This window comes from Actinoplanes cyaneus, from assembly GCF_016862095.1.
Taxonomy (GTDB): domain Bacteria; phylum Actinomycetota; class Actinomycetes; order Mycobacteriales; family Micromonosporaceae; genus Actinoplanes; species Actinoplanes cyaneus.
The window spans coordinates 56989-114025 of record NZ_BOMH01000014.1; the positions used below are offsets into that span (position 1 = coordinate 56989).

The window sequence follows — 57037 nt, forward strand, 5'->3', positions numbered from 1 at the left end:
GCGCCGGTGACCACAGCGGTTCGGCGTGCCGGCCGCCGCCCACCTCGACCACCCACTCCCAGCACAGCCGCAGCCGGTGCCCGCGCTCGGCGGTCAGCGTCACGGTCAGGACCGGAGCGCCGGCCTCGGGCAGGCTCACGGCTGGACCGGCCGGCACGACCTCCAGTTGCCGGACGAGACCGGGATAGAAGTCGGCGAAGAACCGCTCCTCCTGCCCGCCCGGAATTCGGATGCTCGGCGCGGCCAGCACCTTGCGAGCCGGCTTCGGAAGCGGACGGGCCAGCGGAGCGAGCCGCATCACCTGTCCGGACTCCCCGCCCCAGGCGACGATGCCGTGCGCCGGCTCGCCGATGAACATCGCATGCTCCACATCGACCGGCCTGCCGTCGACCTGCACCACGGCGTGCAGCGACAGGTCACCGTCGACCCGGTCCACCTGCATCGACAGCCGGGCAGGACGACGCGCCACGACAACCGGTGCGGCGTTCCTGCCGGACTGCACCAGCGGCAGACCGGACTCCTGCGCCTCGGCCAGCAGATCCCAGATCCGCCGGCTGCCGAACTCGTCGAGGAAAAGACTCGTGCCGCCGCCGGTGCCGTAGTAGGGCGCGTACGAACCGGACAGTTTGACGATCTCGTTGAGGAGCCTGCGATGGTGCTCCAGCTCCGGCGAGCGGCCCCCGGAGTAGGCGATCGAGTGCCAGTTGATGCCGGTGCGCACCCAACCCTTGCGCCCGGGCAGAACCGGCCGCATCGAGACCCGCTGCCCGGTCTTACGACTCCGCGGAAGATATCCGTTCACCAGCTCGAACTGCAGGCCCAGCCCCGGATCGGCGGGCTGCTCTATCGGCGGCGGCTCGGCCACGTCCCGCATCCACGCGGACAGCTGCGACTCCCACCGGCTGACCTTCGGCCGCCGCTGAGCCGGTGCCGCCGGCTTCTTCGCCACGGCCTCCTGCTGCGCGGCGATCAGCAATGCGACGGTATGGACGCACTCCTCATCGGCGCAGGTGCACACACCGGCCAGGGTGGGCGGCGACCCCGGAACCAGCTCACCGGTCACCACACCGCCGCTGCGGACCATGCCGACCGCTTCACCGGGCTTACCGACAGCCTGGACGACGATCTCCCCACCGGCCACCGCTGCGCGGGCTCGGAGGAGGCTGCGAACCCCGACGACGTCGCAGAGGGCCGCTTCCACCGGAGAGAGAACCAGCTTCGCCATCGTCACCTTCCGCCGACGTCAGCGGCCAACTCTAAGCGCGTGACGGTCGGCGCCGCACGTCGTGTACTCACCAAGAGGGACAGCAGCGACTCCTCTGGCGTGCGGTGACGGCCTGGCAGGAGGCTGTTCCCATCGAACGATCCGCTTTGGGCCGCGGTGTCACCGGTTCGCGTTACTGCTGATCATTACGGTCGCGGGGCCGCAGTTCGTACCGCGAGTCACCGACTGAGAGGGAGATGCCATGACCGACGTACGAGAGCAGTCCCTCGAAGAGATCGAAGGTGACGCCTGGGGCGATGCGCCGGCCGACGCCACCAAGCTCATTGCCACGGTTCATGAGCTGCGCCGCAAGCCGATCGGGTTGCTCCAGGCCGAAGATCTGCGAGTCCTGCTCGGCCAGCGAGAAGGTATTCCGGTGCTGGTGCCACGAGCGCTCGACATCCTCGAGCGCGACCCGTTGGCTGAGGGTGACTATTACCCGGGCGACTTGCTGAACGCCGTTCTGAACCGCGTCCCGGCAGATTACTGGACTACCCATCCCACGGAGTCGATTCGCCTGCGTGCCCTGGTCAACACCGTTGCGCTGGAGGAGGTCGACGATGACGAGCTACGGGCCGATATCGCCGCTTTCCGCGAAGCCGACGCCCCGCAACCGCCGACACCGTCGCCTGGTCTGCTCTGAGACTGCTCGGAGACGTACGGTCATCGGTGGGCAACAGCGGTCAGCGTCGCGCATGGGTGGTCATCGAACTCGCCGCACGGGATCGTGTTGTCCCGTGTGCGATCCGTCGGCCGGATCGCCCCGGCCACGATGCTGCTGGTCAGCAGTGGGCGTTATCGGGTGCAGGCGGTCACTGCTGGTCAGGTAGGATCGGCAATCGCGCCCTCGTAGCTCAGGGGATAGAGCGACGGTTTCCTAAACCGCAGGTCGCAGGTTCGATTCCTGCCGGGGGCACTCTATCGATCACCAGGAACGTCCGCTGACCTGCGCGGACACATGATCGTTCCTGCTTCCGGCCAGCCAGAGCGCTCGGGCTCGTGGGACGGCGAGGCGTAGCGCGGCTCTCGAAGCGTTTACGGGCTGAGACGTACCGAGCTGGTGGATCATGTCGCCATGGCAACCATCGTGGAGATCCATGTGCCGTTGACGCCGGCTGCGGACCTCGAACCGGGTGTGTACCCGTTCCCGTGGATTGAGCGGGTCGAGGACTTCCTCATTGAGATCGAGGAGGAGGGCACGGCAGAGACGTATGACGAAGGTGAGGAGTTCGGCGGCGCCTACGTCTTCTTTCTTGCCGGCGCTGACGAGGAGGCGCTGCTCAGCGTGGCATCCCGTGTGGCGACGTTCGACGGAGTTCCTACCGGTGCATTCGCCATGATCACTGACAGTCAGGCGCCCTCGATGGGGATGGGACGCCGGATCGACTTGCCGACTGCTTGATGTCGTCGAAGTCAGTGCTCACCACGTCCGTGTTCTCGGTCGTGCGAGTGGCGGGGTTGGTTGAGTTCCAGTTTCGTAGGCCGCGCGGATGAAGGACTCGATCATGCCGTACGTCGGGTGGGGGAAGTTCCGCGTGAGCGGTGTGCCGGTGTGGCGGATCGTGGCGCGGGGCGCGCGTGGGGAGACGATGTCGCGGCTGTGGCCGACGCCGGGGACCGTGTAGAAGGTGGCCGGCACCGAGGCTGCGGCCAGGGTGTCGAAGAGCATTTGGCTCTGTCGCAGCGGGACCAGTCCGTCCTCGGTGCCGTGGATGATCAGGACGGGCGGGGCGGACGGGGTCACCCGGAGCAGCGGGTTGGCTGCCGCGACGCGGTCCGGGCAGGTCAGAATCGGGCAGCCGAGCAGGGACGACTCCGGGGAGGCGACGTCGGCGTGGCATCGGGCGAGGTGGAACGCCTTGTTGAAGGAGGCGCACGCGCCGGGCAGCATGTCGGGGTCGAGCCGGAGGAAGTCGATCGGGGCGAAGAGGTCGACCACCGCGCGTACGCCGGTGCCAGTGAAGCCTGCCATCAGCGCGGTCCAGCCGCCGGACGAGTCGCCCAGCACCGCGATCCGGTCCGGGTCGAACTCGAAGCGGCCGGCGTTGGCGCGTAGCCAGCGGATCGCGGCCCGCACGTCCTGTTCCTGGGCGGGGAACTTGGCCTGCAGGCTGGAGCGGGTGGAGACGCCGGCGACGACGAAACCGTGCGTGGTGAAGTAGGGGGCGAGCGCCGGGGCGTACCCCTTGCCGTCGTCGGCCATCCAACCGCTGCCACCCATGACGATCAACAGGGGGTACGGCTTTCCGGCCGGCTGCCCCGGCAGGTAGAGGTCGAGCAGGTGACCGTGGGTTCCGGCGGGCTGTGCCGGGGCGTACGCGAGATTGCGGAGGATCCTGGGCGGGCGCGACGCCGCGGCGGTCGGCAGTCCGGCGGCGACCACCGTGGCCAGTGCCGTGACGAGGAGCGCCGTTGTCGCGAGGACACGGGAGAGGGTGCGACTCAGCAAGGGGGCCTCCGGGGGTCGCCTCGATCGTCGCCCATGGTGGCAACCCGCGGATATCCCCCGCGTGGCGCATGGCCAGGGAGGATGCGCCGTTTCCGCAACCCGATGGGTACGTCGCGGCAAGCGGGTCGGCGGATGCTGGGCTTCGACGACGACGGCCGGTGGTGATGTAACCCACTCTTCAGCTTGTTGAAGTTTCAAGAGCGGTCGGCGAATAGTGTTGGTGAAACTTCAACAACCATGGGGGCTGCGATGACGGTGACGATCGGCGAGGCGACAGCACCGGTGACGCCACCGGCGGCGACGATCCGCACCCGGGTCACGGTGCCACTGGAGTTCCCGGACGGCTACCGCACCACGGCGGAAGTGTTCACCTTCACCGGCCTCACCGACGGGCGCGAGCACCTGGCCCTCGGCCTCGGCGACTGGCAGAACGCGACGAATCCGCTGGTCCGTCCGCACAGCGAGTGCCTCACCGGCGATGTCTTCGGCAGTCAGCGCTGCGACTGCGGCCCGCAGCTGCGCGAGGCCGCCGAGCGCATCACCGAGACCGGCGGGATCCTGCTCTACCTGCGCCAGGAGGGCCGCGGCATCGGGCTTTACGCCAAGCTCGACGCGTACGCGTTGCAGGACACCGGGCTCGACACCTACGAGGCCAACCTCGCGCTCGGGCACGGCGAGGACGAGCGCGACTACACCCCGGCCGCCCAGATGCTGCACGCGTTGGATGCGGACCGGATCCGGCTGCTGAGTAATAATCCTGATAAAGCCGGGCAACTCGGTGATCTCGGTATCGAGGTGACCGAACAGATCCGGACGGGCGTTCATCTGTCCGCAGCAAACGCCCGGTACCTTGCCGCCAAGCGCGACCACACCGCGCACACCATCGACCTGACCGGTGCCGCATGACGCTCCTCACCGAGGCTGACCGCTTCTGGACGCGATCCGCCATCGACCTGTCCCGGCTCTCCCCGCCGTCGCCGACGCACTACGCCGTCGGCGCGGTGATCGTCGGCCCGTCCGGCAACCCGATGGCCACCGGCTACACGGGCGAGACCGACCCGCACTTCCACGCCGAGGAGGAGGCGCTCGCCAAGCTGGCCGGGCGCGGCTTCGACCTGGCAGGCGCGACCCTCTACACGTCGCTCGAGCCGTGCACGACCCGCAAGTCGCGCCCGGTCTCGTGCACCGAGCTGATCCTCGCCTCCGGCATCCGCCGGGTGGTGCTGGCGCTGCGCGAGCCGCTGCACTTCGCCGACTGCACGGGCGTGGAGACGCTGCTCGGGCACGGCGTCGAGGTGATCGAGATCCCCGATCTCGGCGAGGCGGTACGGGGCATCAACGCGCATGTCATGGGGATGCAGACGACATGACGCAGGAAGCCGTCGTGACCGACACCCGCTGGCTCAGCAGCCCGGAGATGGCCACCTGGATGAACCTCACCCAGCTGCTGATGCTGCTGCCCAGCGCGCTGGACCGGCAGCTGCGCGACGACGCCGGCATCCCGCACGCGTACTACCAGATTCTCGCCATGCTCAGCAACGAGCCCGGACACTCGATGCGGATGACCGATCTGGCCCGGCTGGTCGGCACCACCACCAGCCGGCTGTCGCACGCGGTCACCAGCCTGGAACAGCGCGGCTGGGTGCGGCGGAAGGCGTGCGCGTTCGACAAGCGGGGGCAGATCGCCTCGCTCACCGACGAGGGCATGGCGGTGCTGGAAGCGTCGGCGCCGGGGCACGTGGCCGAGGTGCGGCGGCTGATCTTCGATCGCCTGACGCCGGACGAGGTGGACCAGCTCCGCGAGATCACCGCGAAGATCCTGCCGGCCGCCGCGAGTTGACGATCGGCGGTGTCGGCCGTCGCGCGCTTCGAGGCGCCGGCCGGCTCCGGGGAGAAACGCTGACCGAAACGGATCCTGTACGCCATCAGAGCGTTCCGCTGGTTGGCTGTCTCGATGCACGGTTGGTTCGAGGGCGCCGCGTGGGCGGGCCGGGCGGCCCGCCCACGATTCGTTCCGGGGCTGTATCACGTTCTGACGATCGTCAGAGGTTGTCCACAGTGACGGGTTGTCCACAGGGCAGCGACGTGATCTTCAGTTTCCCGCGATACTTAGCGGCGTGGAGGTGGCCCCCCTTTTGGGTGGGTGGGTTCTGATCACGAGCCGCCTGCCAAGATCCACAGATGATGTCTTGATCCACTAGTGGTTGGTGCGAGGCCACGAGGGGCCGCCGCCCGGGCCACCCCCATTGTGGCCGCCGCTGGGGCCGCCGTTACCCGCTCCGCCGTTGGATCCGCCATGGCTCGGTCCACCGCCTGGCCCGCCGTTGCTGGGCCCGCCGTTGCTGGGCCCGCCGCTACTCGGCCGGCCAGGACCGTTGCTACCCGGCCGATCCGGTCGATCGGGACCGTTGTTGCCGGGTCGATCGGGCCGATCCGGCCCGTTGTTTCCGGGCCGGTCCGGCCGGTCCGGCCCATTGTCGCCCGGACGGCCGGGACCGCCAGGACCGCCAGGACCCGGGCGATCCGGCCTGCCAGGCCCATTCGGCCCACCGGGACCACCCGGCCCGGGATTGTTCCCGCCCGGCCCCGGCCGGTCAGGCCCCGGCCGATCCGGACGTCCCGGCCCATGCGTCCCCGGACGATCCGGCCGTCCCGCCCCCGGCCACGTCGGCCGGTTCGGCCATCCGGCCGGCCAGGTGCCCGGCCGCCACCGGTCGTCCCACCGGTCGTCCCAGTCGTTCTGCGCGACGATCAGTGCGTAGGCCCCACGGCGGGATCCCCGGCGGACCTTTTCGCAGTCGTGGGCGTCCCAGGAGCGGAACCGCTGTCCGACGAGCCCGGCCCGCTCGCAGGACCAGAAGTCGCGGTAGTAGCCGACGACCTCGTCGTCCTTCCACGGGTTCTGTTGCTGTTGCGCGGATGAGCTGCTGCTCGGGGCGGGCGCGGCCTGGGCGGGTGCGGCGGCGGCCGTGAGCCCGGCGAGCATGCCGAAGCCTGCCAGCGCCAGGAGGCGCATGGTTTTCTGCATGACAAGTCCCTTCCGTTACTGTCAAAAGCTCACTTACCATGACAGAACGGACTTAACCCACCTAGCACCTGTCCTCGTGATTTCAGGCTGCCTCGATCACCGGATCTTCGTCGTGTGCCCGCTGATCCGGCGCTGACCAGGCAAGACAGATCGCGCCTCGGTCAGAGCGACATCCCGTCGTACGGAAAAGAAGATTTGAGGCCCCGCTTGGTTTTCAGGCGGCCAGGAGCAGTTCGGACTCCTGTGGGGGCGCGGCGAGCCGCCGGGTGAGGGCCTCGCCCTCGACGTCGACGTTCGGCAGGGCGCGGTCGAGCCAGGACGGCAGCCACCACGCCGAGTGGCCGAGCAGGGACAGCACGGCCGGCACGATGGTCATCCGGACCAGGAAGGCGTCGACGGCGACGCCGAAGGCGAGGGCGAAGCCGAGCGACTTGATGATCGTGTCGTCGGCCAGGATGAAGCCGGCGAAGACGCTGATCATGATGAGGGCGGCGGCGGTGACGACCCGGGCGCCGTGCCTCATGCCGGCGATGATCGCGTCGTCCGGGGCCGCGCCGTGTACATGCTCCTCGCGGGTGCGGGTGACGAGGAAGACCTCGTAGTCCATGGCGAGTCCGAAAAGGATCCCGATCAGGAAGATCGGCATGATGCTGACCAGCGGGCCGGTCGATGCGACGCCGAACATGCCGGCCAGGTGCCCGTCCTGGAAGACCCAGGTCAGCGCGCCGAACGCGGCGGCCACGCTGAGCAGGAAGCCGACGGTCGCCTTCAGGGGCACCAGCAGGCTGCGGAAGACCAGCGTGAGCAGCACAAAGGCAAGACCCACGATGATTGCCAGGTACGGGATCAGCGCCGCACCGAGCTTGTCGGAGACGTCGATGTCGACGGCCGTCGTCCCGGTGACCTGCACGGGCAGTGGCAGAGCGCGGATCGCCGTCACGAGGTCCTTGGTCGCCTCGCTGGCCGGCGCGCTCTCCGGGATAACGGTCAGCATCGCCACGTCCCCGGCCCGGTCCACGACCGGCTCGCCGACCAGCACGACGTCGTCCAGCGCGGCGATCGCCTGCCGCACCTGATCGGAAGAGGAGCCGGCGGTGACCACGATCAGCGGGCCGTTGAAGCCCGCGCCGAAGCCGGCGGCCAGTTGGTCGTACGCCTTGCGCTGGGTGGACGTGACGGGGGCGGTGCTGTCGTCGGGCAGTGCCAGGCGCAGGTGGAGGACCGGGACGGCGGCCGCGACGATCAGGCCGAGCGCGACGATCAGCGCCGCCCAGCGGTATCGCAGCACGTTGCGCGCCCAGCGCTCGCCGAACGAGACCTTGTCCCGGCTCGGCACCTTCTTCGGCATGATCCGCCGGCCGGTGAAGCCGAGAACCGCGGGGACCAGCGTCAGCGTGATGACGACGGCGCCGGCCACGGTTCCGGCGGCGGCCAGGCCCATCGCGGTCAGGAACGGGATGCCGGTGACGCTCAGCGCGGCAAGGGCGATCACCACTGTCAGCCCGGCGAAGACCACCGCCGAGCCGGCGGTCCCGGTGGCGCGCCCGGCCGCCTCCTCGCCGTCGTGGCCTTCGGCGAGCTCGTGCCGGAAGCGCGAGACCAGGAAGAGCGCGTAGTCGATGCCGACCGCCAGGCCGAGCATGGTGGCCAGCGCGGACGTGGACGACGAGAGGTCGGCGAACCCGGTGGCGATCTGGATGCCGCCCATCCCGAGACCGACCCCGATCATGGCGGTGAGCAGCGGCAGACCGGCCGCGATCAGCGAGCCGAACGTCATGAACAGGACCAGCGCGGCGATCACGATGCCGATCGCCTCGCTGGAGTGCCCGCCCTCGGCGGAGCGGGTGGACTCGCCGGAGTACTCGACGCCCAGACCGGCGGTCTTCGCGGTGTCGCCGGCGGCGAAGAGCGCGGCCCGCCCGGTGCCGGTGACCTCGGTCGCGGCGACCGAGTAGGTGACCGTGGCGTACGCGGTCCGCCCGTCCGGCGAGATCGTCTTCGCTGCGAACGGGTCCGCCACGGCGGCCACCTGCGGCACCGTGGCCAGCGCGGCGACGGCGGCCTGGACCGCGGCCCTCTCTCGCGTGCCGGTGAGTGTCGTGCCGTCCGGCGCGGTGAAGACGACCTTGGCGGAGGCGTCGTCCGAGCCGCCGCCGAACTTCGCCGACAGCACCTCCATGGCCCGCTGTGATTCGGTTCCCGGGATGGAGAACGCGCCGGTCGTCGGCCCGGACAGGGTGGCGGCGCCCACGCCGGTGAGGGCCAGGACCACCAGCCAGACGGCCAGCGTCAGGCGCCGTCGCCGGTAGGTGAGCCGGCCGAGCCGGTACAGCAGGGTCGCCACGGATGCTCCTTGCGCGGTGAGGCGGGGTCGACTCCCGTGATCGGCCGTCTGCGGCGCGCCCTGAGAACCAGGGCAAAAGCCCTACGTTGTGTCGTGTGCGTTCCGTCGCGACGCCGACGTTTCGTTACGCGTTGTATAGACAGCCGACAGGTAACAATCCGTAGTGATCGCTCGGATGGTGAACTGTGACCCTGATCGGAGGTTGATAAGGGTGGATTAGACCCTGTCCTTTGTGGGTCACACCCCTTTCTGTTACCTGAACGAGAAGAGATTGTCACCGGGCCTACCTACGCTCCGGCGCACTCACTTCCCTAGGGGGACCTGTTTCCATGCGTCCATATCTACGCAGCGTGAGCGCCGCTGCGAGCCCTCAGGCTCTCCGGGCCTTGGGCGCGGCGGCACTCGCGACCGCGCTGGGATTGGGCTTCTCCGTGCCGGCGTTCGCGGCCGAGGCCCAGATCCCCTTCATCTCCGAGATCCACTACGACAACGCCGGCACCGACAGCGGCGAGGCGATCGAGGTCCAGGCTCCCGACGGGGTCGACCTGGCCGGCTGGAAGGTCGTCCTCTACAACGGCAATGGTGGCGCCTCCTACGGCACCATCGACCTCTCCGGGACCGGCGTCGTCAGCAAGGCCTACACCAACATCCAGAACGGCAACCCGGACGGTCTCGCCCTGGTCGGCCCGGACGGCAAGGTCGTCGAGTTCCTGAGCTACGGCGGCACCTTCCCGGCCACCAACGGTCCCGCCGCGGGGCAGACCAGTGTCGACATCGGTGTTGCCGAGTCCACCACCACGCCGGCCGGGCAGTCGCTGCAGAAGATCGACGGCAAGTGGACCGGCCCGGCCACCAGCTCGTTCGGCACTCTCAACGGCGGCGTCGTCACCGAGCCGGAGGAGCCGGGCACCGGCTGCGACACCGCGGTCACCAACACCATCGCCGAGGTGCAGGGCACCGGCGCGGTGTCCCCGCTGTCCGGCAAGAAGGTCACCGTCGAGGGCGTCGTCACCGCGGACCACCGCACCGGCGGCTTCAACGGCTTCTACATCCAGACGGCCGGCGAGAGCCACACCGCTGCCGAGGGCGTCGCGTCCGACGCGGTCTTCGTCTTCGGCGCCGCGGCCGTCCTTCCGGACGTCAAGATCGGTGACCGGGTCCGGGTGACCGGCACGGTCTCCGAGTTCAACACGCTCACCGAGATCACCCTGGGAACCAAGGCCGACACCCAGGTCTGCGCGCACGACGCGACCGTCCCGGTCGCCTCCCCGCTGGCCCTGCCGGGCAGCGACGCGCTCCGCGAGTCCGTCGAGGGCATGCTGGTCTCCCCGGCCGGCACCTACACCGTTTCCGACCCGTACTACCTGACCCAGTACGGCGAGGTCGTGCTGGCCGCCGGTGACAAGGTCGCCAAGGTTCCGACCGATGTCGCCAAGCCCGGCAGCGACGAGGCCGCGGCGGTCAAGGCGGCGAACCGGGCGGGCCGCATCCTGCTCGACGACGCCAAGACCACCACGCTCTCCTCGGCCGGCCTCGCACCGCCGTACCTGACCAAGGACCAGCCGATCCGGGCCGGCGACAAGGTCGCCTCCTTCGGCCCGCTCGTGCTCGACTACTCGTACGGTGACTGGCTGCTCGAGCCGACGACCCCGGTCAGCGGTGACACCCCGGCCGCGAACCGGACCACCTTCAGTTCGGCCAACCCGCGTACCGCCGCCCCGGCGGCCGTCGGTGGCGACATCAAGGTGGCCAGCTTCAACGTCCTGAACTACTTCGTCCACTTCGGTGGCGAGGCCCGGGGCGCCAAGGACGCGGCCGCGCTGGCCAAGCAGCAGGCGAAGATCGTCTCCGCGATCACCTCGCTGGACGCCGACGTCGTCGCGCTGATGGAGATCGAGAACTCGGTCCGCTTCGAGGCGAACGATCCGCAACTGGCACTGAAGACCCTGGTCGGCGCGCTGAACGCGAAGGACGGCGCGGGCACCTGGGACTACGTCAAGTCGCCGGCCGAGCTGCCGGCCGCGACCGCGCAGGACTTCATCACCACCGCGATCATCTTCAAGCCTGCGAAGGTCACGCCGAAGGGCGCGTCCCGCTCGCTCAGCGACGAGACCGTGTGGTCGAACGCGCGCGAGCCGATCGCGCAGACCTTCACAGCGGGCACCATCGACTTCACCGTGGTGGCCAACCACCTCAAGTCGAAGAGCGCCTCGGTCGCCCCGACCGGCGACAACGTGGACAGCGGCGACGGGCAGGGCCCGTACAACGGTGACCGCAAGCGCCAGGCCGCGTCGCTGGCCGAGTTCGTCAAGGGTGTGGAGAAGGACAGCGGCACCGACAAGGTGATCCTGCTGGGTGACTTCAACTCCTACACCCAGGAGGACCCGATGCGGGTCCTCTACGACGCCGGCTACACCGACGTGCACACCACCAAGGCGCCGGGCAAGAACTCGTACGTCTTCGGTGGCGAGTCCGGCTCGCTGGACCACGCGCTGACCACGCCGTCGCTGACCAGCCGGGTCACCGGCGTCGACATCTGGAACATCAACTCGGTCGAGTCGTACGCGTTCCAGTACGACGGCTGGGCGCCGTTCTACAACGCCGACCCGTACCGGGCCAGTGACCACGACCCGGTGGTGATCGGCCTGGACACCGGCGCGCCGAAGCCGGTGAACCTGCAGCTGCTCAACATCAACGACTTCCACGGTCGCATCGAGGCCCCGACCGCCGGCACCGGTGGCGCGGCCCAGCTCGTCGGCCTGGTCGACAAGCTGCGTGCGGAGAACCCGAACACGATCTGGACGTCGGCCGGCGACAACATCGGCGCGTCCACGTTCGTCTCCTCGATCGACGACGACAACCCGACGATCGACGCGCTGAACGCGGGTGGCCTGGCCGTCTCCGCGGTCGGCAACCACGAGTTCGACAAGGGCATCACCGACCTGACCGGGCACGTGCAGGGCCGGGCCAAGTTCCCGTTCCTGGGCGCGAACGTCTACACCGCGGACGGCAAGCGGGCCCTTCCGGCGTACGACATCGAGACCGTCGGCGGCGTCAAGGTCGGCTACGTCGGTGTCGTCACCGAGCAGACCAAGTCCCTGGTCAGCCCGGCCGGCATCGAGGGCATCGAGTTCCACGACCCGGTCGCCGAGGCCAACAAGGTCGCGGCCGAGCTGTCCGACGGTGACGCGGCCAACGGTGAGGCGGACGTTGTGGTCGTGCTCGCCCACGAGGGCGCGGCGACCGAGAACATCAACTCGGCCGAGGCCCTGCAGAACGACCCGGTCTTCGGGGCGTTCACCAAGCTCAGCGCGGACGTGGACGCGATCTTCAGCGGTCACACCCACCAGCCGTACGCGTTCGAGATCGCGATTCCCGGCACCGACAAGAAGCGCCCGGTCATCCAGGCGGAGGACTACGGCGTCAAGCTGGGCCGCGCGAACCTCACCTACGACCCGGCGACCAAGACCGTGACCAGCTCGACCGCCGAGCTGATCGATGTCAAGGGCTACCCGGAGAACGCGGCCGTCGCGACGATCGTCGCCAACGCCAAGACCAACTCCGCGGAGCTGGGCAAGCGCGAACTGGGCAAGATCACCGTCGACATCAAGCGGGCCTACTCGGCGACGAACGCCGAGGACCGTGGCGCCGAGTCGGTGATGGGCAACTTCATCGCCGACGTGCAGCTCGACCAGACGAAGGACGCCGGCCGTGGTGGCGCGCAGATCGCCTTCATGAACCCGGGCGGCCTGCGCAACGACCTGCTCAAGGGCGACGACGGGGTGATCACGTACTCCGAGGCGTACGCGGTCCAGCCGTTCTCGAACGACATGGTCACCAAGACCCTGTCCGGCGCCGAGATCAAGCAGGCGCTCGAGGAGCAGTGGCAGCCGGCCACCGCGTCCCGCCCGATCCTGCACCTGGGCGTGTCGAAGGGCCTGACCTACGAGTACGACCCGGCCGCGGCGCGTGGCTCGCACATCATCGCGTCGACCCTGAAGCTGAACGGGGTCACGCTCGACCCGGCCGGCTCCTACCGGGTGTCGATGAACTCGTTCCTCGCCTCGGGCGGCGACAACTTCGCCTCCCTCGGCCTGCACAACGAGACCAAGACCACCACCGGTGACAACGACCTCACCATGCTGGTCAACTACTTCGCCAAGTACACGCCGATCACCGCGGACACCACGTTCCGCAGCAAGGTGTACGTGCCGGCCCCGTCCGACACCACCGCGCCGTCCGGGTCGTACTCGGTGAACGCGAGCAGCGTCTGGACCGGTCAGACGGTCACGCTGACCCAGAAGAGCCTCTCCGACGACGTCAGCGGCGCCGCGGACATCGCGCAGGTGGTCAACTGGGGCGACGGCAGCGTGGAGACGCTGGCGGCGGGCGCGACGACGGCGACCCACAAGTACACGAAGGCCGGCACGTTCCCGGTCAGCGTGACGGTCACCGACAAGGCCGGCAACGCGGCTCCGGCGATCACCGCCGGCACCGTGACCGCCGCCGTGCAGTCCGGCCGGTACAGCCTGGACCGTGGTTCGATCTACGCCACCCAGGCGGTCACGCTGCGGGTCAGCGGCGTGAACGGCACCTCGGTGAAGATCGCGTGGGGCGACGGTTACCTCACCACCGCCTCGGTGAACACGCCGGTGGCGCACACCTACAAGAAGGCCGGAACGTTCTCGGTCAAGGTCACCCCGGTGAACGGCCTCGGCGCCGGCACCACGGTGACCGCCGGCACGGTCAAGGTCGTCAAGGACGTCTGGGCGCCCAAGGTCACCCTGAAGGTGCCGGGCAACCCCAACCGGGCGTCCTCGTGGGCGAAGGTCACCGGCTCGGTCAGCGACACCGGGCTCGGCGTCCGCTCGGTCCGGGTCAAGCTGACCGAGCAGCGCGGCAGCCACTGGTACTACTACAGCCACGGCAAGTGGATCAAGGCGTCCTCGCGGACGTCGGCACTGGCCAAGGCCGAAGCGGTGAACGCGTTGTTCAGCGGGAGCACGTGGAGCGTCCGGGCCACCGGCGTCAAGACGGGCATCCTGCGGATCACTTACTGGGGCGTGGACAAGGCCGGTAACACCTCGGCCGCCAAGGTCTACTTCCGGACGATCACGCGGTAACACCACCTGAGCCGGGAGGCCCTCGTCGCGATTGCGCGGCGGGGGCCTTTCCGCTGTTCCGGGCGTTTCACGGCCGTACCGCAACCGGCTCTTGACCTGGGGTGAACGCTGCTCGGCAGTGCTCGAGGAAAGCGGCGAGCGCCGGGCTGGTCCGCTCCTGCCAGACCAGCGCCAGCAGGGCCGGAATCGTGATCCCGTCGATCGGGACGGCGACCAGATCGGGATGCGCCGCCGCCATCGACGCGCTCAGCACGGCGACGCCCAGACCGCGTCGTGCCAGGCCGGCGACAGCGTCCGGCGAGGTGGCGACGAGCGCGACCTCCGGCCGCGTCCCGAGAACCGCCGTCCCGGCCTGGTCGAGCACGTCACGGATGCCGGTGCCGCGCGGAAGACAGATCATCCGGTACGGCATGAGCTGCGCGATCGTGGTCCGGTCGCGGCCCGCGAGCTCGCTGCCGGCCGGGGTCAGCGCCACCAGCGGCTCACTGACGATGACCTGCGACGCGAGATGTTCCGGCGGCTCACCGGCGAGCCCCGCCAGCGCCACGTCGATCGCGCCCGTGCGGACGCCCAGGACGAGATGGTCCGAATTCGCCTCGGTCAGCTCCAGATCGATGCCCGGATGGGCCTCGTGGAACGCGGCGAGCGCGTCGAAGAGCGGCGTGATCTCGCAGCCGATCACCATGCCGATCGTCAGCCGTCCCCGGATCAGGCCCTTGACGTCGTCGATCGCATCCCGCAGATCCAGCGTCGAGTCGAGCGCGGCGCGGGCATGGCGCAGCGCGACCGAACCGGCCTCGGTCAGCCGGGCGGTGCGCCCGCTGCGCACGAAGAGCTCTGCGCCGAGTTCGTGCTCCAGCGCTTTGACCTGGGCACTCACCCCGGATTGCGTGATGTGCACCCGCTCGGCGGCGCGGGTGAAGCTGCCGGTCTCGGCGACCGCGATGAAGTACTCCAGCTGCCGCAGATCCATGAGTGAGAATTGTAGGTGCCAGAAGAACTATCTGTTGGACTTGTGGATGGTGCTGGAGGAGGGTGGTCTCATGAGCGAACGAGAGAAGGCTCTACAGCCCGAAGATCTGACCCGGCTCTTCGTGGAGCGTGCGAATGCGAAGGACGCCGAAGGGCTCGCCCTGCTGTATGAGGAGGATGCCGTGATGGCCTACCCGCCCGGCAGTCAGACGGTCGGCCGGGCGGCGATCCAGAAGCTCTGGGCTGACCTGCTGCCGAAGATGCCGCGGTTCGAGCCCGAGCCGCCGCTTCCCACGCTGATCAGCGGCGACCTGGCCCTCACCTCGACACCGCCGAAGGACGGCGCCGGGGCGAGGGCGCAGGTGGTCCGCCGGCAGCCCGACGGCACGTGGCTGCGGGTGCTGGACCAGCCGGAGTTCTCTAGAGCGCCAGCCGCTGACCGACCCTGAGGTGGTTCGGGCTGCTCAGGCGGCTCGCGTTGGTGCGGTAAAGCGCCTTCCAGCCGCCCCTGACGTGGTAACGGCGCGCGATGCCGGACAGGGTGTCGCCCCGCTTCACGGTGTAGGAGTGGGCCGACCTCAGCGGTGTGCTGTAGGAGGCGAGGCGGTAGGGACTGACCCGCGTGGTGGTGCGTGCCCGGACGAGCCCGCGACGACCGCACGTGGGCCAGGCACGGATGCCCTGCGTGCGCAGGACTCGCTCCGCCACCGCGATCTGCTCGCTCTTGGAGGCGAGGTTGGCGGTGGAGCCGTACCGTCCGCCGCCGTGCGCCCGCCACGTCGAGCGGCTGAACTGCAGGCCGCCGTAGTAGCCGTTGCCGGTGTTGATCCGCCAGTTGCCGCCGGATTCGCAGCGGGCCACGGCGTCCCAGTTGACGTCCGGGGCGGCGCTGGCCGGGGCGGCCTCGACGGCCAGCAGGCCTACCGCGCCGGTCAGGCCCGCGATCGTGATGCCGAGAGCGCGTTGCAGGCGGTGGCTCTTCCGAGCGCGGTGCCGGGGCGCCGAGTGTGCTGTGGATGCGGGTGCTGTGGAAAGGGCGCGCCCGGCGTGAGCCGATTCGGGGACGGCGCGCGAGGACTGGGCTCGCCGGGACAGGACACGACGAACCCGCTTGTTCAGGTGAAGCATGAAGTTTGCCCTCCACGCCTGCGAGGTGAGCTGTCGGGTTCGGGCCGAGGAGCCCGGCTGCTTGCGCAGCTTCACCCCGAGGTGCGCCCGGAATCGAGCGCGCCGAGGAACTTGTGGGTCCCCCGCTCCGTGCCTGTGGGTTGTTGACCGTGACCAGCAGGCAGGACTCGGCGTTCCGGCCACGGTGTCCGCACGCGCGGACTGCTGACGGTAGTCACCACCTCACCGGACTGACCATGTCCGTAGCGCGGCTGGCGACTTGGTTTCACCAAATTAACCGCTTTGATCTTCCTTTGTGTGGATAACTGCACGAAGTTTCCGGTCGTGGCGCGACTTGCCACCCGAGTGGTCGCACGGACGGGGGAAAGCCGGTTCCCGCAGGCTTAGCAGGCTTGTGGCTGGGTAAAAAGGGCCCGTTCATTCGAGTTTCGGGTGCGTTCTCAAGCGACTCCGGCACTGCGTAAGGGATTCCAGCCGTTGTTACCGGTGAGTTTCTTTCCGGGCGTCCGGGGTGCACAATCTCCCACCATGAGCGATCGTTCACGCGACTTCGAGGTGATCGTCTACGGTGCGACCGGCTTCGTCGGCGTGCTGGTGGCGGAATATCTTGCCGGGCACGCGCCGGCCGGGACCCGCATCGCGCTGGCCGGGCGCTCACCGGAGAGACTCGAGGCGGTCAAGGCCCGGCTCGGCGTCGACTGGCCGATCCTGGTCGCCGACGCGACCGACACGGACGCGCTGACCAGCCTGGCCGGGCTCACCCGCGTGGTGATCACCACGGTGGGGCCGTATGCGAAGTACGGCAAGGTTCTCGTGCACGCCTGCGCCGCCGCCGGCACCGACTACGTGGACCTGACCGGGGAAGTGCTGTTCGCCCGGGACAGCATCGACGAGAACCATGAGCTCGCTCGCAGCACCGGTGCGCGGATCGTCCACTCCTGCGGCTTCGACTCCATTCCGTCCGATCTCGGCGTGCACGTCCTCCACCAACTCGTCGCCTCGGACGGCGCCGGCGAGTTGCTCGACACCACGCTGGTCGTGACCAGCATGCGCGGCGGGATCAGCGGCGGCACGATCGACTCGATGCGCAACCAGGTCGACGTGCTGAAGAAGGAGCCGTCGCTGCGCAAGGTCGCCGGAAGTCCGTACTCGCTGAGCCCGGACCGTCACGCCGAGCCGAAACTCGGCCGGCAGAGCGACCTCGACACCATTCCCGGCTCCGAGGTGGACCCGCGCCTGACGGGGCGGCTCGCGCCGTTCGTGATGGCGTCCTACAACACCCGGGTGGTGCGGCGCAGCAACGCGCTGCGGTCCTGGGCGTACGGCCGGAACTTCCGATACCGCGAGGCGATGAGCGTCGGCGCCTCGCCGCTGTCGCCGATCATCGCGCTCGGCACCAAACTCGGGCTCGGCGCGCTGATCGCCGGGCTGGCGGTGCCACCCACCCGGTTCCTGCTCGACCGCATCCTGCCGAAACCTGGCGACGGGCCGAGCGAGAAAGCCCAGCAGAGCGGGCATTTCACCATGGACATCTTCACGACGACGACGTCCGGGGCCCGGTACACGGCCCGGGTGCGCGCCAAGGGCGACCCCGGTTACGCCGCCACGGCGGTGATGCTGGGCGAGTCCGCCCTGGCCCTCGCGCTGGACCGGGCGTCACTTCCGGAGGTCGACGGTGGTGTGCTGACTCCCGCTACCGGGATCGGAGATGCCCTGGTCACGCGGCTGCGGGCGGCCGGGTTCGAGATCTCCGCGCGTAAGCTCTGACGGCCGCCGCCCGGTCATCGCGAGCGGTCAGGACGGTCCACTGCGGATCGGTAGTCCCGCGCGGTGGCCGGTCTCGCGGCCGGGGCAGAGGTGGTCGGCGGGCGGTTTGACGGCGTACTGGAAAGATCGGACATGAGGCACATGCTGCCTTGAGTGACAAGGTGGGGTGAAGGGTGCCCGAAGGGCGCCTCGACCGCGATCGGCAATCCGACGGTTGGACGGTCCGGAATCAACGGCCGCGAGCTGCAGATCGCCACTAGCCGCATACGGGTCTTTCCGGGCAGGATTCGAAAGGTGACCGCCAACCCGCTGCCGCATCCGCTGAGTCTGGCGGGCAATGGCGTCGTGCTGCGGGAATGGACACCCGACGATCTGGAAGATCTGGTCGCGATTCTGGACGAGCCGGACATCGCGCGGTGGACCCCGATGCCGTCGCCGTTCGACGTCGAGGCCGGGCTCGCCTATCTGAAACGCGCCCGGCAGGGGCGGCTGACCGGTCGCCGGATCCAGCTCGCGATCACCGCGGACGGTGGCGTGCCGCTGGGGGAGGTGCTGCTGTTCGGGGTCGATCCGGGGCTGCGGGAGGCCGAGCTCGGCTATCTGGTGGGCGCGCAGTATCGGCGTCGCGGGCTCGCGGTCGCGGCGTTGTCGCTGCTCACCGAGTATGCCTGCGGCACGCTGCGGTTGAGCCGGCTGCTGCTGCGGATCGATCCGGGCAACACGGCGAGCACCGCGGTGGCGCGCCGCTGCGGCTACCGGTTGACCGGGGAGCCGCCGATCCCGCAGGAGGGCCCCTACGGTCCCACGAGCCTGGACACCTGGGAGTACGTCGAGGGCCTCCCCGGCGCACGACGCGAACGCCTGAGAAATGTCGCATCCCGGCGGTACGGTCGTCGCACCTGAACGACCGGGAGGGGTGCCGAGTGATCAACGTGGATCGTGCGCAGGTGATGGCGTTCCGGCTGACCGCGCTGGGCCTCACCGAGCGTGCCTCCGCGCGCCCCGCTGACCTGCCGGTGCTCGAGCTGGGCCTTCAGGAGTACACACCCGGCTCGACCCACGTCGCGCTCGCCGCGCGGACGAGCGCGCCGTTGGAGGACGAGCGGCTGGTGACCGTGTGGGCGGCCCGCGGAGCGCCGCACCTGCATCGGCGGGCCGACGCCGAGACGCTGACCGCGCAGCTCTGGCCGGTCAGTGACACCGACGCGAGCGCCAGGATCAAAAGCGGTCAAACTCCCGATGTCGTACGGCTCGGGGTCGCGGCCCTGCGAGCAACGGCCGAGGCCCTCCGCGAGGTGGTGCGGGAGCCGATGCCCCGCGGGGAGGCGAGCGCCGGGGTCAGCGCGCGAGTGCCGCCGGAGTTGACGTTCGAGTGTAAGCCCTGCCGGGCGCGGCACATCGGCGGGAACATCTGGCAGCACTCCGGGCTCGCCGGTGGCGTCCAGGTGCTGTCCCGCGGGCATGACGCGATGCTGGGCCCGCTGCCCGATTTCACCGCTCCGATCCCGCTGGCGAACCGTGGCATCGCCGAGCTGATCGGGGCCTATCTGCGGTTTCTCGGGCCGGCCGGTCCCGCGGAGGTCGCCAGATATCTGCAGAGCACCACCGCGGAGATGCGCGCGGTGTGGCCGGACGGCCTGGCCGAGGTTCGCGTCGACGGGCGCAGGGCCTGGCTGCCGGAGGCGAGCGTGAGCGCGCTGGAGTCGGCCGCCACGCCGGCCGGGGCGCGGCTGCTCCCGGCCATGGATCCGCTGCTCCAGGCCCGTGACCGCGATCTGCTGGTGCCCGATCGCGAGCGGCACAAAGAGCTGTGGCGGGCGCTGGGCAACCCCGGGGTGGTGCTGCTCGACGGGGAGATCGTCGGGGTGTGGCGGCCGCGGATGGCGGGGCGGAAGCGGGTGGACCTCACCGTGACCACGTTCGTGCCGCTCACGACCGGTCAGCGGGCGCTGGTCGAGGCGGAGGCGCAGGAGGTGGCACGGGCGCGCGGGGTTCCGGCGGCGACTACCGTGTTCGAGTGAGCACGATCGGGTTTCTGCACACCGCCGACGTGCACGTGGCGACGTTCCGGGCGCTGGTCGCGGAGCTGGCGCCGGGGTGGCGGGACGAGCACGTGGTCGACGCCGGCCTGCTCGCCGACGCCCGGGCCGGAATCCCCGTCGAGGAGCGGGTGCGGGCGCGGCTCGCGGAACTGTCCGGGGCCGACGTGATCGTGTGCACCTGCTCGACGATCGGCCCGGAGGCGGAACGGGCCGGGGCCGTGCGCGCCGACCGGCCGATGGCGCGGGCGGCGGTGGCTGCCGGCGGGCGGATCGCGGTGGCCTATGCGGTCCGGTCCACGCTGGAGCCGACAACCGCGCTGCTGCGGGACGAGGACCCGTCCGCCGATCTGGTGTTCGTGCCGTGCCTGGACGCCTGGCCGTTCTTCGAGGCGGGTGACCTCGGGCGGTATCACGCGGTGATCGCCTCCCGGCTGCGGGACGTGCCGGCCGACGTGATCGTCCTGGCCCAGCCGAGCATGGCTCCCGTGGCCGCCCTGCTTCCGACCCGTCCGATCCTGTCGAGTCCTCGGACAGCAGTCCTCGCCGCCACCAGCACCGACCGTCCCCGCTCCTGACCCACCGTCCGCACCCGCGCGGTGCTGGCCGGCTGTGTGCGGGGGTTCGCGTGGGTTGGGCGTGTTGTGCGGCGCGGTGTTGCGGGCTGGTCCTCATGGGCGTTATTCGTGCCTCATAACGCCCATGAGGACCAGCCGGGACCGGGAGCCGCGTCGGAAGCGGGTGTGGCAGCCGGCTGGCGTTGACGGTCGTGATCGGTCGTGCCGCAACCATGCGGGAACCAGCCGGCGGTGCGCGTGGGGCGTCGACCTGGGTGGGTGTGCGCGTCCGACGCCGGGTGGGGTGGATGTGGTCGAGCCCGCGCCGTGCCGGGCGCGGGCTCGATGGAGGAAAGCTTTCTACCGGCTGCGGAACCTGCGGAGGCGGTAGCCGGCGGCGATCGCGGTGACGACGCTCCAGACGGCGACGACGACGGCGGCGATCCACCAGCCGGCCGCGGCGACGAGGATCGCGGCGACGGCTGTTGCGGCGGCGAGGAAGAAGAGGGCTAACGGGGGACGGGGTGTCGGAACACTGAAGTTGCCGCCGCCCATCCGCGCGCAGAAGTCGGGGTCGTCGCGCCGGAGCTGACGCTCCAGCTGTGCCAGCCGTCGGCTGTCCTCTTTACTGAGCATGTTTTGCTACCTTCCGGTCGCCGCGCCGGTGAAGCAAGGATCGAGAGTCGGCTATCCCGATCAAAGCCCATTGTTACCTCTGAGTTGCTTCCGTGATACGTCTGCGTGTGCCGAATTTTCCGCCCGAACCACCCGTGGACCCGGTCGGCGCGCCGGGTGGGTGAGATGACCGGAAAGGTTTTCGGTAACCGGTACAACGGCTTTGCCGTGTTTCGATGAGGGTGCGAACCGTCCGGGAACGATCTCGCATTTCGGGCCTTGCGGCCAGATGGCGATAGAAGCGACTCCTCAATGGGCTGCGAAAACGCGGCGCCCGGGATAGTGGGCGCCGCGTCGGCGGTGGTGCGGGATCGGAGCGGATCAGGGCTGGTCCACGTGTGCTCCGACAGGCATGGCGGTGGGGTGCCGCGGCCCGGTCGGCGGGGTCAGGCGCGGCCCCGGGAGCCACGGAAGACCCAGACCCGCATCAGCAGGAAACGGACCGCCGTCGCGATCAGATTGGCCACGATCAGGACCGTCAACTCGACGAACCGGGACGGCTGGGTGGACGCCGCGTCCAGCAGCGCCAGCGAGCCGCTCGTCAGTGCCAGGCCGATCGCGAACACCACGAGGCCCTGCGCCTGGTGACGCAGCGCGCCGTCCTTGCCGCTGACCCCGAACGTCAGGCGCCGGTTCGCCGCGGTGTTGGCGACCGCCGTGACTCCGAGCGCGATCAGGTTCGCCGCCTGCGGGCCGACGCCGACCCGCAGCAGCGCGTAGAGGACCAGGTACGCCAGTGTGCTCGCCACCCCGACGCCGGCGAAGCGGATCAGCTGGCCGGTGAGGCCGCTCGGCACGCCGTCGACCGGCAACGGGTTGCGCCCGAGCTGCTCGCGCAGCGCCCCCAGCGGTAACTTCCCGGTGCTCAGCGCGCGGGTGATCCGGACGATGCCCTTCAGGTCGGCGATCGCCGTCGCGACGATGTCCACCCGGCTGTCCGGGTCGTCGACCCAGTCCACCGGCACCTCGTGGATGCGCAGGCCGGCCCGCTCGGCGAGCACCAGCATCTCGGTGTCGAAGAACCAGCCGGTGTCCTCCACCATCGGCAGGAGCCGGCGGGCCACCTCGGACCGGATCGCCTTGAACCCGCATTGCGCGTCGGAGAAACGGGCGGCCATCGTCGTACGCAGGATGAGGTTGTAACTGCGGGAGATGAACTCGCGCTTGGCGCCCCGGACGACGCGTGATCCGCGCGCCAGCCGGGAACCGATCGCGAGATCGGAATGGCCCGAGATCAGCGGTGCGACGAGCGGCAGCAGGGCGCCGAGATCGGTGGACAGATCGACGTCCATGTAGGCGAGAACGGCCGCGTCGGAGTGCGTCCAGACGTGGTTCAGGGCACGACCGCGGCCCTTCTGCGTCAGGTGGACCGCCTCGACCTCGGGAAACTCCGCCTTCAGGCGCTGCGCGACGGCGGCGGTGCCGTCGATGCTCGCATTGTCCGCGATGGTGATCCGGAATCGGTACGGGAAATAGGCCGCGAGGTATTCGTGCAATCTGCGGATGCACGGCTCGAGATCGGTCTCCTCGTTGTAGACCGGCACGACGACGTCGAGGACCGGTGCGGTGACGCGGGCCGAACCGGCGTCCTGCGAAGGCAGCGTCGAAAGGCTCATGGGATCAATTTCCGTCCCGCGTCTTTGCGCGTTGTATAAGAAAGCTGTGGGCCAACTGTGAGTTGATGGACGTTTCTGTCCGCTTTGCGGCACGGAGGTTTCCGGCAATTCGGGTACGACATCGGCGGGCGGCCCCGTCGAGGAGCCGCCCGCCGATGTCGGGTGTGGAGGGTGCTCAGCCGGTCGTGCCGGAAGCGCCCGTCGTCAGGTCGTAGACGGTGGTGCTGCCGACCGTTCGTGCCGTGAAGTTCGCCGCCACCCAGGAGGAGATCTGGCTGCTGTCCGAGCTGGCCGAACCGCCACCACCGCCGAAGCCGCTGCCGCCGATGAAGTAGTGGATCTTCCCGGCCGCCACGTACTCCTGGAACTGGGCGAGGATCGGTGACGGGTCGGTGCCGTTGAAGCCGCCGACCGCCATCACCGGCTTCTCGGTGGCGAGCTGGTAACCGGAGGCGGTCTGCGAGCCGATCGCGGCGGCCACCCAGGTGTACCGGTCGGCGTCCTGTTCGAGCAGGGCCTTCATCTCGTCGCTGACGGTCGCGGCGTTGAGCAGGCCGCCCATGCCGCCGCCACCCGTGCCGCGGCCGCCGAAGCCGCCGCCGTCACCCTGCGTACCGCGGCCCTGGTTGTTGCCCTGGGTGTTGCCGCCGGGAAGGCCCCCGCCGCCGGGGAAGCCCCCGCCGGGGAAGCCGCCGCCGTTCTGGCCGTCACCGAACGTGCCGGGGAAGCCGCCACCGCCGCGGTTACCGCCGCGACCGCCTCCGGGGCCACCGAACCCGCCGCCCCGCACCGACGGACCCGCCGACGGGATCGATCCGGTGTGCGCCTCGGAGGCCGTCTGCACCGCGTACGCCGCCGGCCCGGCCAGCGCCGTGACCAGCGCGACCGCCCCCGCCACCAGGGCGATCCGCCGCCCGAGACGGAAGGAGGCGACCACCGCGACCGCCGCCACGATCCCGGCGATCAGGACCGGCAGGCGCAGCCAGGGCAGGAAGTCGGAACTGCGGCCCAGCAGCGTCCACGACCACCAGGCCGTGACCGCGATCGCCGCGCCGAGGGTCAGCGCCGCGACGAGGTTCGACCGGCGACTCCACAGCAGCATGACGCCCATGCCGACCACCGCGCCGACCGCCGGGGCCAGGGCCACCGTGTAGTACGCGTGGAAGATGCCCTGCATGAAGCTGAAGATCAGTCCGGTGATCAGCAGCCACGAGCCCCACACCACGAGACCGGCGCGTTGCAGGTCGGTGCGGGCGCGGCGGGCCGTGATCACCAGGCCGGCCGCCAGCACGATCAGCGCGGCCGGCAGCAGCCAGGAGATCTGACCGCCCTGCGAGCTGTCGAACATGCGCGACCAGCCGGTCTCGCCCCACATCCCGCCGCCCCCGCCGCCACCACCGACGCTGCCGGTCTCCTCACCGTTGAGCCGGCCCAGGCCGTTGTAGCCGAGGGCGAGCTCGAGCAGGCTGTTGTTCTGCGAACCGCCGATGTACGGCCGGGCGGACGCCGGCACCAGCTCGACGATCGCGATGTACCAGCCCGCCGAGACGATCAGAGCGCCCAGCGAGAGCAGCAACTGCCAGACCCGTTCGAGCAGCTTGGGCGGGCCGGCGATCAGGTAGGCCAGCCCGTACGCCGGGACGACCAGCAGCGCCTGCAGCATCTTGGTGAGGAAGCCGAACCCGACGAACACGCCGGCGAGCACGATCCACTTGGTGGAGCCGCTCTCCACGGCGCGCAGCGTGGCGTAGGCGCCGGCCACCATGAGCAGCACCAGCAGCGCGTCCGGGTTGTTGAAGCGGAACATCAGCACGGCCACCGGGGTCAGCGCGGAGACCGTTCCGGCGATCAGGCCGGCTGCCGGGCCGAAGCCGCGGCGCACGGTGGCGTAGAGCAAACCGGTGCTGGCCACGCCGAGCAGCGCCTGCGGGACGAGGATGCTCCACGAGCTGAGGCCGAACAGGCGTACCGAAATCGCCATGATCCACAGCGAGGCCGGGGTCTTGTCGACGGTGATCGCGTTCGCCGCGTCCGACGAGCCGTAGAAGAACGCCTTCCAGCTCTCCGAGCCGGCCTGGACCGCCGCCGAGTAGAACGCGTTCGCCCAACCGGACTCGCCGAGACCCCAGATGTAGAGGACCGCGGTGCCGATGAGCAGGGCGAACACGGAGGGGCGGATCCACGGGGCGTCACCGCGGCCGAGAAGCCAGCGCGCGGCGCCGGTGCGATCCCGGACGGTGCCGGTCTCGCCCTCGACGACCGGTGGGGGTGGTTCTGCTGTTTCGGTGACCGGCGCGTTCAAGGTCATCGGGAGACTCCCAGAGCTGGCGGATTCGTACCCGATGAACTCTTTACAACGGCCCTGTCGCGTCCTTGTGGCTCGCCTGTGCGCTCACTGTGAGTCCCGCCGAGAGCCGACGGGACTCACAGAAGAGCAGTTCAGAGCGTACGGCGCTTGGCCGAGGCCGCCGCGAGCCGGTTCAGCACCGCGACCGTGCCGTCCCAGCCCATGCACGCGTCGGTGACCGACTGCCCGTACGTCATGTCCGGCCCCAGATCCTGACGGCCCGGAACCAGGAAACTCTCCAGCATCACGCCACTGATCGCTGCGTTCCCGGCCTCCATCTGACCGGCGATGTCCTCGGCGACCAGCGGCTGCCGGTTGTGGTCCTTGTTGCTGTTGCCGTGCGAGCAGTCGATCACCAGGCGCTCCGGCAGACCGGCCTTGCGCAGCAGCACCAGCGACGACTCGACGTCCTCCGCGCTGTAGTTCGGCTTGCCGCCACCACCACGCAGGACCAGGTGACAATCCGGGTTGCCGGTGGTGTGCAGGATCGCCGGCGTGCCCGAGTAGTCGATCCCGGGGAAGACGTGCTGCGCCGCGGCGGCGTGGATCGCGTCGACAGCGGTGGAGACACTGCCGTCGGGCCGGTTCTTCATCCCGATCGGCATCGACAGGCCCGACGAGAGCTGGCGGTGCACCTGCGACTCCACCGTCCGGGCGCCGATCGCGCCCCAGGCCACGGTGTCCGCGATGTACTGCGGGGTGATCGGGTCGAGGAACTCGACGGCCACCGGCAGACCACGGCTGACCACCTCGAGCAGCAGCTTGCGGGCGATCCGCAGGCCGGCGCCGACGTCACCGGAGCCGTCCAGGGCCGGGTCCATGATCAGGCCCTTCCAGCCGACCGTGGAGCGCGGCTTCTCGAAGTACACCCGCATCACGATCAGCAGGTCGTCCTTCAGGCGCTCGGCCTCGGCCTTCAACCGGTCGGCGTACTCACCGGCGGCGGCCGGATCGTGCACCGAACACGGCCCGACCACGACCAGCAGGCGTTGATCTCGGCCGTTCAACACGTCTTCGACCTGCTTGCGGCCGGCCAGCACGGTGTCGTGCAACTCCGTGGTCAGTGGCAGCTCGTGGTGCAGGAGAGCCGGGCTCATCAGTGGGACGATCTTGCCGATGCGCTGGTCGCGGACGCGTTGCACCTCGGGGGCGGTCATGGTGATCTCATCTCCTTCGACCGGCCCCTGACGAGAGCCGGTTTGCTGTGGGCAAACAAAAAGGCAGCGACAATGTCGCTGCCTTAGCCGGCTCTGGCGGGGTGTCTCAGGTCATGCGGTCATGGCCGAGGCACCGGCAGGAGCCGGCCTCGTAAACCAATAGAACGTGCACGCACGAGACACGCCCGCCAGCATAGCCGGATCAACCCACCCGTGGCAGATATGACGTGTGGTGTTCAGCTGATGGGACGACTAGCTGCGAGGCCAGCGGCAGCATCACCGTGAAGATCGTCTGCCCCGGCCGGCTCTGCACCCCGACCTTGCCCCGGTGCGAGGTGACCACGGCATGCACGATCGACAGGCCGAGACCGGTGCTGCCGGCCGCCCTCGACCGTGAGCTGTCACCGCGGGCGAACCGCTCGAAGATGTGCGGGACCAGCTCGGCCTGGATGCCCGGACCGTTGTCGATCACCTGGAGCACGGCAGCGTCCGGCACGGTGCCGACCTTGACCGTGACGGTCGAGCCCTCCGGGGTGTGCGTGCGGGCGTTGGCCAGCAGATTCGCCAGCACCTGGTGCAGGCGGGCGCCGTCGCCGACGACGGTCACCGGCTCGTCCGGCAGATCCAGCTGCCAGTAATGCCGGGGGCCGGCGGCGTGCGCGTCACTCGTGGCGTCGACGGCCAGCATGCTCAGATCGACCGGATCCTGCGCCAGCGGGCGGCCGGCGTCCAGACGGGCGAGCAGCAGCAGATCCTCGACCAGGGCGGTCATCCGCTTCGCCTCGGACTCGACGCGGCCCAGGACGTGCGCGATCTCGTCCGGGATCGGCTGGCGGCTGCGGCGGCTCAACTCGGCGTAGCCACGGATCGCGGCCAGTGGGGTGCGCAACTCGTGGCTCGCGTCGGCGACGAACTGGCGGACCTGCATCTCGCTCGCGTGCCTCGCCTCCAGGGCGCTGCCGATGTGGTCGAGCATCCGGTTCAGCGCCGCGCCGACCTGACCCACCTCGGTGCGGGGGTCGGTGTCCGGCTCCGGCACCCGCTGCGCGAGCTGCACCTCGCCACGATCCAGGCGCAGCTCGGCGACGCGGCTCGCGGTCGCCGCCACCCGATCAAGAGGCTTGAGCGTACGGCGGACGATGAGCGCCCCGGCCCACCCGGCGATCAGCAAGGACCCCAGAACGACGCAGCCGGTGAAGCCGGCGACGGTGAGCAGCGTGGAGTTCATCCGCTCCAGGGAGATCCCCACGTAAAAGGTGCTGCCGTCCTTACCTTTGACGACCTTGTTCATCAGGTACTGCGGCAACTCGCTGCCGAGATTCACGGTGACCTGGTCGCCGTTGTCCGGCACCTCAGCGAGCACGGTCTCTTTGGCTGAGGCTGACAGGGTGTCGATGTCGTCTTGCGCGGTGCCGAAGCGGATCACGCCGCCGGTGAGCGAACCGTCGGAGTTCTTCTTGAGCACAATGGCTCTCGAAGGGATGCCACCAGGCAGTCCGTCAGGGCTTGGAGCATTTCCACCGCTCGGGAACTGCCCGGGGGGTTGAGGGAAGTTCCCGTCGCCGCGGCCGCCGATCCGCTTGGAGATGTCGCTGAGTTCGGTTTCCGCCTGACGATGCAAGGACTGATAGAGGTAGAGCTCGGCGGTGCCGCCGACGACCAGGCCCAGGACCGCCAGCAGGGCGATCATCGTGGCGACCAGCCGGGTGCGCAGCGGCCAGCCGGCCGGGCTGCGCCAGCGGGCGGGGCGGGACGGGGCCGTGTCGGCAGCTGCCATGGTCAGTCGGCCGGCTTGAGCACGTAGCCGGCGCCGCGCATGGTGTGGATCATCGGTGCGCGGCCGGCGTCGATCTTCTTGCGCAGGTACGAGATGTAGAGCTCCACCACGTTCGCCTGCCCTCCGAAGTCGTAGTTCCACACCCGGTCCAGGATCTGCGGCTTGCTCAGCACCCGGCGCGGGTTGCGCATGAGATAGCGCAGCAGCTCGAACTCGGTCGCGGTCAGGGTGATCAGGTCACCGCCGCGGCGCACCTCGTGCGAGTCCTCGTCCAGGGTGAGGTCGCCGACGACGAGCTGTGACTCGGTGCGCATCGGGGCGTGCCCCATCCGGCGCATCAGCCCGCGCAGCCGGGCCACCACCTCTTCGAGGCTGAACGGCTTGGTGACGTAGTCGTCGCCACCGGCGGTGAGGCCGGTGATCCGGTCCTCCACCGAGTCCTTCGCGGTCAGGAACAGCACCGGCACCTCGGGGGACTCGCCACGCAGCCGGCGCAGCACCTCCAGCCCGTCGATGTCCGGGAGCATCATGTCCAGGATGACGGCATCCGGACGGAAGTCACGAGCGGTGCGCACCGCGGTGAGCCCGTCGCCGGCGCTCTTGACCTCCCAGCCCTCATACCTCAGGGCCATCGAGAGCAGCTCGGCCAGCGTCGGCTCGTCGTCCACCACGAGCACGCGAACCGGAGTGCCGTCGGGCCGCCGGAGTTCCGTGCTGGAGTCTGCGTTCGCCATCGTCATGCCCTCAACTCTGGTCGGCGACGCTCGGCGCCGGCTTTCCGTTTCCTGTGTAGCGCCTGTGGAAGTAGACGCCAGGAGAGTGGTGTCGTCATGGTTTTCGGCACGGGCGCCTTCCACCTCAAGCGTTAGAGGCATTTCGGCGTACGTAATCGAAGTCTTTGGGGTGGTTTGCCGGGAACCCGGGGTGAGCGGAACACTCGCTGTCGCCTCGATGTTGTGCAAGCGTTGGTCATTGTCGGCGGGCGCGAGCGTGGGGAGCTGCACGTGGATCTTCTCGAGGAGTACCGGAGGGCCAATTTCTTCTTCGAGTCCGGCGACCCGCTCGGGGCGTCCCGGCTGCTCGAGCCGATCGTCGAGGCGGAGCCGCACAACACCGCGGTCCGTCAGCTGCTGGCCCGGGCCTACTTCAACTCGGCCCAGCTCAACGGGGCGGAGGCGCAGCTGCGGGCCTTGATCGAGCATGATCCGTCGGACCACTACGCGCACCACGTGCTGGGCCGGACCCTGGAGCGGGCCGGTCGGTTCCGCGAGGCGCTCCCGCACCTGCGGCTGGCCGCCGCGATGAAGCAGCAGCCGGATTACCAGGAGGCGTTGCGGCGGGTCGAGACCTGGCTCGGCAAGAACGACGCGGAATAGGGTCTGCACCATGAAGCTGAAGCTCGACCTGCACGACATCTTCAACAAGGGCCACGAGATCGACCGCGCCCTGCGGGGGATCATCGACGAGGCGATCCAGAAGAAGGCCGCCTCCGTCGAGATCATCCCGGGGAAGGGCAGCGGCGCCCTGAAGAAGAAGGTGATCCGCTTCCTCGAGCAGAAGGACGTCAAGCAGCTCTATCACCGGATCGAGAAGGACGGCGACAACTGGGGCCGTCTCTTCGTGCACTTCCGCCACGAGGCCCCGGCCGGCCGCCGCGGCCGGGGCAGGTAGGGCTCAGAGACTGTAGGTCTTGGCGACGGCGACCATCTCGCTGCTGTGGGAGCCGAGGACGCCGACGCCGGCCGGGCGGGCGTGGAAGCCGGGCATCTCGGTCAGGTTGTCGCTCGCGTCCATCGCGCGCACCCTGACCGGCCCCGCGCCGCGGATCGTCAGCACGACCTGAACGCCCTCGGCCGGCGGCGCGTGGAAGACGAAGCCGGCGCCCCAGCCGCCGCCGGCCGCCTTGTCGGCCGGAATCTGCCGGCCGGCCACCGTCAGGCCGGTGACCTGCGTCGAGGCGGCCACGTGCAGCGTGGTGAACCGGACCGTGCGCTGCGGTTTCAGCAGCAGGGTGACGACCCGGTCGCCGTTCGCCGCGGTCGTCTCCGACTCCTTGGTCACGGCCGGCGCCGGGAGCGCCGCCGCCTGGGCCGGGCCGGTGCGCAGCTCGGCGTCGCCGAACGCCGGCAGGGCCTCGGCGACCGGTCCGGGGTCACCCGAGACGTACCGCGAGGTCCACTTCTGGGTGATCGTCTCGGCGCTGAGCCATTCCGCCGTGCCGGTGTCGGCATTCAGCGCGTACATCAATTGGGTGAGTGCCGGGTGGGTGGTGTCGAACCGGTCGACGGTCAGGCCGGCCGCGGTGCAGACGATCGCGGTCAATGAGGCGACCAGGGTGGGAAGCGTGCCACGGCGGCGGGCACGCACGGCGGGCATGCCCTGCACCGGCTCGGCCGACGGGTGGACCAGGTCGATCACGGGCAGCAACGCCAGCAGGAGGAGCACGGTCAGGAACGCGCCGACGCCGGCCATCGCCATGCCCAGCGCCGGGAACAGCATGATCACGGTGGGCAGCAGGATCGCCACTGCCACGATGCCGCCAGCGGTGATCACGGCGGTGGCGAGCCAGCCCCGTACGTGCAGGGCGATGATGCCGGTGATCGCGCCTGCCAGAGCGGGAATCGTCGCGAGGTAGGCCCCGCCGGGGGTGACCGCGGCGAGCACCAGGCCGAGCACGGCCAGCCAGCCCAGACCGGCGACGGCCAGCGCGGCGGCACCGACCCTGCGGCGCAGCAGGGCGAACCAGCAGCACACGACGGCGGCGGCGATCGCGATCACCGCGATGCGGTAGAGATCAGGACGATACGGATCGATGGGCAACGCGCCGTATTCCGGGCGGATCAGCTTCAGCACCGTCCAGAAGAGCTGGGCCAGCGCCGGCGCGACCACGATCGGGGCGAGCGTGAGCAGACCGGCGACGGCCAGCCTCCTCCCGGTCAGCCGCCCCTTGCGCCGGGCCTGCCAGGCGAGTGCCGCGACCGCCAGCAGCGCCACCCCGGCCAGCACCAGCACGAGCGCGCCGGGATAACGCACCAGGAAGCCGAACGCCGGGAAGTAGGTGGCGTCACCGCCGGTCATCGCCGTGCTCAGGTCGCCGGCGTTGCCCAGCGCCCGGGTGAGCGCGAGCGCGTTGGCGCCGTGGTGCTGCAGGCTGTCCCGGTCCATCGCGGAGGGCAGGTCGGTGGGCGCGTGATAGACCGCGGCGCCGTCGATGTAGGCCGAGTTCAGCCCGGCGAACCCGGCCTCGCGGAACGCCGTGAAGTCGGTGTCGTTCGGCAGCAGGCGGTAGATCTCGACGGCGAACGAGGTGCCCACCGGGTAGGGGGTCGTCGCATACGCCTCGACGAGCCGCGCGTTCCGCTCCGAGGTCTCGAACATGATCGCCGGACCGGAGCTGCCGCGGGCCTCCAGGTTGATCGCGATGCCGCCGTCGCGTGCCAGCTCGTGCTGCCTGACGAACGCCTCGGCGCCGCAGAGGCACGCCTCCTCGGCGTCGGTCAGAACCAGCACCACGTCGTTGACCAGTCGATCGCTGCTGGTCAAAGCACGGGCCGTCTCCAGGATCGTGGCGACGCCGGCCGCGTCGTCGTTGCCGCCGGGGCCGGTCTGCGCCGAGTCGTAGTGCGCGACCAGGAAGATCCGCCGGGTGGACGCCTTGCCCGGGATCACCGCGACGACGTTGCGAACCCGGGCCAGGCCGGTGCCCCCGGCGCTGGCCGACAGCTCGCCGCCCTGGACCGAGACGGTGTCCTGCACCTGCGGGCTCAGGCCCAGGCCGGTGAGGGCCTGCAGCAGGTGGTCGCGGACGCGGTCGTTGGCCGCGCTGCCGGCCGGGTGCGGCGCCGACGCGATCGCCTCGACCGTCCGGAAGGCGCGCTCGGCGCTGAAGTCGGAGGCCGGCGCGGAGGCGGGCGCTGCCGTCGGCGGAAGGATGGACCGGACCGCGACAAAGCCCGCAAGGGTGAGCACGGCGAGAACGGCCAGGGCGGCGAAACCGCGCCTGACCGGCCGGATGAGGGCAGCGTCACGCATGGGTGACATCTAATCGTGGAGGTACGACATCCGGGTACCCGGTAGATCGATTGGCGCGTGCAATAGCGTTGTCCGGGTGACTGCCCCGTTCGACCCGGCCGCCGTCATCGCGGAGTTCATCGACGCGGTGGCTCCGTACAACCCGCAACCGGACGCCCCGCCGGTGGCGCTGCTCGGCGTCCGCACAGCCCTGGGTGACGAGACGTTCGCCATGAGTGATCATGTGATCCGGGCGATGTGCCGGGCCCTGGCGTCCTATCGCGACCCGGAGGACCGGGGGGAGTGCGTCGGATGTGGTGGTCGCCACCTCGACGAGAACCTGCATTGCATGGACTGCGGGCGGCTGCACGGCATCCTTGGCCAGGTGATAGCTGATCATGCGCGCCGTGTGGCCGCGTCCGGTGATGGCAACGCTCCCAGTGGGCCGGCGTGAGACCAGGTCACGAGGTGGTGACCGGTGTTGTGCCGCCGCGCCCGGTGGTACACGATTTCCGGGTCACCTCTGCGTCGAGTGGGGATTCTGCGATGACGGATCGTTCGCTCGCCTCCAGCACCTATGCGCTCAGCCAGCAGCATCTGGAGCGGCTGCGGATTCTGCTGGTCGAGGACGACGAGGGCGACGCCTTCCTGGTCCGTGAGCTGCTCACCGAGGCGCAGGCGCCGTTCGAGCTGACCGTGGCGAGCAGTCTGCGGGAGGCTCGTGAGCTGGTCGCCCACGCCGAATGCGTGCTGCTCGACCTGGGCCTGCCGGACGCGGAGGGCATCGACGGGCTTCGCAAGCTGCTCGCCGTCGCCGGCAGCGCGGCTGTCTGCGTGCTCACCGGCCGCTCCGACGAGCACCTGGGTGTCCAGGCGGTCGCCGAGGGCGCCCAGGACTACCTGGTCAAGGGCCAGGTCGACGGCGTCTGGCTGGTCCGTGCGCTGCGGTACGCGGTCGAGCGCAAACGCGCCGACGAGGCGTCCCGCCGGCTGCGCGAGGTGGAGCTGCGGCAGGAGGAGTCGGCGCGCCTGGAGCGTGGCCTGCTGCCCAAGCCGCTGATGCAGACCACGCAGGTGCAGGTCGAGACGTTCTACCGCTCCGGGCGGGCGGCCGGCCTGCTCGGCGGCGACTTCTTCGACGTGGTGCAGACCGGTGACGACAAGCTGCACGTGATCGTCGGCGACGTCTGCGGGCACGGGGTGGACGAGGCCGCGCTCGGCGTCGAGCTCCGGGTCGCCTGGCGCGCGCTGGTGCTCGCCGGGGTGCCGGAGGAACAGGTGCTCGCCTCGCTGGAGCAGGTGCTGATGAGCGAGCGGCGAGCCCGTGAGGTGTTCGCCACTGTCGCCTCGGCCACGATCAACCTGCAGCACAACCGCGCGACGGTACGCCTCGCCGGCCATCCCCCGCCCGTCGTGCTCAGCGAGGGGCGCGCCACGCCGGTGCACGCGCGTACCGGAATCGTGCTCGGGGTACGTCCCACCCCGACACCCGCTACCGAGCTGGAGTTAACCGGCGATGACTGGTCCCTGCTGATGTACACCGACGGCCTGATCGAGGGCCACACCGGCCCCGGTAACGAGCGCCTCGACGTGGACGGGCTCTGCAAACTGCTGGACGAGCCGAGCGCGCGGGAGGTGCCGCTGGCCGGGCTGCCGGCGTGGCTCGTGGATCGCGCGGATCGGGACAACGGCGGCCCGCTCACCGACGACGTGGCGATGCTGCTGATCTCGCGCGGTGGTGGGCGGTGACCGGCCCCCGCATGCGGACGTGGACCCTGCGTTCCCGGATCGCCGCGCTCTGCGTCACCATCGGGGTGATCCTCACCGCGCTGGGCGTCTTCGCGGCGATCACCGCGGCCGCGCACAACCGGCAGCTGGACGACGTGCTGAACCGGGCGAGCCCGATGCGTGCGGCCGGTGAATCGCTGAGCACCGCGATGGTCGACCAGGAAACCGGGATCCGCGGGTACGCGATCACCGGGCGCGATGCCAACCTCGATCCGTACCGGAAGGGCATCGCCGACCAGCAGGCGCAGGTCAACCGGATCGAGAGCCTGCTGCACCCCGAGGACAAGAAGATCCGTGCCGCGCTGGACGAGGTCAAGGGGCGGATCGACGCGTGGCACCAGCAGGTGTCCGAGCCGGTCGTCGCGGCGGTCCAGGCCCAGGGCGTGCAGGAGGCCCAGGCGCGGATCGAGGCCGCCAGCACCACCCAGTTCGACGAGCTGCGGGCTGCGATCGACCGGATGCAGGACGACATCCAGGCGCTGCGGACCGAGACCGCGACCGCCGCCAAGGACTCCAGCCAGACCATGGTGGCCATCGAGATCGCCGCCGCGGCGGTCGTCGTGCTGGCCGGGATTTTCCTGATGCTCCTGCTGGACCGGCTGGTCAGCCGCCCGATCGTGGACCTGGCCGACCAGGTGCGCCGGGTGGCCGGCGGGGATTACGAGCGGCACATCGAGAGCCGGCTCGGCTCACCCGAGCTGGTCGGGCTGGCCGCCGACGTCGACCAGATGCGCCAGCAGATCGCCTCCGAGCTCTCCGAGGTGCGGGACGCCCGGCAGCAGGTCGAATGGGTCAACCAGCAGCTGCAGAGCCAGGCCGAGGAGCTCACCCGGTCCAACCGGGACCTGGAGCAGTTCGCCTACGTCGCCTCGCACGACCTGCAGGAGCCGCTGCGCAAGGTGGCCAGCTTCTGCCAGTTGCTGCAGCGGCGGTACGCCGGTCAGATGGACGAGCGTGCCGACCAGTACATCGCCTTCGCGGTGGACGGCGCGCAGCGCATGCAGCGGCTGATCAACGACCTGCTGGCGTTCTCCCGGATCGGCCGGCTCACCAGCGGCTTCACCGACGTCGACCTGAACAGGGTGCTCGGCGAGGTGAAATCGCAGCTGGAGCCGCGAGCCGGGGAGGACGCCGAGATCACCTGGCCCCCGCTGCCCATAGTGGAGGGCGAAGAGCCGCTGCTCACCACACTCTTCGTGAACCTGATCGGCAACTCGCTGAAGTTCCGCCGGCCGGACGTGCCGCCCGAGGTGCGGATCACCGCCGAGCGGGACGGCAAGGAGTGGAAGTTCAACGTGCGGGACAACGGCATCGGGATCGAGGCCGAGTTCGCCGACAAGGTCTTCGTGATCTTCCAGCGGTTGCACGCCCGCGATGCGTACGAGGGGACCGGCATCGGACTGGCGATCGTCAAGAAGATCGTCGAATACCATGGCGGACGGATCTGGCTGGACGTCGGCGTCGAGGTGGGGGCGTCGATCTGGTTCACGCTCCCCGCCCTGATCGGCGCCGACGAGCCGGGCGAAGAGCAGGAGAGCCGAGAGATGGTGGTCGCGTGAGCATAGAGCGGGAGAGCGGTACTCCGATCGAGGTGTTGCTGGTCGAGGATGATCCCGGTGACGTCTTGATGACGCAGGAGGCGTTCGAGGAGCACAAGGTCCGGAACCGGTTGAACGTGGTTTCGGACGGTGCCGAGGCGCTCTCGTACCTGCGTCGCGAGGGGCAGTACTCCAACGCCGTACGCCCGGATCTGATCCTCCTCGATCTGAACCTGCCGCGGCGGGACGGGCGCGAGGTGCTCGAGGAGATCAAGAGGGACGACGAGCTGGGGCGGATCCCGGTGGTCGTGCTCACCACGTCCTCCGCCGACGAGGACATCCTGCGCAGCTACCAGCTGCACGCGAACGCGTACGTGACCAAACCGGTCGACTTCGAGCGGTTCATCGCGGTCATCCGGCAGATCGACGAGTTCTTCGTCAGCGTCGTGAAGTTGCCACCGCGTGCTTGATCAAGTTTCCGATCTCATCCGTGAGGTCGCGCAGACCGTCGTGCTGCCCCGCTTCCGCAAACTGGCCGCCGACGAGGTGCACCAGAAGGCCCCCGGCGACCTGGTGACCATCGCCGACCAGGAGTCGGAGCGCGCGCTGACCCGCGGCCTGACCGCGCTGCTGCCCGGTTCCGTCGTCGTCGGCGAGGAGGCGGTCGCCGCCGACCCGTCGGTCCAGGACCGGATCGGTGCGGGCGGGGCCGTCTGGATCGTCGACCCGGTCGACGGCACCAACAACTTCGCGGCCGGCAAGACGCCGTTCTGCGTGATGGTCGCGCTGGTCAGGGACGGTGAGACGGTCGCCGGTTGGATCCTCGACGTGGTCGACGACCGGCTCACGACCGCGGAGCTCGGCTCCGGCGCCTTCCGTGACGGCGTGCGGCTCAAGACCCGCGCCGACTCGCCGGCCGCCGCCGGCCTGCACGGCGTGATCTCCTGGAAGTATCTGCCGGATCACCTGCGCGATCAGGTCGACGCGCACGCCGGTGCGCTGGGCGGTTACACGGCCGGGCGGCACTGCGCCGGCTACGAGTACCCGGCGACGGTCGCCGACGAGCAGCAGTTCGCCCTCTTCTGGCGGATCAAGCCGTGGGACCACGTGCCGGGCTCGCTGATCGTCCGCGAGGCCGGTGGCGTGACGCGACACCTGGACGGGCTCGAATACCGGCCGGTCCATCGCCGTCGCGGGCTCCTCGTCGCGGCGAACGAGGAGATCTGGCAAACGGTGCAGACCACGCTTTTCCCGGACGGTCCGCCGATCATCGAGGACTGATTCCGGTAGGACGTGGCGGATCTCACAGCGTGATCCGCTCCGCTCGTTCCGCGATCTACCGTGCCCCTATGACCTCGTACCTCGATGAGCTCTTCGGGTTGGGCGGGCGGACTGCGGTCGTGACCGGCGGCAGCTCCGGGATCGGCCGCGAGATCGCCCTCGCCCTGGGGCGCGCCGGCGCTCGCGTCGTGCTGGTGGCCCGGCGTGCCGCGCCGATGGACGACGTGGTCGCCGAGCTGGGAGAACTCGGCGCAGAGGGTGGTGCGATCTCCGCCGACCTCGCGGATCGGGACGCGGTGCGGGCCGCCATCGACAAGATCATTTCGCGGTACGGCGTTCCGGACGTCCTGGTCAACTCGGCCGGCGTGAACCTGCGCCCGCCGCTGAGCGAGCTCACCGAGGACGTCTGGGACCTCACCGTCGCCGCCAACCTGACCGCCCCGTTCCTGCTCGGGCAGGCGTTCGGGCCGGTGATGGCGGAGCGCGGCTGGGGTCGCATCATCAACCTCGTCTCCCAGCAGGCCTTTCGCGCGTACGGCAACAGCGGGGCTTACGGCGCCGCCAAGGCCGGCCTGGTCGGGCTGACCCGATCGCAGGCCGAAGCGTGGTCGCGCCACGGCGTCTGCGTCAACGCGATCGCGCCCGGCGTCGTGCACACGCCCCTGACCGAAGCGGTCTTCGCCGATCCCTCGAAAGTGTCAGCACACGCCGCCCGGACGATGATCGGACGCAACGGCCTGCCCGCGGATTTCGCCGGATGTGCCGTTTTCCTGGCGAGCGACGCGAGTCAAGCGGTGACCGGTCAGACACTCTTCGTGGATGGCGGATACTCGGCGACCTGATCGATCTCCCTCGCTCCAGGTCCGGCACGGTAAAGTACCGGCGCTCACGACTTGGAGGTCTCCGTGGCGGTCATCCCCCCGCTTGGTTTCCGCACCGTGTCCGCGCGCGCCGGTTTCCCGCGCACATCCCGTCCGCGGGCCGGGCTGTTCAGCGTGCTCGTGGCGGCCGTCGTCACCGTCGTCCTCGGTGTCTCCGGGACGGCTGCCTGGGCCGCGGACCCGGAAGGCGGCTCCAAGAAGCTGCGGGCCAACCTCGAAGCCGCCTCCAAGGGCTACGAGCAGGCGAAGACCAGGCTGGCCTCGTCCAAGAAGCGGGAGACCCAGCTCAACGTCACGATGAAAGCGGCGCAGGACCGGGCGTCCCGGCTCACCACGCGGGTCACCGCGGTCGCCAACCGGTCCTACCAGATGGGCCGCGTCAGCACGGTGATGCTGCTGCTCAACAGCAGCAACCCGGACAGCTTCATCGAGCGGGTGCAGGGCCTCGACATGCTCGCCCAGGTCGACGGCAGCACGCTCGCGTCGTACCGCGAGGACATCGAGACGACCAAGAAGGCGCAGACCGCGCTGAAGGCGGAGATCCTCGAGCAGCAGCGGCAGCTCAAGGTGATGGAGGGCAAGAAGAAGCAGGCCGAGACCGCGCTCGCCGAGGTGGGCGGCGGATCGGCCGGCGGCTTCGTCGACGCGTCGTCGGCGGCCGCCGAGCCCGCACCGCGGAACTCGGACGGCTCGTGGCCGAAGGAGTCGTGCACCGTTGACGACCCGAGCTCGACAGGGTGCGTCACGCCGCGGACGCTGCACGCCTACCAGCAGGCGCGGGCGGACGGGTTCACGCATTACACGGTCTGCTGGAGCCAGCGGGATTCCGGGGAGCACCCGAAGGGGCGGGCCTGCGACTTCTCGGCCAATGCCAGCACGTTCAAGGATGCGGCAGCGACCGGCAGCGACAAGGCCTACGGTGACCGGCTGGCCGCCTACTTCGTGAAGAACGCCGACAGACTCGGCGTGATGTACGTGATCTGGTACCGGCAGATCTGGACGCCCAGCACCGGCTGGCGCGCGTACAGCGCGAGCGGCGGCCCGTCCGTGGTGCACACGAACCACGTGCATCTCTCCGAACTCTGACCATTTCCGGTCGTCGAGCTCTGACCGTTTCCCGTCCCCGAATTCTGACCGTTTCCGGTCTTCGAGCTTTGACCGTTTCCGGCAGCTTCCGGGGCCGCCCCGCCGGTGTGGCGTGCCGGGCGGATGCGGCCGGGGACGGATAGCATCCCGGCGATGGAGACCGCGCCGCCCCGCGCCCTGCCGACGGCCCTCGCCAGCGCCCTGGCCTTCGGCTCCAGCGGCGCCGTGCTCGTCCTGGAGATCGTCGCGCTGCGCCTGGTCGGTCCCTACGTCGGCGTCACCCTGCAGGTCAGCAGCTCGGTGATCGGCATCTCGCTGGCGGCCATCGCCTACGGCGCGTGGCTCGGCGGACGCCTGGCCGACAAGTTTGACCCTCGCATGCTGCTCGCTCCGGCCCTGGTCCTCGGCGCCATCGGCACCGCCGTGACGCTCCCGCTGGTCCGCTGGGGCGGTGAGCTGCTCCGCGGCGGCGCTGCCCCGGCCGTGCTCCTGCTCGCCGCCCTGGCCGTGTTCCTGCCCGCCTTCGTCCTCTCCGCGATCCCGCCGATGGTCGTGAAGCTGCAGCTCAGCAGCCTGCGCGAAGCAGGAACCGTGGTTGGCCGGCTGTCCAGCATCGGCACCCTCGGCGCGATCACGGCGACGCTGGGCACCGGCTTCGTCTTCGTCGCCGCGATGCCGAGCAGCGCGATCGTCCTGAGCCTGGCCGCGCTCCTCGCGCTGGGCGGTCTCGTGCTCGGCTGGTGGCTGCGGCGTGACGAGACCCATCCGAAGCTGCCCGGCTCGCCCCGCTTCCGATCCATGCTCGCCACGATCGGCCTGCTCGCCGCGGGGATGGGGGCGATCTCGCCGACCCCGTGCGACGTGGAGACGGCGTACCACTGCGCCCGGGTGGAGGTCGACCCGGACAACGCCGGTGGGCGCACGCTGATGCTCAACTCGGCCCCGCACTCGTATGTCGATCTCGACGACCCCCGTCACCTCGAATTCGAATACGTCCAGTGGATCGCCGCGGTCGCCGACGTCCTGCGCCCGGCCGGCGCCCCGATCGACGCCCTGCACATCGGGGGCGGCGGATTCACCGTCCCGGGTTATCTCCGCGCCACCCGCCCCGGCAGCGACCAGCTGGTGCTCGAGCTCGACGGCGGCCTGGTCGAGCTCGACAAGCGCGAACTCGGCCTGGTCACCGGCCCCGACCTGAGGATCCGCATCGGTGACGCCCGGGTCGGCGTGGCCCAGCGGCCGTCGGCCGCCTACGACCTGGTGGTCGGCGACGCCTTCGGCCACCAGGTGGTGCCGTGGCACCTGGCGACCCGGGAGATGGCCGCGGACATCTCCCGCACCCTACGCGCCGACGGTGTCTACGCCCAGAACGTGATCGATTACCCGCCGGACCGCCTCATCCGCGCCGAGCTGGCCACGGTCGCGGCCGCCTTCCCGCAGGTCGCCCTGATCGCTCCCGGGGACGCCCTGGCCGGCGAGGTCGGCTCCAACTTCGTGATCGTCGCCTCCCGTGGTCCGCTGCCCCTGGCCGCCCTCGGCGAGCGGCTCGCCCGGGTCGAGAAGCCGGTCACGCTCCTGTCCGGTGCCGACCTGGCCACCTACATCGGCGGCGCCCGGGTCCTGACCGACGATCACGCCCCCGTCGATCAGCTTCTCCCGGGCTGACCACGGCGCTCGCCGAGGACTTCCCGGACCGCGAATCCGTACGGGTTTCGGTGTGCGGCTCCGGAGGACGATCCGCTCGGGCGAGAATCGGCGCATGGGGCGTACGGAGCGAAACGGTCACGAGGGATCGCTTCGCCTCGCCGGGCGTTATCGCCTCGTCGCGAAGCTCGGCACCGGCGGCATGTCGGTGGTCTGGCGTGGCTACGACGAGACGCTGGGCCGTGAGGTCGCGGTCAAGGTGCTCGCCCCGCAACTGGCGACCGATCGCACGTTCCGGGACCGGCTGCGCCAGGAAGCCCTGGCCGCGGCCCGGCTCTGCCACCCGCACATCACCGGCGTCTACGACTTCGGCGAAGCGCTGCTCTCGGAGCATCTGACCGTCCCTTACGTGGTGATGGAGCTGAACGACGGCGAGTCGGTCGGCGCGCGGATCGGCCGGCAGGGCTCGCTGGACTGGCGGGAGGCGGTGATGGTCTGCGCCGAGGTCGCCTCCGCGCTGGCCACCGCGCACGCCCGCGGGGTGGTGCATCGTGACGTGACCCCGGCCAACGTGATGCTCACCGGGGCCGGGGCGAAGGTGGTGGACTTCGGCATCTCGGCGGTGGTCGGCCAGCGCGACGCGGGCCCGGACGGAAGCCTGCTCGGCACGCCCGCCTACCTCGCCCCGGAGCGCCTGGGTGGCGCGCCGGTCTCCCCGGCGACCGACGTCTACGCCCTCGGGCTGCTCCTCTACCGCGCGCTCACCGGCCGGATGCCGTGGCCGGCCCAGACCACCACGGAAGCGCTCCGCGCCCACCTTTACGCCGACCCCGAACCCGTCCCCGAGCTGCCCGGGATGCCGCCGGCGGTGGCCGACCTGTGCCTGCGCTGCCTGGCCAAGGACCCGGCCGACCGCCCGCTCTCCGCCGAGCTGGCCCGCGGCCTGGCCGCCACCGTCGGGGTGCGCCCGATCATCCCGCCGCTGCGCCCGGGGGAGCGGTCGTCGGTCCCCGCCGCCCGGGGCGTGGTGCCCGCTCCCGCCTCGCCCGGCGAGCGTGGGCGCCGCCTGGCGTGGCCGCACGGCTCGCCGCGGATCCCGCTGCGCAAGCTGCGCCTGCGCGCGGCGCTCCGGCTCGGCGCCGCGCTGCGGATGGGCCGGGTGCGGCCACTGGGCGGCGGCCTGTTCGTCGGCGCCCAGCTGCCACGTTCCCCCTCGGCGGCCGCCTGGATGTGCCGCGGGCGGCCGGCCCCGGCCCGCAGCCGGCGGTCGGTCGCCGCCGCGCTGGCCACCGTGGTGTTGCTCACCGGCAGCGCGCTGAGCTGGTCGGCCCGTCGTGAGGCCGCGGAAGCCGACCAGTCCAGCGCCTCCGCCGCCGCTCCCGCCACGGGTGACGCTGGCGTCCGCCGGGTTCGCTGCTCGGTCAGTTACCAGGTGCAGCGGGACTCGGGCGGCTCCTTCCAGGCGCGGCTGACGGTGACCACGTCCGGCGGGCCGGGCGACTGGCGGGTCGACTTCTCGTTCCCTGGCACGCAACGGCTGGCCGGGACGCCGAAGGCGGTCGCCCAGCGGGGCCGGCACGTCATGGTGCACGGCCAGGGCCGGAGCCGGGTGGTCACGTTGCGCGGTGGATACCACGACCGCAACCCGCTGCCGCTCTCCTTCGCGATGAACGGCCACCCGTGCCGGGCCGAGGTGCTGGGCAGCGTCAGCGGGCCCGCCCCGGCCAAGAACGACGACGCGGTGAGCGCCGCCTCGGCGAAGGACCGGCCGGAGGAGACGATCCGCAAACGCAAACGTCAGCCGTCGCGCCACAGCGGCACCGCGCGCAAACGGCCCACGCCGCCGCCGGCTACCCGCACGCCGCCACCCCCGGTCAAACGCGGCAGCGGATTCTCCCTCGCGCTGTGAAATCACCGCCCCAGGCGCTTCGATAGGGTCGAGGTCATGACAAGACTGGCTGTGGTCACCGGCGGCGGCACCGGAATCGGCAGGTCGACCGCCGGCATGCTGGCCGGCGAGGGTTTCGACGTGATCATCGTGGGGCGCCGGCCCGAGGTGCTCGCCGACGCGGTCAAGTGGATCGGCCCGCAGGCCTCCGCCGTGACCGCGGACGCCGCCGACCCGGCGCAGGTGGGCAAGGTCGTCGAGGCGGTCGCCGGGCGGCCGCTGGACGTGCTGGTCAACAACGCCGGGGCGTTCGTCGGGGGCGACGAGAGCACGCTGGACGGCGTGGCCGCGCGCTGGCGGGCGAACCTGGACTCCAACGTTCTCACTGCGGTGCTGATGACCACCGCACTGCTGCCGAGCCTGCGCCGGCCGGGCGGGAAGATCATCCTGACCAGCTCGATCGCGGCACAGCGGGGTGGTGGTGGCCCCTACTCGGCGGCCAAAGCCGCGCTGCACGGCTACATGCTGGACCTCGCCACGAACCTCGGCGCGGAGGGGATCACCGCCAACGTGATCTCGCCCGGATACATCACCGACAGCGAGTTCTTCGCCGGCCGGATGACGCCGGACGGGCACGCCAAGCGGGTCGCGGCGTCGCTGGTCAACCGGGCGGGGGAACCGCAGGAGGTGGCCGAGGCGGTGCGCTGGCTGGTCGGGCCGGGCGGAGGATTCGTCACGGGGCAGATCATCAACGTCAACGGGGGGACTGTCCTCGGGCGCTGACCTGCGGATCTGTTGCGGACGCGACAGGCCTGTCAGGGCCGGGACCGGCCGTCGCGCGATCACGGTGGGCGGGGCCGGCTCCCCCGTACGCAAGAAATCGGCTCTTGATCCTCCGGCGGCTGGGAAGGCCGGCCGCCGGAACGGAGACGGGCAGGTCACTGACTGCCTCCGGTGAACCGGCCCTCGTCCGGGCGGTTCGGCCGGAAACGCAGCCCGGACCAGCGGTCGTCGATTGCCACCTGGCCGCACGGGCGCATGTCGAAATCGGCCACGATGGGCCAGAGCGTGTCCCGGTTGATGTCCGCCTTGTTGCCATTCGGATAGGCGATCCAGAACGCGCTCGGCTTGTCCAGGTCGGCCTGGTGCTCGGTGAGCTGCTCGCGGACAGTGGCGGCATCCTCGGCGAAGAGCACGGCGGTGCCGGCCGTGGCCAGCGTCCCGGTCTCGCGCACGCCCTCCGGCATCGGGGTGAGCATCGGCAGACGGGCCGGCTGGTTGAGCCAGACGGTGGAGTTCGGCTTGATCAGCAGCTTCTCGGCGATCGTTTTGCTCATGTCCTGAGACTTCCATTCAGGAGTGGGCCCGGGTCGCGTTTGCCCGGATGCCCATGAGCTTGGCCCGCCGCCGCGACCGCTGCTCGATTTTCTTTGCGGTCTGTGGATAACCGCGGCCTGTGGATAACTCCGGTTCTGTCGGTGGGGGCTGATAGACATGCCGGGTGACCGAGACGACGCGGATGACAGCTGATGCGGCTGAGCGGGCGAGTGTGCGGGAGCGCGCCGAGCAGGTGCTGCGCCGGCTCGCCGGGGAGCACGCGAGACTGCGGGAGGACCAGTGGCGCGCCATCGAGGCGCTCACCGTCGACCGCCGCCGGGTGCTCTGCGTGCAGCGCACCGGGTGGGGCAAATCGGCGGTCTACTTCGTGGCCACGGCCCTGCTGCGGGCCGGCGGGACGACCGGGCCCACGGTCATCGTGTCGCCGCTGCTCGCCCTGATGCGCAACCAGGTCGACGCGGCGGCCCGGGCGGGCATCCGCGCGCGCACGATCAACTCGGCCAACCTGGAGGAGTGGTCGGAGATCGAGCGGGAGATCCGGTCCGGCGCGGTCGACGTGCTGCTGATCAGTCCCGAGCGGCTGAACAACCCGGATTTCCGTGACAACGTGCTGCCCGGCCTGGCGCACACCACGGGCCTGCTGGTGGTCGACGAGGCACACTGCGTCTCCGACTGGGGCCACGACTTCCGGCCGGATTATCGGCGGTTGCGCACGTTCCTGGCCGGCCTTCCGGAGCGCACCCCGGTGCTCGCGACCACCGCGACGGCGAACGAGCGGGTCACCGCTGACGTCGCCGACCAGCTCGGCGACGCGCTGGTGCTGCGCGGGGCACTGGGCCGTGACTCGCTGCGCCTGGCGGTGCTGCGGCTGCCCGACCCGGCGCATCGGCTGGCCTGGCTCGCCGACCACCTGGAACAGCTTCCGGGCTCGGGCATCATCTACACACTGACCGTCGCCGGGGCCACCGAGACCGCTGATTTCCTGCGGTCGCGCGGGTTCGCCGTCGCGTCGTACACGGGTCAGCTCGACGACGCCGAGCGGCGCGCGGCCGAGCAGGATCTGCTGGACAACAAGATCAAGGCCTTGGTGGCGACGTCGGCGCTCGGCATGGGTTACGACAAGCCTGATCTCGGTTTCGTCGTGCACCTGGGCGCGCCGAACTCGCCGATCGCCTACTACCAGCAGGTCGGCCGTGCCGGTCGAGCGGTCGAGCACGCCGAGGTCGTGCTGCTCCCGGGCCCGGAGGATGCCGCGATCTGGCGGTATTTCGCCTCACTGGCCTTCCCGCCGGAGGAGCAGGTGCGGTCGGTGCTGGCGCAGCTCACCGCCGATCGCGCGATGTCGACGCAGGCCCTGGAGCCGCTGGTCGACATGCGGCGCGCCAGGCTGGAGCTGATGCTCAAAGTCCTCGACGTGGACGGCGCGGTGCAGCGCACCCGCGGCGGGTGGCTCGCCACCGGCCAGCCCTGGGAATACGACCATGCCCGGTTGCGGCGGGTCGCCGAGGCCCGCGAGAACGAACAACAAACCATGATCGAGTATGCGAGGACGCCTGTCTGCCGGATGGAGTTCCTCCGACGGTGCCTGGACGATCCGGAAGCGGCGCCGTGCGGGCGGTGTGACAACTGCGCGGGCCCGCTCTTCGACGCCGACGTGTCGTCGAGCTCGCTGGCCGCAGCGGAGTCGTTCCTCGGGCGGCCCGGGGTGGAGATCGCGCCGAAGAAGATGTGGCCCACCGGCCTCTCCGCGGTCGGCATCTCGCTGAAGGGCAGGATCGCCGCGGGCGAGCAGATCGCGCCCGGCCGGGCCGTCGGCCGTCTCTCCGACCTGGGGTGGGGCTCGCGGCTGCGAGGCGTGGTCGGGCCGGATTCGCCGGACGGGCCGATTCCGGCCGAGCTGGCCGCGGCGGTCGTCGAGGTGCTCAAGGCGTGGGCACGCGGCGACGACGCGTGGCAGCAGCGCCCGGTCGGCGTCGTCGCCGTCGGGTCGCACCGTCATCCACACCTTGTCCACACCCTCGCCGAGCACATCGCGCGGGTGGGGAGGTTGCCACTGCTCGGCGCGTTGCCGCCGGTGCGGTCGGGGGAGGAGGGCTTCCGGGGCAACAGCGCTCAGCGGGTCCGGACACTGCACGACGCTTTCAGCGTTCCGCCGGACGTGCGTGCCGGGATCGAGGAGACGCCCGGCCCGCTGCTGCTCGTCGACGACCTGGTGGATTCCGGGTGGACGATGGCGCTGGCCGGTCGTGCCCTTCGCGGCGCCGGGGCCGAGGCCGTCCTGCCACTGGCGCTGGCTGTTGCCGGCTGACCTGCCTGCCCGGCGCGCCATCCCCACCCGGGCTCGGCTGACGTGAAGCTTTCCCGGACACTTTCCACCAGGCCGTGCACCTTGGCGGGACTTGGGTTTGTCGGCCTGCGGGGCCGGGTTCGGCAGCGCGGCCGCTGCCCGACAGAGGCGACGGTCGCGGCCGCTGCCCGGCAGAGGCGACGGCCGCGGCCGGGCAGGGCGCACGAGCGTGGGCTGTGGCGGGACCGCGGGGGGCGGTCAGGCGAGGCCGAGGATGGCGTTCCGGGTGGGGCGGCGGTCGATCTCCATGAAACGGCCCGGGCCGGCCAGCGGCGTGAAGCCCGACCGGCGGTAGACCTCGTGCGCGTCCCGGGTGGCCAGCAGCAGGCGGAGGATGCCGCGGTCGGTCATGTCCTCGACGATGCTGTCGATCAGCCAGACGCCCAGGCCGTGACCGCGGTGGCGCTCGTCGACGAAGACATCGCAGATCCAGGCGAAGGTCGCGCCGTCGGTGACCACCCGGGCGAAGCCGACCTGCTCGCCGTCGCGCAGGACCGTGTAGGGCAGCGAGCCCTCGATCGAGCGGGCGACCAGGTCGTGCGAACGGCCGGTGGCCCAGTAGGACTCCTCGGCCAGCCAGCGGTGCACGCGATCGACATCGACCCGGCTCGCGTCGTCGGTCAGCACATAACCGTCGCGTTCACGGTTTCCCACAGGCACTCCTCAGCGGTTCCGGACTCAGCCGCATCCTGCCACGGGCAGGTGACCGGCCTGCCAGTGCTTTCTCACGGTGTGAGGTCAGGCAGGGCGGCGGCCAGCCGGGCCAGCCATGGTTCGGGGCCGCCGGGCAGATCGCCGTCGATCGACCAGCCGGGGAGCGCGAGGGGAGTCAGATCGCCACCGACTGCGAACCTGTGCAGGTGAGGCGGGAGCCGCATCCCGGGAAGCTCCGCGAGGAGCACGGCGTCGTAGAGGTCCTTGGCGGCGGACAGGCGCTGGCCGGTCTGGTCGGCGGTCAGCCAGTGCAGCTTCCACGCCAGGGACAACTCGCGGCTCGCGGTGAGCAGGCCGACCGGGGAGCGCCCGGCCGCGCGGGGGACGGCGGTCAGCACCGGAGGCTCCGGGACCGGCTCGTCGTAGGCGACATCGATGCTCACCTTGCCGCCTTCGCCGTCGGGCGTGATCCAGGGGAGCTGGAGCATGGTCCGGATGCCCCTGGCCGGCTCGACCACCCCATACTCCCCGTCGTCGGAGTAGTAGTCCACGGAGGCCGCCTCGAAGATGGCGTCGAGATCGAATTCCACCCCATCCGCGGTACGCGGACTGGCCGTGATCAGGTCCCGCACGAAGTCAGCCGTGTAGCCCTCTTCGTCGAGTTGCTCCGCGGACATCCAGTGCAGGCCCTCGGGTGGCAGCCGGGGACGCTGCCCGCCGGTCTCGAACTCCTCGAACGTCCACATCTGATTGCGCGCGCCGCCGTGCACCGCTTCCGGCCAGTGCTGGGCCGGGTCGATCGTCTGGACGAAAGGCCACGGCGCGAGATCGTCGGGCCGGGTCACGCCGTCGGACAGCACGATCCAGTCCAGGTCGCCGGGCAGCCGGGCATGCTCGCCCACCCAGGCCGGCATCAGCATGCTGCCGCGCAGCATCAGCACGTCGGCCCACGTCGACTCGGCGATCAGCCCCAGGAGATGATCGAGAGCGGACCGGTGCGCCACCTCCCACGGATCAACTCCCACGCCGGCACACGTTAGCTCCCGGGTGCGACAGATTCTTGATACCGGAGGGGGGTATGCTGGTGTGCATGTCTGAGGAGGCGAGCCAACCGCACGGACCGCACGGCTACTCCGGCGACAAGGCGGCCCTGCTCGGCCGCCTGCGCCGGATCGAGGGCCAGGTCCGTGGGCTGCAACGGATGGTCGACGAGGATACGTACTGCATCGATGTCCTGACCCAGATCTCCGCGGCGAAAAGCGCGCTGCAGGCGGTCGCGGTCGGCCTGCTCGAGGATCATCTGGCGCACTGCGTCGTGGACGCGGCCCGTGCCGGCGACCCGTCCGCCAAGGTCAAAGAGGCGTCGGACGCGATCGCGCGGTTGATCAAGTCTTAGCACCCGAGCCTCCGAAGTGGCGGAAACTGCCCGAAACCCCTGAAAGGCGATTGTCATGGCTGTGACCAGCACCTACACCGTCAAGGGCATGACCTGCTCGCACTGCGTCAACGCGGTGACCGAGGAGCTCTCGGCGCTTCCCGGCGTCTCCGGCGTGGAGATCGACCTGGGGTCGGGAGGGGTGACGGTGACCAGCGAGGCGCCGCTCGGCGACGACGCGGTGCGCGCGGCGGTGGACGAGGCCGGCTACGAGCTTGCGGATGCCTGACCATCCCGGCGACGCCGAGCAGGTGCCCCACCGTCCCACCGGCGCCGCTGCTGAACCGGCACAAGCGGTACATGCTGAAGAATCGGGCGGGAACCGTGCGGCGACGCCGCATCATGCGGTACCAGTGAGAAACGTGGACGTACCAACCGAGGATCCACCGCGCCGGAAGTCCAAGTGGTCCCTGGACCTCACCGACGAGGAGCCCGGAGCACCCACCGGGGCAACCGTCGGCGAGCCCGAGAAGAACTCCACGTTCCGCTTCGCGGCGATCGGCGCCCTGCTGATCGTCGTCCTCTTCGCCGGTTACGGCCTGGGCCGCCTCAACAACGGCACCGGCGCGAGCACCACCACCACCACTCCGGCGGCCGCCACCAGCACCGGCAGCACGGTGGTCAACGAGAACATGCCGCACACCCACGGCGCGGCCGGCACCGGAGCCGCCGCGACCGGCGCTGTCGTCGGCGGCCTCTCGCTCAGCTCGGACGGCCTCACCCTGCACCCGCGCACGACCATGTTCGAGGCCGGCAAGAAGCAGCCCCTGAACTTCACGATCGACGCGACCGGCGGCACCCCGGTCACCTCCTACGCGATCGTCCACGACAAACCCCTGCACCTGATCGTGGCCCGTCGCGACCTCACCGGTTTCCAGCACCTGCACCCGGTGATGGCCGACGACGGCACGTGGAGCATCGACCTGACGCTGGCCCAGCCGGGTGTCTACCGCATGATCGCGGACTTCACCGCCCTGGTCGGTGGCCGGCAGATCGCCACCACCCTGGGCACCGACCTGACCGTTGCGGGTGACTACGCGCCGCAGGCGCTGCCCGCCGCGTCCGACCGGGCGACCGTGGCCGGCCTCACCGTCACGTACGAGGGAAAGCCTGACACCAAAGCCGTCCAGCCCCTGCTGATGACGGTCACCGGCGGCGCCGTCGAGCCCTACCTCGGCGCGTTCGGCCATCTCGTCGTGCTGCGCCAGGGGGACGTCGCCTATCTGCACGTCCACCCGGAGCAGCAACTCGTCGACGGGAAGGTCAAGTTCTGGGTGACGGCGCCCAGCCCCGGCGCCTACCGGATGTTCTTCGACTTCCAGGTCGCCGGCCAGGTCCACACCGCCGAGTGGACCCTCGAAGTGGGCTGAGCGGAGCCGACCGGCTCGACCCGCCCGGTCAGCGCGACGAGCGGGTCAGCTGAGCAGGCCGGCCAGCGCCGGCTTGACGTCCCACTGGCCGATCAGCGCGTCGTATTCCGCCCGCTGCTCGGCGGTCGGCGCCGCCCCGGTGCGCCGTGCGCGCAGCATCAGGTTGCGCGGCGTGTGCGCGGAGTCGATGAACTCCACCACGTCGACCTTGTAGCCGTTGAGCCGCAGCAGGCCGGCCCGCAGCGAGTCGGTCAGCACGTCCGCGAAGCGCTCCCGGAGGATCGCGTGCCGGGTGAACTCCCCGTAGGGCGACGGCGACGTGTTGCTCTTGAGCTGGGCGGCGATGTCGTGGTGGCAGCACGGCGCGGCGAGGACCCAGCGTGCCTCCCACCGCACGGCACGGGCCAGCGCCTGGTCGGTGGCGGTGTCGCAGGCGTGCAACGCGAGCACGAGATCCGGCGTGAACGGCAGCTCGGCCGCCTCGATGGTGCCGGCCACGAAGGTCACGTCGTCGGAGCAGCCGAGCTGGGCGGCGACCTCACCGTTGCGTACCCGCTGATCCTCTCGGACATCGACCCCGGCGACCCGGACCGCGACGCCCCGCCCGGCCAGATAGCGGTAGGCCGCGAAGGTCAGATAAGCGTTTCCGCAGCCCAGGTCGACGACGCGCAGCGTCGGCGGAAGCTCGTCAGGCAGCGTCGCGGCGAGCGCGCGCAGGAAGGCGTCGATCTGCCGCCGCTTGGCCGCGTTGCCCCCGATCACCTCGAAGAGCGGGTCACCGGGGTCGAGCAGCCACTGCTTGGCACGGTCGTGATCCTGCGAAGTGGCAGGCGCGGTGGCCGTGGCGGCCCGGTGGACCTGGGCGTCGCCCTTCTTCGTGATCCGCACCTGGACGGTGGCCGAGTCGGTCTCCACGTGCCAGTTGCCGAACGGCTCGGCCAGCAGCTCGTCGACGGCGGCGGCCGCCTCAGCGCCGGGCGCGACGTTGCGGGTGAACGGGCGGGCGCCGTCGTCGGTGACGATCTGCAGCCGCGGACCACTCTTCAGTGTGACGGGGCGAACCTGGGCGCGTGTGACGGAAGGCACATGCCCGCGACGGCGACCGGCCGCGACGGCACGGGTCAGCCCCGGGGCGAGGAGGAGTTCGCGCACCTCGGCGAGCGCTTGATCGAGCGGTTGTGGCATGCCTCCATTCTGCCCGCCCCGCGAGAACGCCCGGCGAGCCTGTGGACAACCCGTCCACAGGGCCTATGGAGCATGCCCCGGTACGGCTAGGTTGATCCGAGGCGGAAGGAGAGTCCTATGTGGCATCTGACGGACACGCCCGTGACCGGCGCGCTCTCCTCCCCACTGCGGAAGATCCTCGCGGAGGGTTCCACCGCGGCCCGGCACAGCCGATTCATCCAGGACCTCGCCAACGGGCAGTTGCCGATCGGGGCCTATGCGGAGCTCGTCGCGCAGCATTGGTTCGTCTACGAGTCCCTGGAGCTGGCCACCACCGCGATGGCCGACGATCCGGTCGCCGGGCGCTTCTGTTTCCCCGAGCTGTTGCGCGTTCCGACGCTCGAGGCCGACCTGCGCTTTCTGCACGGCCCGCGCTGGCAGAGCCGGATCACCGCGCTGCCGGCCACCACGACGTATTGCACGCGCATCCGATCAGCCGCGTTCGGCCACGCCACCGGCTATGTGGCCCACCACTGCACGCGCTATCTCGGCGATCTCGACGACGGCCAGTGGCTGGGCGCGGCGGTCTGGGAGATGTACAACTTCCGCCGCCAGGGCTATCGATTCTTCGTCTTCGAGGGCGTCAACCCGGAGCTCTTCCAGGCGCGCTATGACCATCAACTGGACACGACGCCCTGGACGCACGCGGAGCGGAACACGTTCCTGACCGAGGTCACGACAGCCGTCCAGCTCAATCTCGATCTGCTCGAGGAGCTCGGGAACCGCTGGATCTGAAAACCGATTCGCGCGTACGGCGGCAGTGGCGCTTTCCGCCCGGAATGCCACCGTGAACGCGTGCGGGTGGGACGCCCTCACCGCCCTGGTGCTCGCGGGCGCGCAACATCCCGGGGCGCCACGCAAGCGCCCGCCCGCCGACGGAACCGGGGAAACCCAACGCCCACCGTCCGAGCCTGCAGCCTGGCGCGATCGAACCTACGCCGTGAAAAGCGCCTGAGATCGCGGTCACGACCTCAGGCGCTCGTGGTGGATCAGGCTTCCGCGGTGCCCACGCCCGCCTCGGACCCACTGCTCATGCTGCCGGCGGTGTCGTCCCCGGCGGGGGTGCTCCGGCGACGGCGACGACGCGGGCGCGACTCCTCGGACGAGGACTCCGCGGCCGCCTCGGCAGGCGCGTCGGACGATGCCGGTGCGGAGTCCGGGACCGCAACGGGAACGGCGGCCGGGGCCTCGGCGGATGCCGAGTCCGAGGTCTCGCCCGGACCGGAGTCCGAGAAGGTGAGCGAGGTCGCGGGCGCGCGGCGACGACGGGTCCGCGCACGCGGCGCCTCGTCGGTTGCCACGCTCGATGAGGCGGCGGCCGCGCCCGATGAGGCGGAGGCCACGCTCGATGAGGCGGCGACCACAGGCGACGACTCGGCGGCCACGGGTGACGAGGTGGCGGCCACGGCGGCCGGCTCAGCGGTCACGGGCGACGACCCGGTGGCTGTCGCCGCGGGAGTCTCCGACGGCTCGACTGCCGCGTCCGTACCCCCGAGCCCGGAAGCCGGACCCTCGACGACCTTGCGCCGGCGCCGCTGCCTCTTGGGCCGCTCGGCCCCTTCCTCGGACGAGGACGAAGGCGAGGACGACGGCGAGGAGGGCGACGTGCCCGGGCCGGAGGACGAGCCGTCGGGCGAAGCCGAACCCGAGAACGATCCGCCACGTGAACGCCCACCGCGTCCGCCGTCACGGCCACCATCGCGGCCACCGTCACGACCGCCGCTGCGGGACCGGCGTCCCCGGCCGCCACCACCGAGGTCTTCCTCGATCTCGGCGGAGAGGCCGGCGCGGTTCCGGTCGGCGGTCGGCAGCGTGCCCGAGACGTCCGTCGGAATGTCCAGGTCGTGGTAGAGCGCCGGACTCGTGTGGTAAGTCTCCGGCGGCTCCGGCATGTTGAGCCCGAGCGACTTGTCGATCAGGACCCAGCGAGGCATGTCCTCCCAGTCCACGAACGTCACGGCGACGCCCGTGGCGCCCGCGCGACCGGTCCGGCCGATGCGGTGCGTGTAGGTCTCCGGATCCTCCGGGCAGTCGTAGTTGATCACGTGGGTGACGCCGGAGACGTCCAGGCCGCGGGCCGCGACGTCGGTGGCGACCAGCACGTCGATCTTGCCGCTGCGGAACGCCCGGAGTGCCCGCTCGCGCGCGCCCTGGCCCAGGTCACCGTGCACCGCGGCGACCGCGAACCCGCGGAAGTCCAGCTCCTCGGAGACCTTGTCGGCGGCCCGCTTGGTCCGCGTGAAGATCATCGTGAGGCTGCGGTCCCTGGCCTGCAGGATCCGGGACACCATCTCGATCTTGTTGAGCGGGTGCGTGCGGTAGACGACCTGCTTGGTCAGCGGGTTCGGACCGCTCTCGGTGGTGTGACCGGCGTGGATCGTCATCGGGTTGCGCAGGAACCGGCGGGACAGCGCCACGATCGGGTCCGGCATGGTCGCCGAGAACAGCATGGTCTGCCGCTGCTCGGGGAGCATCGCGAGGATCTTCTCGACGTCGTCGAGGAAGCCCAGGTCGAGCATCCGGTCGGCCTCGTCGAGCACCAGCGCGTGGACGGCGTTGAGCTTGAGCTGCTTCTGCTTGGCCAGGTCGAGCAGGCGGCCGGGCGTGCCGACGAGGATCTCGACGCCCTTCTTCAGGGTGTCGACCTGCGGCTCGTACGCCACGCCGCCGTAGATCGGGAGGACCCGGACGCCGCGCGTGCTGCCGGCGGCGGCGAGGTCGCGGGCCACCTGGAGGCCCAGCTCACGGGTGGGGACGACGATCAGGGCCTGGGGCCGGCCGTCGGCGCCCTCGGACGGGGCGAGGACCCGCTCCAGCAGCGGCAGACCGAAGCCGAGGGTCTTGCCGGTGCCGGTCGGTGCCTGGCCGATCAGGTCGGAGCCACGGAGCGCGATGGGCAGCGCGTACTCCTGGATGGCGAAGGCGTGGGTGATACCCGCCTTGGCCAGTGCCTCGACAGTCTCGGGACGGACGCCCAGATCCGCGAAGGTGGGGCTGTCCGGCCGGACCGGGGCACGGTTCGTCACGGGGATGAGAGCTTGCTCAATGTCGGTCATGAAGTTTTACGGGTGCCCTCTCGTGGTGCGCCCGTCGAGTGTCTGGGGCGCGGTCTGTGTTTGGCGCGGGCCGCACGCTCGAAAGCGGGCCACACGCGGGGCCGTCGACACGAATCGACGGCGACACCAGCCACTCTACCCGACCCAATAGCAGACGCACTCAAGAGCAGTTACGGGAGGGAACCCCCGGGACGAGGGCGCCCTCCCGTTACCGCATCAGCGGGTGGTGAACCCGAAAGGCCGGTGCGAGGCCTCGGCGATCTCCACGTAGGCCACCTTGGCGACCGGGATGATCACCTTGCGACCCTTCTCATCCGTGAGCGTCAGGACGCCGTCCTTGGCCAGGGCCTCGGACACCGCCTCCTCGACCTCCGCCGGAGTCTGGGCGCTTTCCAGCACGAGCTCACGCGGCGACTGCTGCACGCCGATCTTGACCTCCACGGAGTCCTCCTCTGTCAACCCGTATACCGCTTCGAAAGGCTATCCGATTTCCGGTGCCGTTCCGGCCGTTGAACCGCCCTGCAGGGGGAAGCTGGCGATCCCGCGCCAGATCAGAGCGGCGACGAGGCTCTCGGCTTCAGCTTTGGGCGTACGGCGGCCGTTCGCCAGCCAGTACTGAGCGGCCGCTCCGGAGGCGCCGGCGAGGCCGGAGGCCAGCAGCTGCGCCTGGTCCGGCCGGAGCCCGGTGTCCGAGATGATCGTCTCGGTCAGCGCCTCGATGCAGCCCTGCTCGACCCGCTCGACCCGCTGCCGCACCTGCGGGTCGTTGCGCAGGTCGGACTCGAAGACCAGGCGGAACGCCTCGCTCTCGTGGTCCATGAAGTCGAAATACGCCCGGACGGCGCCCTTCACCCGCTCCTTGTTGTCCGGGGTCGCCTCCAACGCGCCCCGGACCTTGGCGATGATGGCGTCGCAGTGGGTGTCCAGCAGAGCCAGGTAGAGCTCGAGCTTGCCGGGGAAGTGCTGGTAGAGCACAGGCTTGGAGACGCCCGCGCGCTCAGCGATGTCATCCATCGCGGCGGCGTGGTAGCCGTGCGCGACGAAGATCTGCTGGGCGGCGGCCAGCAGTTGCTTGCGGCGTGCCGATCTCGGCAGCCGGGTGGGGCGAGTGGTCTGAGCCCCGCCGGACGCGGCGGTCATATCTGGTGAACCTCCAGGGGGTCGGTCCCCGCGGTTTGTCGACGCGGATTGCCCGGATCGGCGCTTGTCGCGGTCGTGCGGGCAATTGTCGCGACGCTGCAACTTATCGCCACTGCAACCACACGGTAGCCTCAGCGGGGGCGAGCGAGGAGCACGCGGTGGATGAAACAGGGCATTCCGGAGACGCCGGAGCCGCGAGCGGCGGCAACGGTGCCGACGGGCGTGACCGCAGTCGGGTGAACGGCTGGACGAATGGTGAAAACCCGTGGTCGAACACGGGCTCCGCGCTGGAGCAGGAAGCGGACCTGCCGCCCTGGCGGCGCGGGAACGCCGGCCGGCAACCCTTCCCGGAACGCCCCTTCGGGCCCGCTCCGAGCTCTGCCGTGCCCGCGCAGGCGCCACCCCCGCCGGGGTTCGTGGACCCACCGCAGCCCACCGAGATTCCCCCTTCCGGGAACACCGAGACGTCGCCGTGGTCCGGCGACCGCAGCCGTCTGGCTGACATTCTCGGTCACCGGCCGCGTCCGGTCGATCCGGCACCGTCCGCTCCGTCCAGCGCGCCCCCTTTTCCGTACGAGGGTGACCTCGACGATTCGTACCGTGGCGGTCCGCCGGCGCCGATCCAGCGCGCCGCCGTGCCGATGGCCCGCCCCACGGGCCCGACCCAGGGAGATCCACTGAGCCGGACCGACGCTCCGTCCGAACCGACCCGATCCCGGCACGCGCTGGTCAACGACACGCTCGCGCAGGGCCTGCCCCGGGTGGAGCCTGCCGCACCGGCGGGGGACCAGCGATCGGTGGACAACGAGCCCGGCCTGGGCCTCCCGACGTACGATGCGTCCAGTTTCGCCCGCCGCGGTTACGAGCCGGCCCCTTCCTACCCGTCCGAGAGCCTCAGTTCCGCGCTGGACGAGCCGAGCGAGGCGCTGCCCCAGCGCGTGCCGGCCCAGCCGGACGTGCCCCGAGTCCCGGAGCCGCCCGCAGTGGAGCCATCGGCCGAGGCGCCCGCCCTGGCACGCATCGCGACGCACCTGCGCCGCGGCGACGTCGTGCCCGCGCAGGAACGTCAGGAGGGCTTCGACGTGCAGGCCATCCTGGCCGCCGTGCGAGAGGTCGCCGGCGTGCGGGACGCGTCGCTGCGCGCCACCCCGACCGGCGCGCACAGCCTGCGGCTCGACCTGGCCGACGGCGCCGACGCGGCCGAGGTGAGCCGTCACGTCGCCCGCCTGCTGCAGGAGCGCATGGGTCTGGACGCGGCCATGCCCGGTGCGTTCGGCGGTGTCGGCTCGGCGCCCGCCCCGGTGGTGCCGGCCCAAGCCACCCGGCCCGGCCGTGCCTCGGTCAGGCCGATCTCCCCGGCCGCGTCGCAGGCCTCCGCGCCGCCGGCCCCGGCCCCGGTCTCGGCCGCCCCGGTCTCCGCCGCCCCGATCACTGCGCCGCCGGTCCAGCCGCCCCCGGTCTCGCCGCCGCCGATGATGGCGCCGCCGATGCAGGCGCCTCCGGTCTCGCCGGCCCCGCGGACGGCGCCTGCGCCCGCGCCCGCTCCGAAGCCCGAGCCGGTCGCCGCCCCCGCCGCCCTGGCCCCGCGCGACCTGAACAAACCCCGCCCGCTCGACCCGGGCGACCGGCCCGGCCCACGCGTCCTGATCGAGAACGTGCACGTCAACACGTTCGGGGCGGACGCGACCGTCGAGGTGCGGCTGCGTGCCGGCGACCGGACGGCGTCCGGCATCGCCACCGGCCCGGCCGTCGACGGGTACCTGTTGCGCCTGTGCGCGACCGCCACCGCCGGCGCGGTCGACGAGCTGCTGTCGGCGTCGACGCACGCGGACGGCCCGGCCCGCTGCTTCGTCGAGCACGCCGCCGCCGTCTCGTTCGGCTCCAGCCAGGTCGCCGTCGTGGTGCTGCTGCTGTCCTGCGCGGGCGGCTGGGTCGAGCAGCTCTCCGGCTCGGCCGTGGTCACCGGCGACGACCGGCACGCCATGGTGCGCGCCACATTGGCTGCCGTGAACCGTCGCGTCGAGGCACTCTTGGCCTCGTGAAGGGTGCGGTTCTTGCCGGTGACAGCGAGCTGCTGCCGGGCGATGAGGTGCCGCCGCCCTGGCCCGCGCGA

The 57037-nt window shown here is 70.5% G+C and carries 50 protein-coding genes, 1 tRNA gene and 1 riboswitch (2 of these 52 running past the window's edge); of the genes, 31 read left to right on the forward strand and 20 right to left on the reverse strand.

The window, feature by feature from the left end:
- Window positions 1-1225 carry the 5' end (the start) of a DEAD/DEAH box helicase gene (locus tag Acy02nite_RS08775; protein ID WP_203739343.1) on the reverse strand. It extends 1994 nt beyond the left edge of the window, so only the first 1225 of its 3219 coding nucleotides appear in the window; it begins with the start codon at window positions 1223-1225; its stop codon lies beyond the left edge, outside the window.
- 241 nt (window positions 1226-1466) lie between these two features.
- Here Acy02nite_RS08775 and Acy02nite_RS08780 point away from each other — a divergent pair, with 241 nt between their 5' ends.
- The 3 genes from Acy02nite_RS08780 to Acy02nite_RS08790 all read left to right on the forward strand — a co-directional run bounded on the left by Acy02nite_RS08780 (window position 1467) and on the right by Acy02nite_RS08790 (window position 2666).
- A complete protein-coding gene (locus tag Acy02nite_RS08780) occupies window positions 1467-1907 on the forward strand; it encodes a contact-dependent growth inhibition system immunity protein (protein ID WP_203739344.1) in 441 nt (146 codons plus the stop codon).
- 200 nt (window positions 1908-2107) lie between these two features.
- Window positions 2108-2180: transfer RNA gene (locus tag Acy02nite_RS08785), tRNA-Arg, on the forward strand.
- Between the two features lie 159 nt (window positions 2181-2339).
- Window positions 2340-2666: a hypothetical protein gene (locus Acy02nite_RS08790; protein ID WP_203739345.1), complete on the forward strand. Its 327-nt coding sequence runs from the start codon at window positions 2340-2342 to the stop codon at window positions 2664-2666.
- Window positions 2667-2684: 18 nt separating this feature from the next.
- On the opposite strand, the gene Acy02nite_RS08795 is transcribed toward Acy02nite_RS08790, so the two are convergent.
- Entirely contained in the window at window positions 2685-3713 is a 1029-nt protein-coding gene (locus tag Acy02nite_RS08795; RefSeq protein ID WP_203739346.1) for an alpha/beta hydrolase, read from the reverse strand.
- Window positions 3714-3962: 249 nt separating this feature from the next.
- Between Acy02nite_RS08795 and Acy02nite_RS08800 the strand changes: the two genes are divergently transcribed.
- Genes Acy02nite_RS08800 through Acy02nite_RS08810 form a run of 3 tightly spaced genes read left to right on the forward strand, consistent with a single transcriptional unit; the run spans window position 3963 to window position 5553 of the window.
- Complete coding sequence (locus Acy02nite_RS08800) at window positions 3963-4619, forward strand: GTP cyclohydrolase II (protein WP_203739347.1); 657 nt, start codon at window positions 3963-3965, stop codon at window positions 4617-4619.
- Window positions 4616-5083 (forward strand): cytidine/deoxycytidylate deaminase family protein, encoded by a 468-nt coding sequence (locus tag Acy02nite_RS08805; protein WP_203739348.1) that lies wholly within the window; start codon window positions 4616-4618, stop codon window positions 5081-5083. The genes Acy02nite_RS08800 and Acy02nite_RS08805 overlap by 4 nt, the downstream gene beginning before the upstream one ends.
- Window positions 5080-5553, forward strand: a complete 474-nt coding sequence (locus Acy02nite_RS08810; RefSeq protein WP_203739349.1) for a MarR family winged helix-turn-helix transcriptional regulator — start codon at window positions 5080-5082, stop codon at window positions 5551-5553. Before Acy02nite_RS08805 ends, Acy02nite_RS08810 begins: the two co-directional genes overlap by 4 nt.
- 754 nt (window positions 5554-6307) lie before the next feature.
- Here the strand turns inward: Acy02nite_RS08810 and Acy02nite_RS47165 are convergent.
- Both Acy02nite_RS47165 and Acy02nite_RS08815 read right to left on the reverse strand, forming a co-directional pair.
- Window positions 6308-6436, reverse strand: a complete 129-nt coding sequence (locus Acy02nite_RS47165; protein ID WP_275407292.1) for a hypothetical protein — start codon at window positions 6434-6436, stop codon at window positions 6308-6310.
- 519 nt (window positions 6437-6955) lie between these two features.
- Window positions 6956-9085 carry an MMPL family transporter gene (locus tag Acy02nite_RS08815; protein WP_203739350.1) on the reverse strand — a complete coding sequence of 710 codons (2130 nt, stop codon included), beginning with the start codon at window positions 9083-9085 and terminating at the stop codon, window positions 6956-6958.
- A 350-nt stretch (window positions 9086-9435) separates the two neighbouring features.
- Between Acy02nite_RS08815 and Acy02nite_RS08820 the strand changes: the two genes are divergently transcribed.
- Window positions 9436-14208: an ExeM/NucH family extracellular endonuclease gene (locus Acy02nite_RS08820; protein ID WP_239174483.1), complete on the forward strand. Its 4773-nt coding sequence runs from the start codon at window positions 9436-9438 to the stop codon at window positions 14206-14208.
- Between the two features lie 67 nt (window positions 14209-14275).
- Here Acy02nite_RS08820 and Acy02nite_RS08825 read toward each other — a convergent pair whose 3' ends face one another.
- Complete coding sequence (locus Acy02nite_RS08825) at window positions 14276-15181, reverse strand: LysR family transcriptional regulator (RefSeq protein WP_203739352.1); 906 nt, start codon at window positions 15179-15181, stop codon at window positions 14276-14278.
- Window positions 15182-15251: 70 nt separating this feature from the next.
- On the opposite strand from Acy02nite_RS08825, the gene Acy02nite_RS08830 reads away from it, so the two are divergent.
- Window positions 15252-15629, forward strand: coding sequence for a YybH family protein (locus tag Acy02nite_RS08830; RefSeq protein ID WP_203739353.1), 378 nt, complete (start codon window positions 15252-15254; stop codon window positions 15627-15629).
- Here the strand turns inward: Acy02nite_RS08830 and Acy02nite_RS08835 are convergent.
- On the reverse strand, window positions 15601-16308 hold the full coding sequence (locus Acy02nite_RS08835; RefSeq protein WP_203739354.1) for a LysM peptidoglycan-binding domain-containing protein: 708 nt from the start codon (window positions 16306-16308) through the stop codon (window positions 15601-15603). The genes Acy02nite_RS08830 and Acy02nite_RS08835 overlap by 29 nt on opposite strands.
- 1 nt (window position 16309) lies before the next feature.
- Window positions 16310-16483: riboswitch (cyclic di-AMP (ydaO/yuaA leader) on the reverse strand.
- Window positions 16484-16836: 353 nt separating this feature from the next.
- On the opposite strand from Acy02nite_RS08835, the gene Acy02nite_RS08840 reads away from it, so the two are divergent.
- From Acy02nite_RS08840 to Acy02nite_RS08855, 4 genes are all read left to right on the forward strand, one after another.
- A complete protein-coding gene (locus Acy02nite_RS08840; RefSeq protein WP_203739355.1) occupies window positions 16837-18075 on the forward strand; it encodes a saccharopine dehydrogenase family protein in 1239 nt (412 codons plus the stop codon).
- 294 nt (window positions 18076-18369) lie between these two features.
- Window positions 18370-18978, forward strand: a complete 609-nt coding sequence (locus tag Acy02nite_RS08845; protein ID WP_203739356.1) for a GNAT family N-acetyltransferase — start codon at window positions 18370-18372, stop codon at window positions 18976-18978.
- A 20-nt stretch (window positions 18979-18998) separates the two neighbouring features.
- Entirely contained in the window at window positions 18999-20096 is a 1098-nt protein-coding gene (locus Acy02nite_RS08850; protein ID WP_239174486.1) for a DNA glycosylase AlkZ-like family protein, read from the forward strand.
- On the forward strand, window positions 20093-20692 hold the full coding sequence (locus tag Acy02nite_RS08855; RefSeq protein WP_203739357.1) for a hypothetical protein: 600 nt from the start codon (window positions 20093-20095) through the stop codon (window positions 20690-20692). The genes Acy02nite_RS08850 and Acy02nite_RS08855 overlap by 4 nt, the downstream gene beginning before the upstream one ends.
- Before the next feature lie 339 nt (window positions 20693-21031).
- Here Acy02nite_RS08855 and Acy02nite_RS08860 read toward each other — a convergent pair whose 3' ends face one another.
- The 6 genes from Acy02nite_RS08860 to Acy02nite_RS08885 form a co-directional block, all read right to left on the reverse strand.
- Window positions 21032-21307 carry a DUF3040 domain-containing protein gene (locus tag Acy02nite_RS08860; protein ID WP_203739358.1) on the reverse strand — a complete coding sequence of 92 codons (276 nt, stop codon included), beginning with the start codon at window positions 21305-21307 and terminating at the stop codon, window positions 21032-21034.
- Between the two features lie 425 nt (window positions 21308-21732).
- On the reverse strand, window positions 21733-22962 hold the full coding sequence (locus tag Acy02nite_RS08865) for a bifunctional glycosyltransferase family 2/GtrA family protein (protein WP_203739359.1): 1230 nt from the start codon (window positions 22960-22962) through the stop codon (window positions 21733-21735).
- A 175-nt stretch (window positions 22963-23137) separates the two neighbouring features.
- Window positions 23138-25270 carry an ArnT family glycosyltransferase gene (locus Acy02nite_RS08870; RefSeq protein WP_203739360.1) on the reverse strand — a complete coding sequence of 711 codons (2133 nt, stop codon included), beginning with the start codon at window positions 25268-25270 and terminating at the stop codon, window positions 23138-23140.
- Window positions 25271-25401: 131 nt separating this feature from the next.
- The gene (locus tag Acy02nite_RS08875) at window positions 25402-26466 is read right to left on the reverse strand and encodes a 3-deoxy-7-phosphoheptulonate synthase (protein WP_203739361.1); all 1065 of its coding nucleotides are present in this window, start codon (window positions 26464-26466) and stop codon (window positions 25402-25404) included.
- Between the two features lie 202 nt (window positions 26467-26668).
- Complete coding sequence (locus tag Acy02nite_RS08880) at window positions 26669-28243, reverse strand: HAMP domain-containing sensor histidine kinase (RefSeq protein WP_203739362.1); 1575 nt, start codon at window positions 28241-28243, stop codon at window positions 26669-26671.
- A 2-nt stretch (window positions 28244-28245) separates the two neighbouring features.
- Complete coding sequence (locus tag Acy02nite_RS08885) at window positions 28246-28983, reverse strand: response regulator transcription factor (protein ID WP_203739363.1); 738 nt, start codon at window positions 28981-28983, stop codon at window positions 28246-28248.
- Between the two features lie 264 nt (window positions 28984-29247).
- Between Acy02nite_RS08885 and Acy02nite_RS08890 the strand changes: the two genes are divergently transcribed.
- Window positions 29248-29619, forward strand: coding sequence for a tetratricopeptide repeat protein (locus tag Acy02nite_RS08890; protein WP_203739364.1), 372 nt, complete (start codon window positions 29248-29250; stop codon window positions 29617-29619).
- 10 nt (window positions 29620-29629) lie between these two features.
- Window positions 29630-29914 (forward strand): Smr/MutS family protein, encoded by a 285-nt coding sequence (locus Acy02nite_RS08895; RefSeq protein WP_203739365.1) that lies wholly within the window; start codon window positions 29630-29632, stop codon window positions 29912-29914.
- Between the two features lie 3 nt (window positions 29915-29917).
- Here the strand turns inward: Acy02nite_RS08895 and Acy02nite_RS08900 are convergent, their stop codons facing one another.
- Window positions 29918-32275, reverse strand: coding sequence for a M28 family peptidase (locus Acy02nite_RS08900; RefSeq protein ID WP_203739366.1), 2358 nt, complete (start codon window positions 32273-32275; stop codon window positions 29918-29920).
- Between the two features lie 76 nt (window positions 32276-32351).
- Between Acy02nite_RS08900 and Acy02nite_RS08905 the strand changes: the two genes are divergently transcribed.
- The 10 genes from Acy02nite_RS08905 to Acy02nite_RS08950 all read left to right on the forward strand — a co-directional run bounded on the left by Acy02nite_RS08905 (window position 32352) and on the right by Acy02nite_RS08950 (window position 43143).
- Window positions 32352-32708 carry a hypothetical protein gene (locus tag Acy02nite_RS08905; RefSeq protein ID WP_203739367.1) on the forward strand — a complete coding sequence of 119 codons (357 nt, stop codon included), beginning with the start codon at window positions 32352-32354 and terminating at the stop codon, window positions 32706-32708.
- A 92-nt stretch (window positions 32709-32800) separates the two neighbouring features.
- Window positions 32801-34003, forward strand: coding sequence for a PP2C family protein-serine/threonine phosphatase (locus Acy02nite_RS08910; RefSeq protein WP_203739368.1), 1203 nt, complete (start codon window positions 32801-32803; stop codon window positions 34001-34003).
- Complete coding sequence (locus Acy02nite_RS08915) at window positions 34000-35601, forward strand: sensor histidine kinase (protein WP_239174488.1); 1602 nt, start codon at window positions 34000-34002, stop codon at window positions 35599-35601. The genes Acy02nite_RS08910 and Acy02nite_RS08915 overlap by 4 nt, the downstream gene beginning before the upstream one ends.
- Window positions 35598-36050 (forward strand): response regulator, encoded by a 453-nt coding sequence (locus Acy02nite_RS08920; protein WP_203739369.1) that lies wholly within the window; start codon window positions 35598-35600, stop codon window positions 36048-36050. The genes Acy02nite_RS08915 and Acy02nite_RS08920 overlap by 4 nt, the downstream gene beginning before the upstream one ends.
- A complete protein-coding gene (locus tag Acy02nite_RS08925; protein WP_203739370.1) occupies window positions 36043-36861 on the forward strand; it encodes an inositol monophosphatase family protein in 819 nt (272 codons plus the stop codon). The genes Acy02nite_RS08920 and Acy02nite_RS08925 overlap by 8 nt, the downstream gene beginning before the upstream one ends.
- Before the next feature lie 68 nt (window positions 36862-36929).
- Entirely contained in the window at window positions 36930-37703 is a 774-nt protein-coding gene (locus Acy02nite_RS08930) for an SDR family NAD(P)-dependent oxidoreductase (RefSeq protein ID WP_203739371.1), read from the forward strand.
- A gap of 72 nt (window positions 37704-37775) precedes the next feature.
- Entirely contained in the window at window positions 37776-38828 is a 1053-nt protein-coding gene (locus tag Acy02nite_RS08935; protein WP_486303524.1) for a coiled-coil domain-containing protein, read from the forward strand.
- Between the two features lie 153 nt (window positions 38829-38981).
- Window positions 38982-40493 (forward strand): fused MFS/spermidine synthase, encoded by a 1512-nt coding sequence (locus tag Acy02nite_RS08940; RefSeq protein WP_203739372.1) that lies wholly within the window; start codon window positions 38982-38984, stop codon window positions 40491-40493.
- 94 nt (window positions 40494-40587) lie between these two features.
- Window positions 40588-42381: a serine/threonine-protein kinase gene (locus tag Acy02nite_RS08945; protein ID WP_203739373.1), complete on the forward strand. Its 1794-nt coding sequence runs from the start codon at window positions 40588-40590 to the stop codon at window positions 42379-42381.
- A gap of 36 nt (window positions 42382-42417) precedes the next feature.
- Complete coding sequence (locus Acy02nite_RS08950) at window positions 42418-43143, forward strand: SDR family NAD(P)-dependent oxidoreductase (protein WP_203739374.1); 726 nt, start codon at window positions 42418-42420, stop codon at window positions 43141-43143.
- 155 nt (window positions 43144-43298) lie between these two features.
- On the opposite strand, the gene Acy02nite_RS08955 is transcribed toward Acy02nite_RS08950, so the two are convergent.
- Window positions 43299-43697, reverse strand: coding sequence for a hypothetical protein (locus Acy02nite_RS08955; RefSeq protein ID WP_203739375.1), 399 nt, complete (start codon window positions 43695-43697; stop codon window positions 43299-43301).
- A 182-nt stretch (window positions 43698-43879) separates the two neighbouring features.
- Here Acy02nite_RS08955 and Acy02nite_RS08960 point away from each other — a divergent pair, with 182 nt between their 5' ends.
- Entirely contained in the window at window positions 43880-46006 is a 2127-nt protein-coding gene (locus Acy02nite_RS08960; protein WP_203739530.1) for a RecQ family ATP-dependent DNA helicase, read from the forward strand.
- 237 nt (window positions 46007-46243) lie between these two features.
- Here Acy02nite_RS08960 and Acy02nite_RS08965 read toward each other — a convergent pair whose 3' ends face one another.
- Window positions 46244-46699 carry a GNAT family N-acetyltransferase gene (locus Acy02nite_RS08965; protein WP_203739376.1) on the reverse strand — a complete coding sequence of 152 codons (456 nt, stop codon included), beginning with the start codon at window positions 46697-46699 and terminating at the stop codon, window positions 46244-46246.
- A 71-nt stretch (window positions 46700-46770) separates the two neighbouring features.
- Window positions 46771-47724 (reverse strand): nucleotidyl transferase AbiEii/AbiGii toxin family protein, encoded by a 954-nt coding sequence (locus Acy02nite_RS08970; RefSeq protein WP_203739377.1) that lies wholly within the window; start codon window positions 47722-47724, stop codon window positions 46771-46773.
- A 65-nt stretch (window positions 47725-47789) separates the two neighbouring features.
- Here Acy02nite_RS08970 and Acy02nite_RS08975 point away from each other — a divergent pair, with 65 nt between their 5' ends.
- From Acy02nite_RS08975 to Acy02nite_RS08985, 3 genes are all read left to right on the forward strand, one after another.
- Window positions 47790-48095, forward strand: a complete 306-nt coding sequence (locus Acy02nite_RS08975) for a metal-sensitive transcriptional regulator (RefSeq protein WP_203739378.1) — start codon at window positions 47790-47792, stop codon at window positions 48093-48095.
- A 55-nt stretch (window positions 48096-48150) separates the two neighbouring features.
- Window positions 48151-48363 (forward strand): heavy-metal-associated domain-containing protein, encoded by a 213-nt coding sequence (locus tag Acy02nite_RS08980; RefSeq protein WP_203739379.1) that lies wholly within the window; start codon window positions 48151-48153, stop codon window positions 48361-48363.
- A 133-nt stretch (window positions 48364-48496) separates the two neighbouring features.
- Complete coding sequence (locus Acy02nite_RS08985) at window positions 48497-49504, forward strand: DUF8832 domain-containing protein (protein WP_239174492.1); 1008 nt, start codon at window positions 48497-48499, stop codon at window positions 49502-49504.
- 45 nt (window positions 49505-49549) lie between these two features.
- On the opposite strand, the gene Acy02nite_RS08990 is transcribed toward Acy02nite_RS08985, so the two are convergent.
- A complete protein-coding gene (locus Acy02nite_RS08990) occupies window positions 49550-50689 on the reverse strand; it encodes a class I SAM-dependent methyltransferase (RefSeq protein ID WP_203739380.1) in 1140 nt (379 codons plus the stop codon).
- Window positions 50690-50806: 117 nt separating this feature from the next.
- Between Acy02nite_RS08990 and Acy02nite_RS08995 the strand changes: the two genes are divergently transcribed.
- Entirely contained in the window at window positions 50807-51463 is a 657-nt protein-coding gene (locus Acy02nite_RS08995; RefSeq protein ID WP_203739381.1) for a biliverdin-producing heme oxygenase, read from the forward strand.
- Window positions 51464-51717: 254 nt separating this feature from the next.
- Here the strand turns inward: Acy02nite_RS08995 and Acy02nite_RS09000 are convergent, their stop codons facing one another.
- The 3 genes from Acy02nite_RS09000 to Acy02nite_RS09010 form a co-directional block, all read right to left on the reverse strand.
- Window positions 51718-53784 (reverse strand): DEAD/DEAH box helicase, encoded by a 2067-nt coding sequence (locus Acy02nite_RS09000; RefSeq protein WP_203739382.1) that lies wholly within the window; start codon window positions 53782-53784, stop codon window positions 51718-51720.
- 216 nt (window positions 53785-54000) lie between these two features.
- Window positions 54001-54225, reverse strand: coding sequence for a DUF3107 domain-containing protein (locus tag Acy02nite_RS09005; protein WP_203739383.1), 225 nt, complete (start codon window positions 54223-54225; stop codon window positions 54001-54003).
- A 39-nt stretch (window positions 54226-54264) separates the two neighbouring features.
- On the reverse strand, window positions 54265-54924 hold the full coding sequence (locus Acy02nite_RS09010) for a TetR/AcrR family transcriptional regulator (protein ID WP_203739384.1): 660 nt from the start codon (window positions 54922-54924) through the stop codon (window positions 54265-54267).
- 641 nt (window positions 54925-55565) lie between these two features.
- On the opposite strand from Acy02nite_RS09010, the gene Acy02nite_RS09015 reads away from it, so the two are divergent.
- A complete protein-coding gene (locus tag Acy02nite_RS09015; protein ID WP_239174496.1) occupies window positions 55566-56966 on the forward strand; it encodes a Daple in 1401 nt (466 codons plus the stop codon).
- Window positions 56963-57037, forward strand: the start of a protein-coding gene (locus Acy02nite_RS09020) for an alpha/beta fold hydrolase (protein WP_203739386.1). The gene runs 885 nt beyond the window's last position; only the first 75 of its 960 coding nucleotides appear in the window; it begins with the start codon at window positions 56963-56965; its stop codon lies off the right edge, out of view. Before Acy02nite_RS09015 ends, Acy02nite_RS09020 begins: the two co-directional genes overlap by 4 nt.

Bases quoted from the DNA above. Each gene is read 5' to 3' on its own strand.
- Acy02nite_RS08780 (WP_203739344.1), top strand. From the start codon at position 1,467: ATGACCGACGTACGAGAGCAGTCCCTCGAAGAGATCGAAGGTGACGCC.
- Acy02nite_RS08790 (WP_203739345.1), top strand. From the start codon at position 2,340: ATGGCAACCATCGTGGAGATCCATGTGCCGTTGACGCCGGCTGCGGAC.
- Acy02nite_RS08800 (WP_203739347.1), top strand. From the start codon at position 3,963: ATGACGGTGACGATCGGCGAGGCGACAGCACCGGTGACGCCACCGGCG.
- Acy02nite_RS08805 (WP_203739348.1), top strand. From the start codon at position 4,616: ATGACGCTCCTCACCGAGGCTGACCGCTTCTGGACGCGATCCGCCATC.
- Acy02nite_RS08810 (WP_203739349.1), top strand. From the start codon at position 5,080: ATGACGCAGGAAGCCGTCGTGACCGACACCCGCTGGCTCAGCAGCCCG.
- Acy02nite_RS08825 (WP_203739352.1), bottom strand. From the start codon at position 15,181: ATGGATCTGCGGCAGCTGGAGTACTTCATCGCGGTCGCCGAGACCGGC.
- Acy02nite_RS08830 (WP_203739353.1), top strand. From the start codon at position 15,252: ATGAGCGAACGAGAGAAGGCTCTACAGCCCGAAGATCTGACCCGGCTC.
- Acy02nite_RS08835 (WP_203739354.1), bottom strand. From the start codon at position 16,308: ATGCTTCACCTGAACAAGCGGGTTCGTCGTGTCCTGTCCCGGCGAGCC.
- Acy02nite_RS08840 (WP_203739355.1), top strand. From the start codon at position 16,837: ATGAGCGATCGTTCACGCGACTTCGAGGTGATCGTCTACGGTGCGACC.
- Acy02nite_RS08860 (WP_203739358.1), bottom strand. From the start codon at position 21,307: ATGCTCAGTAAAGAGGACAGCCGACGGCTGGCACAGCTGGAGCGTCAG.
- Acy02nite_RS08865 (WP_203739359.1), bottom strand. From the start codon at position 22,962: ATGAGCCTTTCGACGCTGCCTTCGCAGGACGCCGGTTCGGCCCGCGTC.
- Acy02nite_RS08870 (WP_203739360.1), bottom strand. From the start codon at position 25,270: ATGACCTTGAACGCGCCGGTCACCGAAACAGCAGAACCACCCCCACCG.
- Acy02nite_RS08875 (WP_203739361.1), bottom strand. From the start codon at position 26,466: ATGACCGCCCCCGAGGTGCAACGCGTCCGCGACCAGCGCATCGGCAAG.
- Acy02nite_RS08880 (WP_203739362.1), bottom strand. From the start codon at position 28,243: ATGGCAGCTGCCGACACGGCCCCGTCCCGCCCCGCCCGCTGGCGCAGC.
- Acy02nite_RS08885 (WP_203739363.1), bottom strand. From the start codon at position 28,983: ATGACGATGGCGAACGCAGACTCCAGCACGGAACTCCGGCGGCCCGAC.
- Acy02nite_RS08895 (WP_203739365.1), top strand. From the start codon at position 29,630: ATGAAGCTGAAGCTCGACCTGCACGACATCTTCAACAAGGGCCACGAG.
- Acy02nite_RS08900 (WP_203739366.1), bottom strand. From the start codon at position 32,275: ATGCGTGACGCTGCCCTCATCCGGCCGGTCAGGCGCGGTTTCGCCGCC.
- Acy02nite_RS08910 (WP_203739368.1), top strand. From the start codon at position 32,801: ATGACGGATCGTTCGCTCGCCTCCAGCACCTATGCGCTCAGCCAGCAG.
- Acy02nite_RS08930 (WP_203739371.1), top strand. From the start codon at position 36,930: ATGACCTCGTACCTCGATGAGCTCTTCGGGTTGGGCGGGCGGACTGCG.
- Acy02nite_RS08940 (WP_203739372.1), top strand. From the start codon at position 38,982: ATGGAGACCGCGCCGCCCCGCGCCCTGCCGACGGCCCTCGCCAGCGCC.
- Acy02nite_RS08945 (WP_203739373.1), top strand. From the start codon at position 40,588: ATGGGGCGTACGGAGCGAAACGGTCACGAGGGATCGCTTCGCCTCGCC.
- Acy02nite_RS08950 (WP_203739374.1), top strand. From the start codon at position 42,418: ATGACAAGACTGGCTGTGGTCACCGGCGGCGGCACCGGAATCGGCAGG.
- Acy02nite_RS08955 (WP_203739375.1), bottom strand. From the start codon at position 43,697: ATGAGCAAAACGATCGCCGAGAAGCTGCTGATCAAGCCGAACTCCACC.
- Acy02nite_RS08960 (WP_203739530.1), top strand. From the start codon at position 43,880: ATGACAGCTGATGCGGCTGAGCGGGCGAGTGTGCGGGAGCGCGCCGAG.
- Acy02nite_RS08975 (WP_203739378.1), top strand. From the start codon at position 47,790: ATGTCTGAGGAGGCGAGCCAACCGCACGGACCGCACGGCTACTCCGGC.
- Acy02nite_RS08980 (WP_203739379.1), top strand. From the start codon at position 48,151: ATGGCTGTGACCAGCACCTACACCGTCAAGGGCATGACCTGCTCGCAC.
- Acy02nite_RS08990 (WP_203739380.1), bottom strand. From the start codon at position 50,689: ATGCCACAACCGCTCGATCAAGCGCTCGCCGAGGTGCGCGAACTCCTC.
- Acy02nite_RS08995 (WP_203739381.1), top strand. From the start codon at position 50,807: ATGTGGCATCTGACGGACACGCCCGTGACCGGCGCGCTCTCCTCCCCA.
- Acy02nite_RS09000 (WP_203739382.1), bottom strand. From the start codon at position 53,784: ATGACCGACATTGAGCAAGCTCTCATCCCCGTGACGAACCGTGCCCCG.
- Acy02nite_RS09010 (WP_203739384.1), bottom strand. From the start codon at position 54,924: ATGACCGCCGCGTCCGGCGGGGCTCAGACCACTCGCCCCACCCGGCTG.
- Acy02nite_RS09015 (WP_239174496.1), top strand. From the start codon at position 55,566: ATGGCCCGCCCCACGGGCCCGACCCAGGGAGATCCACTGAGCCGGACC.